The sequence below is a fragment of the Tenacibaculum sp. M1.3A genome, from assembly GCF_057732375.1.
In genome coordinates this window covers 230,687-288,357 of the sequence record NZ_JBYJEF010000004.1, presented here as the reverse complement: position 1 = coordinate 288,357, position 57,671 = coordinate 230,687, and the positions used below count along the sequence as shown (strand labels likewise).

At 32.0% G+C, this 57,671-nt stretch carries 53 protein-coding genes and 5 tRNA genes (1 of these 58 cut by a window edge); 43 read left to right on the top strand and 15 right to left on the bottom strand.

What is annotated here, in order from left to right:
• Positions 1 to 35: 35 nt before the first annotated feature.
• Positions 36 to 2,855, bottom strand: a complete 2,820-nt coding sequence (gene uvrA / locus AC28QF_RS08795; protein ID WP_488201251.1) for an excinuclease ABC subunit UvrA — start codon at positions 2,853 to 2,855, stop codon at positions 36 to 38.
• Between the two features lie 108 nt (positions 2,856 to 2,963).
• On the opposite strand from uvrA, the gene AC28QF_RS08790 reads away from it, so the two are divergent.
• The 24 genes from AC28QF_RS08790 to AC28QF_RS08675 all read left to right on the top strand — a co-directional run bounded on the left by AC28QF_RS08790 (position 2,964) and on the right by AC28QF_RS08675 (position 24,295).
• Positions 2,964 to 3,191 (top strand): PspC domain-containing protein, encoded by a 228-nt coding sequence (locus tag AC28QF_RS08790; protein ID WP_488201252.1) that lies wholly within the window; start codon positions 2,964 to 2,966, stop codon positions 3,189 to 3,191.
• Positions 3,188 to 4,192, top strand: coding sequence for a potassium channel family protein (locus AC28QF_RS08785; protein WP_488201253.1), 1,005 nt, complete (start codon positions 3,188 to 3,190; stop codon positions 4,190 to 4,192). Before AC28QF_RS08790 ends, AC28QF_RS08785 begins: the two co-directional genes overlap by 4 nt.
• Positions 4,192 to 5,091: an SDR family oxidoreductase gene (locus AC28QF_RS08780; RefSeq protein WP_488201254.1), complete on the top strand. Its 900-nt coding sequence runs from the start codon at positions 4,192 to 4,194 to the stop codon at positions 5,089 to 5,091. Before AC28QF_RS08785 ends, AC28QF_RS08780 begins: the two co-directional genes overlap by 1 nt.
• A gap of 87 nt (positions 5,092 to 5,178) precedes the next feature.
• Complete coding sequence (locus AC28QF_RS08775) at positions 5,179 to 6,795, top strand: alanine/glycine:cation symporter family protein (RefSeq protein WP_488201255.1); 1,617 nt, start codon at positions 5,179 to 5,181, stop codon at positions 6,793 to 6,795.
• An 11-nt stretch (positions 6,796 to 6,806) separates the two neighbouring features.
• Positions 6,807 to 7,706 carry a ComEA family DNA-binding protein gene (locus AC28QF_RS08770; RefSeq protein ID WP_488201256.1) on the top strand — a complete coding sequence of 300 codons (900 nt, stop codon included), beginning with the start codon at positions 6,807 to 6,809 and terminating at the stop codon, positions 7,704 to 7,706.
• Positions 7,707 to 7,732: 26 nt separating this feature from the next.
• Positions 7,733 to 8,899 (top strand): acyl-CoA dehydrogenase family protein, encoded by a 1,167-nt coding sequence (locus AC28QF_RS08765; RefSeq protein WP_488201257.1) that lies wholly within the window; start codon positions 7,733 to 7,735, stop codon positions 8,897 to 8,899.
• 224 nt (positions 8,900 to 9,123) lie between these two features.
• A complete protein-coding gene (gene rpsU, locus AC28QF_RS08760; RefSeq protein WP_028888499.1) occupies positions 9,124 to 9,321 on the top strand; it encodes a 30S ribosomal protein S21 in 198 nt (65 codons plus the stop codon).
• An 89-nt stretch (positions 9,322 to 9,410) separates the two neighbouring features.
• On the top strand, positions 9,411 to 10,298 hold the full coding sequence (locus tag AC28QF_RS08755) for a tyrosine-type recombinase/integrase (protein ID WP_488201258.1): 888 nt from the start codon (positions 9,411 to 9,413) through the stop codon (positions 10,296 to 10,298).
• 14 nt (positions 10,299 to 10,312) lie between these two features.
• Positions 10,313 to 10,621 carry a ribosome hibernation-promoting factor, HPF/YfiA family gene (gene hpf / locus AC28QF_RS08750; RefSeq protein WP_488201259.1) on the top strand — a complete coding sequence of 103 codons (309 nt, stop codon included), beginning with the start codon at positions 10,313 to 10,315 and terminating at the stop codon, positions 10,619 to 10,621.
• Positions 10,622 to 10,721: 100 nt separating this feature from the next.
• A tRNA-Thr gene (locus AC28QF_RS08745) sits at positions 10,722 to 10,795 on the top strand.
• Between the two features lie 42 nt (positions 10,796 to 10,837).
• Positions 10,838 to 10,920: transfer RNA gene (locus AC28QF_RS08740), tRNA-Tyr, on the top strand.
• 71 nt (positions 10,921 to 10,991) lie between these two features.
• Positions 10,992 to 11,064: transfer RNA gene (locus AC28QF_RS08735), tRNA-Gly, on the top strand.
• Positions 11,065 to 11,081: 17 nt separating this feature from the next.
• Positions 11,082 to 11,154: transfer RNA gene (locus tag AC28QF_RS08730), tRNA-Thr, on the top strand.
• Between the two features lie 75 nt (positions 11,155 to 11,229).
• Positions 11,230 to 12,417, top strand: a complete 1,188-nt coding sequence (gene tuf / locus AC28QF_RS08725) for an elongation factor Tu (RefSeq protein WP_488201260.1) — start codon at positions 11,230 to 11,232, stop codon at positions 12,415 to 12,417.
• 52 nt (positions 12,418 to 12,469) lie between these two features.
• Positions 12,470 to 12,541: transfer RNA gene (locus AC28QF_RS08720), tRNA-Trp, on the top strand.
• A 53-nt stretch (positions 12,542 to 12,594) separates the two neighbouring features.
• Entirely contained in the window at positions 12,595 to 12,786 is a 192-nt protein-coding gene (secE, locus tag AC28QF_RS08715) for a preprotein translocase subunit SecE (RefSeq protein ID WP_218773120.1), read from the top strand.
• 2 nt (positions 12,787 to 12,788) lie between these two features.
• Positions 12,789 to 13,337 (top strand): transcription termination/antitermination protein NusG, encoded by a 549-nt coding sequence (gene nusG, locus AC28QF_RS08710; protein ID WP_488201487.1) that lies wholly within the window; start codon positions 12,789 to 12,791, stop codon positions 13,335 to 13,337.
• Positions 13,338 to 13,402: 65 nt separating this feature from the next.
• A complete protein-coding gene (gene rplK, locus AC28QF_RS08705) occupies positions 13,403 to 13,840 on the top strand; it encodes a 50S ribosomal protein L11 (RefSeq protein ID WP_488201261.1) in 438 nt (145 codons plus the stop codon).
• 20 nt (positions 13,841 to 13,860) lie between these two features.
• Entirely contained in the window at positions 13,861 to 14,553 is a 693-nt protein-coding gene (gene rplA, locus AC28QF_RS08700; protein ID WP_488201262.1) for a 50S ribosomal protein L1, read from the top strand.
• 18 nt (positions 14,554 to 14,571) lie between these two features.
• Positions 14,572 to 15,087, top strand: a complete 516-nt coding sequence (gene rplJ / locus AC28QF_RS08695; protein WP_275687474.1) for a 50S ribosomal protein L10 — start codon at positions 14,572 to 14,574, stop codon at positions 15,085 to 15,087.
• Positions 15,088 to 15,134: 47 nt separating this feature from the next.
• Entirely contained in the window at positions 15,135 to 15,506 is a 372-nt protein-coding gene (rplL, locus tag AC28QF_RS08690) for a 50S ribosomal protein L7/L12 (protein WP_488201263.1), read from the top strand.
• A gap of 233 nt (positions 15,507 to 15,739) precedes the next feature.
• Entirely contained in the window at positions 15,740 to 19,552 is a 3,813-nt protein-coding gene (gene rpoB / locus AC28QF_RS08685; RefSeq protein ID WP_488201264.1) for a DNA-directed RNA polymerase subunit beta, read from the top strand.
• Between the two features lie 107 nt (positions 19,553 to 19,659).
• Complete coding sequence (rpoC, locus tag AC28QF_RS08680) at positions 19,660 to 23,931, top strand: DNA-directed RNA polymerase subunit beta' (RefSeq protein WP_488201265.1); 4,272 nt, start codon at positions 19,660 to 19,662, stop codon at positions 23,929 to 23,931.
• A 55-nt stretch (positions 23,932 to 23,986) separates the two neighbouring features.
• On the top strand, positions 23,987 to 24,295 hold the full coding sequence (locus AC28QF_RS08675; protein WP_218773112.1) for a DUF3467 domain-containing protein: 309 nt from the start codon (positions 23,987 to 23,989) through the stop codon (positions 24,293 to 24,295).
• 49 nt (positions 24,296 to 24,344) lie between these two features.
• Here the strand turns inward: AC28QF_RS08675 and AC28QF_RS08670 are convergent, their stop codons facing one another.
• Positions 24,345 to 25,031: a Crp/Fnr family transcriptional regulator gene (locus AC28QF_RS08670; RefSeq protein ID WP_488201266.1), complete on the bottom strand. Its 687-nt coding sequence runs from the start codon at positions 25,029 to 25,031 to the stop codon at positions 24,345 to 24,347.
• A 103-nt stretch (positions 25,032 to 25,134) separates the two neighbouring features.
• Between AC28QF_RS08670 and AC28QF_RS08665 the strand changes: the two genes are divergently transcribed.
• The 13 genes from AC28QF_RS08665 to AC28QF_RS08605 all read left to right on the top strand — a co-directional run bounded on the left by AC28QF_RS08665 (position 25,135) and on the right by AC28QF_RS08605 (position 39,375).
• A complete protein-coding gene (locus tag AC28QF_RS08665; protein ID WP_488201267.1) occupies positions 25,135 to 27,507 on the top strand; it encodes a heavy metal translocating P-type ATPase in 2,373 nt (790 codons plus the stop codon).
• Between the two features lie 39 nt (positions 27,508 to 27,546).
• The gene (locus AC28QF_RS08660; RefSeq protein ID WP_488201268.1) at positions 27,547 to 27,879 is read left to right on the top strand and encodes a cupin domain-containing protein; all 333 of its coding nucleotides are present in this window, start codon (positions 27,547 to 27,549) and stop codon (positions 27,877 to 27,879) included.
• 3 nt (positions 27,880 to 27,882) lie between these two features.
• Positions 27,883 to 28,548, top strand: a complete 666-nt coding sequence (gene deoC, locus AC28QF_RS08655; protein ID WP_488201269.1) for a deoxyribose-phosphate aldolase — start codon at positions 27,883 to 27,885, stop codon at positions 28,546 to 28,548.
• Complete coding sequence (gene hemN / locus AC28QF_RS08650; RefSeq protein ID WP_488201270.1) at positions 28,548 to 29,909, top strand: oxygen-independent coproporphyrinogen III oxidase; 1,362 nt, start codon at positions 28,548 to 28,550, stop codon at positions 29,907 to 29,909. The genes deoC and hemN overlap by 1 nt, the downstream gene beginning before the upstream one ends.
• Positions 29,910 to 30,027: 118 nt before the next feature.
• Positions 30,028 to 30,195 (top strand): cbb3-type cytochrome oxidase assembly protein CcoS, encoded by a 168-nt coding sequence (gene ccoS / locus AC28QF_RS08645; protein ID WP_488201271.1) that lies wholly within the window; start codon positions 30,028 to 30,030, stop codon positions 30,193 to 30,195.
• Positions 30,196 to 30,225: 30 nt separating this feature from the next.
• The gene (ccoN, locus tag AC28QF_RS08640; protein WP_488201272.1) at positions 30,226 to 32,424 is read left to right on the top strand and encodes a cytochrome-c oxidase, cbb3-type subunit I; all 2,199 of its coding nucleotides are present in this window, start codon (positions 30,226 to 30,228) and stop codon (positions 32,422 to 32,424) included.
• A gap of 78 nt (positions 32,425 to 32,502) precedes the next feature.
• Entirely contained in the window at positions 32,503 to 32,670 is a 168-nt protein-coding gene (locus AC28QF_RS08635; RefSeq protein ID WP_488201273.1) for a CcoQ/FixQ family Cbb3-type cytochrome c oxidase assembly chaperone, read from the top strand.
• A 12-nt stretch (positions 32,671 to 32,682) separates the two neighbouring features.
• Positions 32,683 to 33,813, top strand: coding sequence for a cbb3-type cytochrome c oxidase N-terminal domain-containing protein (locus tag AC28QF_RS08630; protein WP_488201274.1), 1,131 nt, complete (start codon positions 32,683 to 32,685; stop codon positions 33,811 to 33,813).
• Between the two features lie 25 nt (positions 33,814 to 33,838).
• A complete protein-coding gene (ccoG, locus tag AC28QF_RS08625) occupies positions 33,839 to 35,260 on the top strand; it encodes a cytochrome c oxidase accessory protein CcoG (protein WP_488201275.1) in 1,422 nt (473 codons plus the stop codon).
• A gap of 175 nt (positions 35,261 to 35,435) precedes the next feature.
• Positions 35,436 to 35,882, top strand: a complete 447-nt coding sequence (locus AC28QF_RS08620) for a FixH family protein (RefSeq protein ID WP_488201276.1) — start codon at positions 35,436 to 35,438, stop codon at positions 35,880 to 35,882.
• Positions 35,882 to 36,580 (top strand): sulfite exporter TauE/SafE family protein, encoded by a 699-nt coding sequence (locus tag AC28QF_RS08615; RefSeq protein ID WP_488201277.1) that lies wholly within the window; start codon positions 35,882 to 35,884, stop codon positions 36,578 to 36,580. The genes AC28QF_RS08620 and AC28QF_RS08615 overlap by 1 nt, the downstream gene beginning before the upstream one ends.
• 82 nt (positions 36,581 to 36,662) lie before the next feature.
• Entirely contained in the window at positions 36,663 to 37,496 is an 834-nt protein-coding gene (locus tag AC28QF_RS08610) for a universal stress protein (protein ID WP_488201278.1), read from the top strand.
• A 46-nt stretch (positions 37,497 to 37,542) separates the two neighbouring features.
• Positions 37,543 to 39,375 (top strand): DUF885 domain-containing protein, encoded by a 1,833-nt coding sequence (locus AC28QF_RS08605; RefSeq protein ID WP_488201279.1) that lies wholly within the window; start codon positions 37,543 to 37,545, stop codon positions 39,373 to 39,375.
• Between the two features lie 85 nt (positions 39,376 to 39,460).
• Here the strand turns inward: AC28QF_RS08605 and AC28QF_RS08600 are convergent, their stop codons facing one another.
• The 9 genes from AC28QF_RS08600 to AC28QF_RS08560 all read right to left on the bottom strand — a co-directional run bounded on the left by AC28QF_RS08600 (position 39,461) and on the right by AC28QF_RS08560 (position 48,189).
• Positions 39,461 to 40,168 carry a DUF4369 domain-containing protein gene (locus AC28QF_RS08600; protein WP_488201280.1) on the bottom strand — a complete coding sequence of 236 codons (708 nt, stop codon included), beginning with the start codon at positions 40,166 to 40,168 and terminating at the stop codon, positions 39,461 to 39,463.
• A gap of 39 nt (positions 40,169 to 40,207) precedes the next feature.
• Entirely contained in the window at positions 40,208 to 41,470 is a 1,263-nt protein-coding gene (locus tag AC28QF_RS08595) for a DUF819 family protein (protein ID WP_028888472.1), read from the bottom strand.
• A gap of 31 nt (positions 41,471 to 41,501) precedes the next feature.
• Complete coding sequence (locus tag AC28QF_RS08590; protein WP_488201281.1) at positions 41,502 to 42,161, bottom strand: DUF2490 domain-containing protein; 660 nt, start codon at positions 42,159 to 42,161, stop codon at positions 41,502 to 41,504.
• A 73-nt stretch (positions 42,162 to 42,234) separates the two neighbouring features.
• On the bottom strand, positions 42,235 to 45,468 hold the full coding sequence (locus tag AC28QF_RS08585) for a WD40/YVTN/BNR-like repeat-containing protein (protein ID WP_488201282.1): 3,234 nt from the start codon (positions 45,466 to 45,468) through the stop codon (positions 42,235 to 42,237).
• Positions 45,469 to 45,589: 121 nt separating this feature from the next.
• Complete coding sequence (locus AC28QF_RS08580) at positions 45,590 to 45,754, bottom strand: type II toxin-antitoxin system antitoxin (RefSeq protein ID WP_068364181.1); 165 nt, start codon at positions 45,752 to 45,754, stop codon at positions 45,590 to 45,592.
• A 2-nt stretch (positions 45,755 to 45,756) separates the two neighbouring features.
• Entirely contained in the window at positions 45,757 to 46,680 is a 924-nt protein-coding gene (locus AC28QF_RS08575) for an alpha/beta hydrolase family protein (RefSeq protein ID WP_488201283.1), read from the bottom strand.
• A complete protein-coding gene (locus AC28QF_RS08570; RefSeq protein ID WP_488201284.1) occupies positions 46,677 to 47,162 on the bottom strand; it encodes a DUF6141 family protein in 486 nt (161 codons plus the stop codon). The genes AC28QF_RS08575 and AC28QF_RS08570 overlap by 4 nt, the downstream gene beginning before the upstream one ends.
• 2 nt (positions 47,163 to 47,164) lie before the next feature.
• On the bottom strand, positions 47,165 to 47,323 hold the full coding sequence (locus AC28QF_RS08565) for a DUF4177 domain-containing protein (protein ID WP_488201285.1): 159 nt from the start codon (positions 47,321 to 47,323) through the stop codon (positions 47,165 to 47,167).
• 5 nt (positions 47,324 to 47,328) lie between these two features.
• Positions 47,329 to 48,189, bottom strand: a complete 861-nt coding sequence (locus AC28QF_RS08560; RefSeq protein WP_488201286.1) for an SPFH domain-containing protein — start codon at positions 48,187 to 48,189, stop codon at positions 47,329 to 47,331.
• A 121-nt stretch (positions 48,190 to 48,310) separates the two neighbouring features.
• On the opposite strand from AC28QF_RS08560, the gene AC28QF_RS08555 reads away from it, so the two are divergent.
• From AC28QF_RS08555 to AC28QF_RS08530, 6 genes are all read left to right on the top strand, one after another.
• Positions 48,311 to 49,099: a S1/P1 nuclease gene (locus AC28QF_RS08555; RefSeq protein WP_488201287.1), complete on the top strand. Its 789-nt coding sequence runs from the start codon at positions 48,311 to 48,313 to the stop codon at positions 49,097 to 49,099.
• Positions 49,100 to 49,230: 131 nt separating this feature from the next.
• On the top strand, positions 49,231 to 49,740 hold the full coding sequence (locus AC28QF_RS08550; RefSeq protein ID WP_488201288.1) for a TlpA disulfide reductase family protein: 510 nt from the start codon (positions 49,231 to 49,233) through the stop codon (positions 49,738 to 49,740).
• A 5-nt stretch (positions 49,741 to 49,745) separates the two neighbouring features.
• The gene (locus tag AC28QF_RS08545) at positions 49,746 to 50,369 is read left to right on the top strand and encodes a thioredoxin family protein (protein ID WP_488201289.1); all 624 of its coding nucleotides are present in this window, start codon (positions 49,746 to 49,748) and stop codon (positions 50,367 to 50,369) included.
• 121 nt (positions 50,370 to 50,490) lie between these two features.
• Positions 50,491 to 51,534, top strand: a complete 1,044-nt coding sequence (locus AC28QF_RS08540; protein ID WP_488201290.1) for a flavin-containing monooxygenase — start codon at positions 50,491 to 50,493, stop codon at positions 51,532 to 51,534.
• A gap of 19 nt (positions 51,535 to 51,553) precedes the next feature.
• Positions 51,554 to 52,483, top strand: a complete 930-nt coding sequence (ctlX, locus tag AC28QF_RS08535) for a citrulline utilization hydrolase CtlX (protein WP_488201291.1) — start codon at positions 51,554 to 51,556, stop codon at positions 52,481 to 52,483.
• 69 nt (positions 52,484 to 52,552) lie between these two features.
• The gene (locus tag AC28QF_RS08530) at positions 52,553 to 53,416 is read left to right on the top strand and encodes an OmpA/MotB family protein (RefSeq protein ID WP_488201292.1); all 864 of its coding nucleotides are present in this window, start codon (positions 52,553 to 52,555) and stop codon (positions 53,414 to 53,416) included.
• 83 nt (positions 53,417 to 53,499) lie between these two features.
• Here the strand turns inward: AC28QF_RS08530 and AC28QF_RS08525 are convergent, their stop codons facing one another.
• The 4 genes from AC28QF_RS08525 to AC28QF_RS08510 all read right to left on the bottom strand — a co-directional run.
• Entirely contained in the window at positions 53,500 to 53,949 is a 450-nt protein-coding gene (locus tag AC28QF_RS08525; protein ID WP_488201293.1) for a hypothetical protein, read from the bottom strand.
• A gap of 62 nt (positions 53,950 to 54,011) precedes the next feature.
• Positions 54,012 to 56,927, bottom strand: a complete 2,916-nt coding sequence (locus AC28QF_RS08520) for an FAD-binding and (Fe-S)-binding domain-containing protein (protein WP_488201294.1) — start codon at positions 56,925 to 56,927, stop codon at positions 54,012 to 54,014.
• 20 nt (positions 56,928 to 56,947) lie between these two features.
• Entirely contained in the window at positions 56,948 to 57,598 is a 651-nt protein-coding gene (locus tag AC28QF_RS08515; protein WP_488201295.1) for a Dph6-related ATP pyrophosphatase, read from the bottom strand.
• Positions 57,598 to 57,671, bottom strand: partial view of an Lrp/AsnC family transcriptional regulator gene (locus AC28QF_RS08510; RefSeq protein WP_488201296.1) — the 3' end only. It continues 385 nt past the right edge of the window; the window shows 74 of its 459 coding nt (coding positions 386-459); its start codon lies beyond the right edge, outside the window; it ends in the stop codon at positions 57,598 to 57,600. Before AC28QF_RS08510 ends, AC28QF_RS08515 begins: the two co-directional genes overlap by 1 nt.

Sequence of the window (57,671 nt, the reverse complement as noted above, 5' to 3'; positions counted from 1 at the left end):
GTTTTAAAATAATAAAAACATGTAATAAGTATATATTAGAGCTCTTTCTTTAAAAACTTAGCGGTATAACTTGTTTTATGTTTTGCTACTTTTTCGGGAGAACCTGTTGCTAAAACATTTCCACCGTTTTTTCCACCCTCCATACCGATGTCAATAATGTAATCGGCAAGTTTAATTACATCCATATTATGTTCAATAATTAACACGGTATTTCCTTTGTTGGCTAATTCATTTAAAACATCCATTAAAACACGAATATCTTCAAAATGCAGACCGGTAGTAGGTTCATCTAAAATATAAAAAGTGTTTCCAGTATCTCTTTTCGATAGTTCTGACGCTAACTTAATACGTTGAGCTTCTCCACCTGATAGTGTGGTTGATTGTTGCCCTAAAGTAATATAACCTAAGCCAACATCTTTAATTGTTTTAAGCTTGCGATATATTTTAGGTACCAGTTCAAAGAAATTGGTAGCTTCATTAATAGTCATATCTAAAATGTCAGAAATCGATTTTCCTTTATAACGGATCTCTAAAGTTTCTCTGTTAAAACGTTTTCCTTGGCAGGTTTCACATTCTACTTGAACATCAGGTAAAAAATTCATTTCAATAACGCGAACTCCGCCTCCTTGACAAGTTTCACAACGTCCTCCTTTAACATTAAAACTAAAACGACCAGGTTTGTATCCACGAATGGCAGCTTCTGGAGTTTTAGCAAATAAACTACGAATTTCCCCGAAAGTACCTGTGTATGTTGCTGGGTTAGAACGTGGAGTTCTACCAATAGGAGATTGATCGATATCAATTACTTTATCGATATGTTCTAAGCCCTCAATCTTTTTATAAGGCATTGGTTTTTTTACGCCACGATAAATATGGGCATTTAAAATAGGATATAATGTTTCGTTTATCAAAGTAGATTTTCCGCTTCCTGAAACTCCGGTAACACAAATCATTTGCCCTAAAGGAAACTTTACAGATACATTTTTTAAGTTGTTCCCTGATGCTCCAGAAAGTTTAATGAAATTTCCGTTTCCTGCTCTTCTTTCTTTCGGAACAGCAATTTCTTTTCTTCCTGTTAAATAGTCGGCAGTTAAAGTATCATGCGATTTTAAATCTTCAAAAGTTCCTGCACTTACAATTTCACCTCCGTGAACTCCTGCACCAGGACCAATATCGAAAACAAAATCGGCTTGTTCAATCATGTCTTTGTCATGCTCTACAACTAAAACCGAATTACCAACATCACGTAATTTAATAAGTGAATTTATTAGTTTTTCATTGTCTCGCTGATGTAAACCAATACTTGGCTCATCTAAAATATATAAAACACCAACTAATTGCGAACCAATTTGTGTTGCTAATCGAATTCGTTGTGCTTCTCCACCAGAAAGTGATTTCGAAGTTCTATCTAAGGTTAAATAATCTAAACCGACATCTAATAAAAACTGAATTCTAGTTCGGATTTCTTTTAGTATTTCAGAGGCAATTATTAATTGTTTTTCTGAAAGACTACTTTCAATATCTTTAAACCAAGCAGCTAGCTCGGTAATATCCATTTGCGCTAAATCACTAATGTTTTTATCAACAACTTTAAAATGAAGCGCTTCTTTTTTTAGTCTTTTTCCTTCACAAACAGCACAGCTAACTTCATCCATAAAGTCTTTTGCCCAGCGTTTAATAGAAGTGCTTTCTGCATTTTTATATTGATTGTCGATAAAAGCGATAATCCCTTCAAAATCTATTTCGTAATTTCTAGTTACACCAAGATCTTTAGAATTGATTTCAAATTTATCATTACCACCGTGTAGAATAATATGCATCGCATCTTGCGGAATTTTATTTATCGGGTCGGTAAGTTTAAAATTATGTCTATCAGCAATTGTTTGTAATTGCTTAAAAATCCAACTACTTTTTTGTTCTCCTAAAGGAATAATTCCGCCTTTTTTAATGGAAATGGTATGATCTGGAATTACTTTTTTCTCGTTAATTTCATTGGTAATACCTAGGCCGTTACAATTAGAACAAGCACCTCTTGGCGAGTTAAATGAAAATGTATTTGGCTCAGGATTCGGGTATGCAATTCCGGTTGTAGGACACATTAACTCGCGACTAAAATAGCGTGGTTTTTCATCGTCAACATCAACCACCATTAAAATATTATTGCCAGTATATAAAGCTGTTTTTATAGTTTCTTCTAAACGTTTTTCTGATTTTTCGTTTACAATTAAACGATCGATAACCACTTCAATATCGTGAGTTTTATATCGATCAAGTTTCATTCCTTTTACAATTTCTTTTATTTCTCCGTCTACACGAACACGTACAAAACCTTGTTTAGAAATTTGTTCGAAAAGCTCGCGATAATGTCCTTTTCTGGCTCTAATTAAAGGCGCAAGAACTGCGATGCGTTTTTCGTTAAAATCTTTTAAAATTAGTTGCCTGATTTGTTCATCAGAATAACTCACCATTTTCTCGTTTGTGTTGTAAGAATATGCATCCGAGGCACGAGAAAAGAGTAAACGAAGAAAATCGTAAATCTCGGTAATAGTTCCTACGGTAGAACGCGGACTTTTATTAGTTGTCTTTTGTTCGATAGAAATTACGGGCGATAATCCATCAATTTTATCAACATCAGGTCTTTCTAATCCGCCTAAAAACTGACGAGCATACGCAGAGAAGGTTTCAATATATCTACGCTGTCCTTCAGCATATATAGTGTCGAAAGCTAATGATGATTTTCCACTTCCGCTTAAGCCAGTAATAACCACTAACTTTTCGCGAGGTATTTTTACATCAATGTTTTTTAAATTGTGAGCTCGTGCTCCATATACTTCTATATACTCTTGTTCTTTCAAAGTGAGATTTTTACGAAAAGCAAAGTTACAGAAACCAAATTTATTTTAAAGCCGATGTTATAAACAAATGATTGTAAATTGGTATCTTGCAATAAAAACAAGTTAATTATGAGTTTTATTCATTCTGCGCGACATTTTTTTGAGCGTCATGGTTTTGGTGTGTTCTCGAGATTGGCAGATAAACTTGGTATGAGGGCTAAAAGTGTTCGTATATATTTTATTTATGTTACTTTTTTTACCGTTGGTTTGTCATTTGGGTTTTATTTAACTTTAGCATTTGTATTAAAATTAAAAGATTTTATTTATACAAAAAGATCATCTGTTTTCGATTTATGATAAATACCGTATTTAAATCAAGATTATACAAAGCAATCTTATTTTCAGTATTAATTTTATCAATAGGGGTAGGAGGATATTTAATATTATTCAATTATTCTTTTATTGATGCTTTATACATGACTATTATTACCATAACTACTATTGGTTTTGGAGAAGTTCATCCCTTTGGTACAGGAGAAAAAATATTTACAATATGTTTAATATTATCTAGTTTATTTATTTTCGGTTATGCAGTATCCTCATTTTCTGAATATTTAATAAGTGGCCAGTTTTTTCGTCAATTAAAAATAAAAAGAGTGCAAAAAAAAATAGAAAAGTTAAAAGGGCATACTATTGTTTGCGGCTATGGTAGAAACGGAAAACAAGCAATAGCTAAATTAAATAGCTATAAAAAAGACGTTGTTGTTATAGAAATGCATGAAGATATTATTAAGCAATTAGACGAAAAAGGAATCTTAAATATAGAAGGTGATGCAACAACCGATGAAGCATTGCTTAAAGCAGGTATTTTAAATGCCGCTAATTTAATCACCGTTTTACCTTCAGATGCTGATAATTTATTTGTGGTGTTAACGGCAAACCAATTAAATAAAGACTCAAAAATAATTAGTAGGGCATCTAAAGAAACTTCTTATAGTAAGCTTAAAATAGCAGGAGCAGATAATGTAATTATGCCTGATAAATTAGGGGGTGCGCATATGGCATCTTTAGTGGTTACACCAGATGTTATAGAGTTTGTAGATAGATTAACGATAGAAGGCGATACTACGGCGAATTTAGAAGAAATAGCGATTGATAACTTACCTAAAGAGTATTTAAATAGCACTATTTTAGATTTAGATTTGCGTAAAAAAACCGGATGTACTGTAATTGGCTATCGAACTACGGATAAAGAGTATATTATAAATCCGGATGCTTCGGTAAAGTTAACAGCAGGTGCAAACCTAATTGTTTTAGGTCGTCCAGAGCAAATAATTAAATTAAGAGAGTTGTTTTAATGAAAAATATAGTTGTTACCGGAAGTAATGGTTTACTTGGGCAAAGCTTAGTAAACCTTTTATTAAAGGATAAAGAAAAATATACTGTAGTTGGATTTTCTAGAGGAGAAAACAGAAGTGGAAGAAGTGATTTTAAATATATTTCTATTGATCTTACTGATAAGAAAACACTTCTTAAAAAGCTAACAGTATGCAAACCTGATGTTATTGTTAACACAGCAGCAATGACAAATGTTGATGCTTGTGAAGATGATAAAAAAGCATGCGATCTATTAAATATAGGTGTTGTAGAATCGTTAAAAGAATATTCAGAAGTAAATAACACACATTTGATACATATATCTACCGATTTTATATTTGATGGTGAAAGTGGTCCTTATAAAGAAACCGATACTCCAAACCTGCGAAACTATTACGGAGTATCTAAATTGAAATCAGAAAATATTTTAACAACCTCTAAAATAGATTATGCTATTCTTCGCACTATTTTGGTATACGGCAAAGTGTTTGATATGACACGAAGTAATATTGTATTGTGGGTAAAGAAGAGTTTAGAGGATAAAAAAGAAATTACAATTGTTAAAGATCAGTTTCGAATGCCTACCTATGTTGAAGATTTAGCGCAAGCGTGTAAAATAGTAATAGATAAAAAGGCTACAGGGATTTTTAATATTTCATCAAATACGTTATTAAGTATTTATGAGATTGCACAGCAAATAGCAGGTGTTTTTAAATTAGATAAAAGCTTGATTAAACCAATATCAACAAATGATTTAAATCAAAAGGCAATTAGGCCATTTAAAACAGGATTTGATTTGTCTAAAACAAAAAAGGAATTAAATTTTCAACCAAAATCATTTAAAGAAGATTTGCGAAAATTTAAAGAAAAGATAATGTAAAGCCACATTTAACGCATAAAAATTGTCGGAAGTGCATTTTTTTTAGGATATTGCGCATTACAAAATATAAAAACTAACATATTTATTATGAAGAAAAGACTTCTTACGTTGTTGTTATTAATAACACCGTTGTTAACATTTGCACAAAGCAGTACTACAGATAAAATTGATACAATTTTTAAAGATTATACAGGTTGGTTTGTAAAAGCTATATTCTATGAAATTCCTTTCTCAGAAACTTTTCAAATACCTTGGGTGCTTATCGTGTTAATAGGAGGAGCTTTATATTTTACTTTTTATTTTAAGTTTATTAATTTTACTGGTTTTATAACAGCAATTCAGGTTGTTAGAGGTAAGTACGAAGATATTGAAAAGCACGGAGTAGATAAATTATACGGAGATCAAACTCCAGGAGGAGATGTTTTTGAAACAATTAAAGACGAAGGAGCAGATGGAGAGGTTTCTCACTTCCAAGCATTAACTGCTGCCTTATCTGCAACAGTAGGTTTAGGTAATATTGCAGGAGTTGCAGTAGCATTATCAATAGGTGGCCCTGGAGCAACTTTCTGGATGATCGTAGCTGGTTTATTAGGTATGGCTTCTAAATTTGCAGAATGTACTTTAGGTGTAAAATATAGAGATGTTGGTGAAGATGGTACTGTTTATGGAGGTCCAATGTATTATTTATCAAAAGGATTAAAAGAAAAAGGAGCAGGAGGATTAGGTAAAGTATTAGCGGTTTTATTTGCAATATTTGTTATTGGAGGTTCTTTTGGTGGTGGAAACATGTTTCAAGCGAATCAAGCAGCTGCACAGTTTACCAAATTATTTGAATTAACAGGGCCAAATGCAGGAATGTACTTTGGATTAGTAATGGCTGCATTAGTAGCTGTAGTTATTATTGGAGGAATAAAAAGAATTGCCTCTGTAACAGAAAAAGTAGTGCCTTTTATGGCAGGAATATACGTGTTAGCAGCTTTAATTATTTTATTTGCTAATTTTTCATTGATAGATGATGCTTTTATGTTGATATATGAAGGAGCTTTTTCTGGATTAGGAATTGCGGGTGGTTTAATTGGAGTAATGATTCAAGGTATTAGAAGAGGTGCTTTTTCAAATGAAGCAGGTGTAGGTTCTGCAGCAATTGCGCATTCAGCAGTTCGTACAAAATATCCGGCGAGTGAAGGTATTGTTGCTTTATTAGAGCCATTTGTAGATACAGTGGTTATTTGTACAATGACAGCTTTGGTAATTATTATTACAAATTTCGACGGGCAGTTTATGCAGTATGGTGTTGAGATTAAAGAAGGAGTTGAATTAACGGCAATAGCGTTTGATTCTGTAATACCTCACTTCTCAATAGTATTAACAATTGCAGTTATTTTATTTGCATTTTCTACAATGATCTCCTGGTCTTATTACGGTATGCAAGGATGGAAATTTTTATTCGGTAAAGGAAAAATTACTGATTTAGTTTATAAAGTATTATTCTTAATGTTTGTAGTTGTAGGAGCTTCTATTAGTTTAGGTGCAGTAATTGACTTCTCTGATGCAATGATTTTTGCAATGGTTGTACCAAACATTATAGGTGTAATTATGTTATCTCCGGTTATTAAAAAAGAGTTAATAAAATACACCAATGCTATTAATAAGAAAGAAGAAGCAATTGAAGATGGCGCTGTAGATGTTAACGATCATATGTAAAATTCTTTAAGATGAAAATATTTAAATCCCATTTCTGGTATAACAAACGCCAAAGAAATGGGATTTTCTTTTTGATGTTTATTATACTTATTCTTCAGTTTGTTTATTTCTTTTCAGATTTTTCTTCGGATGCAATAACTGATACAAGTTCAAAAGAGTTACTAACTTTTCAGCAACAAATAGATAGTTTAAAGAGTGTTGAGCTAGCAAAAAGAAAACCTAAAATTAATCCTTTTAATCCTAATTATATTACCGATTTTAAAGGAGAGCAATTAGGAATGTCTCTTCAAGAAATTGATAGATTACATGCTTACCGAGCGCAACGTAAATTCGTAAACTCAGCTCAAGAGTTTCAGAAAATAACAAAAGTGTCAGACAGTTTATTAAATAAGATTTCACCTTATTTTAAATTCCCAGATTGGGTTATAAAACGTAATAAGTTAGCAGCAAATAATAAATCAAAAGTTAATTCAGTGTATAAAGAGACACCGAATAAAAGAGCTTCAGTGACAACTGATGATGTAAATAAAGCCACTCAGCAAGATTTTGAAACTATTAATGGTGTTGGTGAAGTGATTTCAGAAAGAATCATAAAATATCGAAAAAAACTACAAGGTTTTTCTTTTACATCACAATTATATGAAGTTTGGGGAGTTGATAAACAAACTGTGGCTAGAGTTATAGAAAGGTTTAAGATTTATCAAAAACCACAAATTCAAAAAATAAATATAAATACGGCTACTTTTAAGGAGGTTTTAAAAAATCCATATATCGATTACGATCTCTGTAAAAAGATTTTTGAATATAGAGATGAGGTAGCTGAGCTTCAAAATATAGTAGAAATAAAAAACATTGACGGTTTCCCTATTGAGAAATATGACAGAATAGTTTTATATTTGAAAGCAGAATAAACAAACAACAAACAGAATATATAATTATGAATAGTATGTACTTTACTGAAGAACATGACTTTTTTCGACAGAGTTTTAAGGACTTTTTGCAAAAAGAAGTTGTTCCTCATATAAATAAGTGGGAAAAAGACGGAACCGTTGAGCGTTTCATCTGGAAGAAATTTGGAGAAATGGGTTATTTCGGATTAAATCAACCAGAAGAACACGGTGGTTTAGGTTTAGATCTTTTTTATACCGTGATTTTTTTAGAAGAATTACAAAAAGTAAATTCAGGTGGTTTTGCAGCAAATATGTGGGCACACGCTTACTTAGCAATGACACACTTAAATAAAGAAGGAGACGACAGAATCAAAAAGGAATATTTAACTCCGAGTATTAACGGAGATATGATAGGATGTTTATGTATTTCTGAACCTTTTGGTGGTAGTGATGTTGCTGGTATGAGAACTACTGCAATTAAAAAAGGAGATACCTATGTAATTAACGGGTCTAAGACTTTTATTACAAACGGTATTTATTCTGATTACTTAGTAGTTGCAGCAAAGACAAATCCGGAGGATAAACATAAAGGAATGAGTATTCTTTTAGTAGATAGAAATACCCCAGGTATATCATCAACAAAGCTAGATAAACTAGGATGGAGAGCTTCAGATACAGCAGAAATTGCATTTGATAATGTAGTAATTCCTGCAGAGAATTTAATGGGTGAAGAAGGAAAGGGCTTTCCGTATATAATGCAACACTTTGCTTTAGAGCGCTTAATAATGGCCATCAATGCACATGCAAGAGCAGAGTATGCGGTAGATTATGTGATAACATATATGAGTGAAAGAGAAGCTTTTGGTAAAACATTAGATAAGTTTCAGGCATTGCGTCATAAAGTAGCAGAAATGGCATCTAAAGTTGATATGTGTAGAGAATATAACTATTCGATTACAAAGAGGCTAAACGAAGGTATTTATGTGGTAAAAGAAGCAAGTATGAGTAAAATGTTGTCTACCAAAATGGCAGATGAGGTTATATATGATGCATTGCAATTACTAGGAGGTTATGGTTATATGGAAGAGTATCCGTTAGCGCGTTTATTACGTGATAGCCGTTTAGGGCCAATTGGTGGAGGAACTTCGGAAATCTTGAAAGAAATTATCGCAAAAATGATAATCGACAAAAAAGAATATAAGCCAGCAACCTAATTTTTAAATTACTATATAAAAGATATTTTGGGCATTCCCTTTCAGGTCGCGCTTTACACTATATCTTTTTTATTAAAAAACAAAAAAGGATGCCGTTTCAATCGCTAATGCGGTAATAAACTTTAAAATAAGTAAAAAATTAATTGTTAATTAAAAAAGACTCAGTACATTTGCAGTCCTAAAAATAAAAATTTAGAGACTACAATGAAGGGAGGTGCTAACACATGTTAATTATTCCAATTAAAGAAGGAGAGAATATCGATAGAGCGTTAAAACGTTATAAGCGAAAGTTCAGAGACGTAAAAATCTTAAGACAATTACGCGACAAAAAACAGTTTAACAAACCATCTGTCGTTAAACGTGCTCAAATGAAAAAAGCGTCTTACGTTCAAGGATTAAGAACGAAAGAAGAAGTAAGCTAGAAATAGTTTATAAAGAGTAATATAAAACCTGTGTTGATTTATCAATACAGGTTTTTTTTGTATATTTATTTCAGTAAAAAACAAAACGAATGCTTGTAGCAGCTTTTTTAAAATATTTAGAGCACGAAAAAAACTACTCTATAAATACCATAAATGCTTATCGAACGGATATTATAGCATTTAAAGATTTTTGTGTGGCCGAATTTGAGCAAGAAGAGTTAACGAGAATTCATTACAATCAAATTAGAACATGGATAGTTAGCCTTGTTGATAAGCAAATTTCGAATAGAAGTATAAATAGAAAGGTGAGCTCTTTAAAAACATTTTACACCTTTCTTCAGAAAGTAAAAGAAATTAAGGTTAATCCGTTAGCAAAACACAAAGCGTTAAAAGTTCAGAAAAAAATACAATCCCCTTTTGATAAAAAAGAAATACAAAAAGTATTGGCTATTTTAAATGAAGAAGTAGGTTTTGAATCAGTAAGAAATAGGTTAATTGTAGAGTTGTTGTATTCAACAGGTATGCGAAGAATAGAGCTTATTAATATCAAAGAAAAAGATATCGATTTAAACAAACAATTAATTAAAGTTTTAGGAAAAAGAAATAAAGAGAGGTTTGTAGTCTTGTTACCATCTGTGTTAGTTACTTTAAATCAGTATTTAGCGTTAAAAAAAGATAAAGAATTAAAAGAAATAGAGGAGCTTTTGATAACCCAAAAAGGGGTTAAAATTTATGAAACTCTTGTGTACCGAATAATTAATTTGTACTTTAGTAAAGTGTCTACAAAAGCAAAAAAAAGCCCACATATATTAAGGCACGCTTTCGCAACACATTTACTTAATAATGGTGCGTCGTTAAATTCGGTTAAAGAATTACTAGGGCATTCAAGTTTAGCCGCTACCCAAGTGTATACGCATAATAGCTTGGAGCAGATAAAAAAAGTGTTTAACAAGGCTCACCCTAGAGAGTCAAAATAAAGATTTAAAAAATTATGAAAGTATTCACGCAGTCAGTAAACTTTACAGCAGATAAAAGTTTGATAGATTACATTGAAAAGAAGATAGAAGGTTTAGAGAAGTTTCATGATAAGATAGTTGATGTAGAAGTTTTTTTAAAAGTTCAGAAAACAAGTGAGAAAGAAAATAAAATTACAGAAATAAAAATAAATATTCCAGGAAACGAATTGATGGTTAAAAAACAGAACAAAACCTTTGAAGAGGGTGTAAATATTGCTATTGACTCATTAAAAAGAAGCTTAAAAAAATCAAAAGAAAAGCATAGAGATTCATTAGTATCATAAAAAGATAAAAAATAATCTAAAAAAGCTTTAGAATATAAAAATTACTTTATACATTTGCAATCCGTTAGAAATAGCGGATTGTTTTTTTATGACAATAAAAGCCGATGTAGCTCAGCTGGCTAGAGCAGCTGATTTGTAATCAGCAGGTCGGAGGTTCGAGTCCTCTCATCGGCTCAAAATAAAGAAAGTTCTTTAACATAGTTTTAAATTACCAAAGGGGAGATACCAAAGCGGCCAACTGGGACGGACTGTAACTCCGTTGTCTTACGACTTCGCAGGTTCGAATCCTGCTCTCCCCACTTTTTTAAAACCGATTAGTCAATATGTCAAGCTTCAACTTTTGATTATTGATGAAAGGTTTTAAAAATACGCGAAAGTAGCTCAGTTGGTAGAGCGTCAGCCTTCCAAGCTGAATGTCGCCAGTTCGAACCTGGTCTTTCGCTCTATAATAATTATCCAGGCCGGTGTAGCTCAGTTGGTAGAGCGCATCCTTGGTAGGGATGAGGTCACCGGTTCAAATCCGGTCATTGGCTCTTTTTTAGAGTTTTTTTAAAAAAGAATTTAAAGTAACACTAAATATATTTAACTAAGAATTAAAATTAATAATCATGGCAAAAGAAACTTACGATCGTTCGAAGCCCCACTTAAACGTTGGTACAATTGGTCACGTAGATCACGGTAAAACTACATTAACTGCTGCTATCACTAAAGTATTAGCTGATGCAGGATTCTCTGAAGCTAGAGATTTTGATCAAATCGATAACGCACCAGAAGAAAAAGAAAGAGGTATTACAATTAACTCTTCTCACGTTGAATATGCAACAGAAAACCGTCACTACGCGCACGTAGACTGTCCAGGTCACGCCGATTACGTAAAGAACATGGTAACTGGTGCTGCTCAAATGGATGGAGCTATATTAGTAGTAGCTGCAACAGATGGTCCAATGCCACAAACTCGTGAGCATATCTTATTAGGTCGTCAAGTAGGTATTCCACGTATGGTTGTTTTCTTGAACAAGGTGGATATGGTTGATGATGAAGAGTTACTTGAGTTAGTTGAAATGGAAGTAAGAGAATTATTATCTTTCTATGAGTATGATGGAGATAATGGTCCTGTTGTTGCTGGTTCTGCTTTAGGAGCTTTAAATGGTGAAGAAAAATGGGTTAATACTGTTTTAGAATTAATGGCAGCTGTAGATTCTTGGATCGAAGAGCCTTTAAGAGAAACTGAAAAGCCTTTCTTAATGCCTATTGAAGATGTATTCTCAATTACAGGTCGTGGTACTGTTGCTACTGGTCGTATTGAAACTGGTATCATCAACTCTGGAGATCCTGTTGAAATTATCGGTATGGGTACTGAGAAGTTAACTTCTACAGTAACTGGTATTGAAATGTTCCGTCAAATCTTAGATAGAGGTGAAGCAGGAGATAACGCTGGTATCTTATTAAGAGGTATTGCAAAAGAAGATATTAAAAGAGGAATGGTTATTGTTAAGCCAGGTTCTGTAACTCCACACGCTAAGTTTAAGGCTGAGGTGTATGTATTGAAAAAAGAAGAAGGTGGACGTCACACTCCATTCCATAATAACTACCGTCCACAGTTTTACGTTCGTACAACGGATGTAACTGGAAACATTATGCTTCCTGATGGTGTTGAAATGGTTATGCCTGGAGATAACTTAACTATTACAGTTGATTTAATCCAACCAATTGCATTAAACTTAGGTTTACAGTTTGCTATCCGTGAAGGTGGTAGAACAGTAGGTGCAGGTCAGGTAACTGAAATTTTAGACTAATTAATTTACATTATAAAAAGGAGTCTCTTAAATGAGAGACTCCTTTTAAAATACGGGCGTAGTTCAGCGGTAGAGCACTGGTCTCCAAAACCAGGTGTCGGGAGTTCGAATCTCTCCGTCCGTGCATAATCAAAACGAGTTGCGATTAATATCGTAACTCGTTAAAAGGATAAGAAAATGAATAACTTTATACAATATATTAAAGGTTCTTTTGAAGAACTAAATACAAATATGACTTGGGCATCTCGTGAAGAGGCACAAAAGTCTACTGTAGTTGTTGCGGCATTTACAATTGTTTTTGCTTTAGTAGTAGCAGGAGTAGATAAAGTTTTTCAAACAGGGTTAGATAACTTCTTTAAAATGTTTTAATGATGGCTGATTCAGTAATGAAATGGTACGTAGTTAGAGCTGTAGGAGGACAGGAAAATAAGGTTAAAGCCTATATTGAAACTGAAATCGCTCGTTTCGGATTGTCAGATTATGTAAACCAAGTAATTGTACCAACCGAAAAAGTTATACAAGTAAGAAACGGAAAGAAAGTTAACAGAGAAAGAGTTTACTTTCCTGGTTATATAATGGTAGAAGCTAATTTAGCAGGTGAAGTTCCTCACGTAATAAAGTCTGTAACAAATGTTATTGGTTTTTTAGGTGAAACTAAAGGAGGAGAACCGGTACCGATGCGTAAATCAGAAGTAAACAGAATGTTAGGAAAAGTTGATGAACTTTCTGTAAGAGATGAAAATATTGCAATTCCTTTTAATGTAGGAGAAACAGTAAAAGTAATCGATGGTCCTTTTAATGGTTTCGACGGAGCAGTTGAAAATATTAATGAGGAGAAGCGCAAGTTAGAAGTAATGGTTAAGATTTTCGGAAGAAAAACTCCATTAGAATTAAACTATACGCAAGTAGAAAAAATATAATCGTTACACCTATATTTAGATGTGTTTGAAGCTTCCATTTTAAACATATCATTAAATCTTAAACAATGGCAAAAGAAATAAGTAAGTTAGTTAAACTACAAGTAAGGGGAGGTGCTGCGAATCCGTCGCCACCAGTTGGACCCGCTTTAGGTGCTGCCGGTGTTAATATCATGGAGTTCTGTAAGCAATTTAATGCACGTACACAGGACAAACAAGGTAAAGTTTTACCTGTCGTGATTACTGTTTATAAAGACAAATCTTTCGAGTTTGTTGTAAAAACACCACCAGCTGCAGTACAATTATTAGAAGCGGCCAAAATTAAGAAAGGTTCAGGAGAACCAAATAGGAAAAAAGTAGCAAGTGTTTCTTGGGATCAAATTCGAGGAATTGCAGAAGACAAAATGGTTGATATGAATGCCTTTAAAGTCGAATCTGCAATGAAGATGATAGCCGGAACTGCTCGTTCTATGGGATTAACAGTAACAGGTGATGCACCTGCTTAAACTTTAAAAGAAATTTAGAAATGGCAATTACTAGAAAGCAAAAAGAAGCTCGTTCTAAGGTAGATAGCTCTAAAGTTTACAGCTTAAAAGATGCATCAGCTTTAGTTAAAGAAATTACAACTGTAAAGTTTGACGCTTCAGTTGATTTAGCAGTACGTTTAGGGGTAGATCCTCGTAAAGCAAATCAAATGGTACGTGGAGTTGTAACATTACCTCATGGAACAGGTAAAGATGTTAAAGTATTAGCATTAGTTACTCCAGATAAAGAAGCAGAAGCTACAGCAGCTGGTGCAGATTATGTTGGATTAGATGAATACCTTCAGAAGATTAAAGGAGGTTGGACTGATGTTGATGTTATTATTACTATGCCTAGTGTTATGGGTAAATTAGGTCCTTTAGGTCGTGTTTTAGGACCAAGAGGTTTAATGCCTAACCCAAAAACAGGTACAGTAACTATGGATGTTGCAAAAGCAGTGCAAGAAGTTAAAGCTGGTAAAATTGACTTTAAAGTTGATAAAACTGGTATTGTACATGCTGCAATCGGAAAAGTATCATTTGATGCTCAGAAGATTCAGGAAAATGCAAAAGAGTTAATACAAACGTTAATTAAATTAAAGCCAACAGCGGCTAAAGGAGATTATATAAAGAGTATTTTTATCTCTTCAACTATGAGTCCTAGTGTTGCTGTAGATGAAAAATCTGTGTCTTTATAGGCCGTTAAACTTTTAATTATGACAAGAGAAGACAAATTACAAGTAATAGAAGATTTAACAGCAAGATTAGCAGATACAAGTACCATCTATTTAGCAGATATTTCTGGTTTAGATGCAGTTACTACATCTAACTTACGTAGAGCTTGTTTTAAAGCTAATGTAGAATTGGCTGTTGTTAAAAACACGTTGCTTTCAAAAGCAATGGAAGCTTCTGATAAAGACTTTGGAGATTTACCAAATGCTTTAAAAGGAAATACTTCAATGATGATTTCTGAAGTTGCAAATGCACCTGCAAAAGTTATCAAAGAGTTCAGAAAAAAATCAGACAAGCCTTTATTAAAAGGAGCTTTTGTTGAAGAGTCAGTTTATGTTGGAGATGACCAATTAGACGCACTTGTTAACATTAAGTCTAAAGAAGAACTTATTGGAGATATTATCTCATTATTACAATCACCTGCAAAGAATGTTGTTTCAGCATTACAATCAGGAGGTAATAAACTATCTGGTATTTTAAAGACATTATCAGATAAATAATTTAGCGCACTAATAAACTAATAATAAAATTTCAAAAAACAATTAAAATGGCAGATTTAAAAGATTTCGCAGAGCAATTAGTTAACTTAACAGTAAAAGAAGTTAATGAATTAGCAAATATTTTAAAAGATGAATACGGTATTGAGCCAGCAGCAGCAGCAGTAGCAGTAGCAGGTCCAGCAGCAGGAGGTGATGCAGCAGATGAGCAAACTGAATTTGACGTAATCTTAAAAGCAGCAGGTGGTTCTAAATTAGCTGTAGTAAAGTTAGTTAAAGAATTAACTGGATTAGGTTTAAAAGAAGCTAAAGCAATCGTTGATAGTGCACCAGCACCAGTAAAAGAAGGAGTATCTAAAGATGAGGCTGAAGGTCTTGTAAAGTCATTAGAAGAAGCAGGAGCAGAAGCTGAGATGAAGTAATTCACACTCCCAGTTTAACTGGGTAGAACAATTAAGGTTTAGGTACTAAAAACACATGTTTTTAGTCCTAAACCATTTTGTGTATATATTCGTTCTATATTTATTACAGCATTAAAGCGGTAATAGTTCGATTATAAAGAGCTGATTTTAAGTCAGCAAAGCAATTAAAATTGCATTATTGAAACGAATAAGTTTCAAAAAATAATATTTTTAATTTAAAAATAGCATCTCTTTTGGCAACGATAAACACTACTGAAAGAATTAACTTCGCATCATCGCAATTAGGTACCGAATATCCAGATTTTCTGGATATACAGGTAAAGTCATTCCAAGACTTCTTCCAATTGCAAACTAAAGCAGATGAGCGTGGTGAAGAAGGTTTGTACAAAACCTTCATGGATAACTTTCCGATTACAGATACACGTAATCAATTTGTATTAGAATTTTTAGACTACTTTGTAGATCCACCAAGATATAGCATTCAAGAATGTATTGAAAGAGGATTAACACATAGTGTACCTTTAAAAGCAAGACTAAAGCTTTACTGTACAGATCCTGAACACGAAGATTTCGAAACAATTGTTCAAGATGTGTATTTAGGTACAATTCCTTACATGACTAATTCTGGTACCTTTATTATTAATGGTGCAGAAAGAGTTGTGGTTTCTCAGTTACACCGTTCACCTGGTGTTTTCTTTGGGCAATCTTTCCACGCAAACGGAACCAAGTTATACTCTGCAAGAGTTATTCCTTTTAAAGGATCTTGGATAGAATTTGCAACTGATATCAATCAAGTAATGTATGCTTATATTGATAGAAAGAAAAAATTACCAGTAACTACGTTATTCAGAGCCATCGGTTTTGAAAGAGATAAAGATATATTAGAGATTTTTGATTTAGCTGAAGAAGTAAAAGTTTCTAAAGCAGGGTTAAAGAAAGTGTTAGGGCGTAAACTAGCAGCTAGAGTTTTAAAAACTTGGCATGAAGATTTCGTAGATGAGGATACAGGAGAAGTTGTATCTATTGAGCGTAACGAAATAGTTTTTGACCGTGATACAATCATAGAAAAAGAACATATTGATGAAATAATCGATGCAGGTGCTAAAACTATCTTATTGCATAAGATAGATAATGACATGGCAGATTATGCAATCATTCACAATACATTACAAAAAGATCCTACCAATTCTGAAAAAGAAGCAGTAGAGCATGTTTATAGACAACTGCGTAATGCTGAGCCGCCAGATGAGGAAACAGCAAGAGGAATTATTGAAAAATTATTCTTCTCTGAGCAGCGTTATAGTTTAGGTGAAGTTGGTCGTTTTAGAATGAACACCAAGTTACAGTTAAACGAACCGATTGATCAGAAGGTATTAACAAAGAATGATATTATTACGATTATCAAATACTTAATTGAGTTAATTAACTCAAAAGCAGAAGTAGATGATATCGATCACTTATCTAACCGTCGTGTAAGAACTGTTGGTGAACAATTAGCAGGTCAGTTTGGTGTAGGTTTAGCTCGTATGGCTCGTACTATTCGTGAAAGAATGAATGTACGTGATAACGAAGTTTTTACTCCGATTGATTTAATTAATGCGAAGACCTTGTCTTCAGTAATTAATTCGTTTTTTGGTACCAATCAGTTATCTCAATTTATGGATCAAACCAATCCATTAGCAGAGATTACGCACAAACGTCGTTTATCTGCATTAGGACCTGGAGGTTTATCTAGAGAAAGAGCAGGTTTTGAGGTTCGTGATGTTCATTATACACATTACGGTCGTTTATGTCCGATTGAAACGCCAGAAGGGCCGAACATTGGATTAATTTCATCTTTAGCCGTATTTGCAAAGGTTAACAGTTTAGGTTTTATTGAAGCTCCTTATAAAAAGGTAATTGAAGGAAACGTAGATTTAGATCAAGAGCATATATATTTAAGTGCTGAAGAAGAAGAGGGAATGAAATTTGCACAATCTAATTTAGAGATTAATGCAGATGGAAATTTCGTTGGAGATAAATTAATTTCACGTGAAGGGGGAGATTTTCCTGTAGTTAAACCTACTGAAATTGATTATATGGATGTTGCTCCTAACCAGATAGCATCTATTTCAGCGTCGTTAATCCCTTTCTTAGAACATGATGATGCCAACCGTGCATTAATGGGATCGAACATGATGCGTCAAGCAGTTCCATTATTACGTCCAGAATCACCAATTGTAGGTACAGGGTTAGAACGCAGAGTTGCAAAAGATTCTCGTATCTTAATCAATGCTGAAGGCGCTGGAGTTGTTGAGTATGTTGATGCTAATAAGATAAAAATTAAGTATGATAGAACTGATGAAGAGCGTTTAGTAAGTTTTGAATCTGATGATATTTCATACAACCTAATTAAGTTTAGAAAAACCAACCAAGGAACAAATATTAACCTTAAACCAATTGTAAAAGTTGGTGATAGAGTTGAAGAAGGTCAAGTACTTTGTGAAGGTTATGCAACACAAAAAGGAGAATTAGCTTTAGGTAGAAACATGAAAGTAGCCTTTATGCCTTGGAAAGGGTATAACTTTGAGGATGCTATTGTAATTTCTGAAAAAGTTGTTCGTGAAGATATTTTTACTTCTATACATATCGATGAATATTCTTTAGATGTCCGTGATACAAAATTAGGAGCAGAAGAATTAACAAACGATATTCCTAACGTTTCTGAAGAGGCTACAAAAGACTTAGATGAAAACGGGATGATTCGTATTGGAGCAGAAGTAAATCCTGGTGATATACTAATTGGTAAAATCACACCAAAAGGAGAATCTGATCCAACTCCTGAAGAAAAATTATTAAGAGCTATCTTTGGTGATAAAGCAGGTGATGTAAAAGATGCATCATTAAAAGCTTCGCCATCATTAAGAGGGGTAGTAATTAATAAGAAATTATTCAAGCGTGCTGTAAAAGATAAAACAAAACGTGCTCGTGATAAAGAGGCAATTGCAACTTTAGAAGCATCTTACATACATAAGTTTGAAGATTTAAAAGATGTATTAATTGAAAAATTATTCAACTTAATTACAGGAAAAACTTCTCAAGGTGTATTTAATGATTTAGGAGAAGAGGTTTTACCAAAAGGTAAAAAATTCACTCAAAAAATGTTAAATTCAGTAGGTGATTTTACACACTTACACGGTGTTTGGACTACTGATAAAGATTTAAATAGATTAGTTGTTGAATTAGTTCACAATTATAAAATTAAAGTTAACGATTTACAAGGTGCTTTACGTCGTGAGAAATTTACTATTTCTGTAGGAGATGAATTACCAGCTGGAATCTTAAAACTTGCAAAAATTTATGTTGCTAAAAAACGTAAATTAAAAGTAGGAGATAAGATGGCAGGACGTCACGGAAATAAAGGTATTGTTGCACGTATTGTAAGAGCAGAAGATATGCCTTTCTTAGAAGACGGAACACCTGTAGATATCGTATTAAATCCATTAGGGGTACCATCTCGTATGAATATTGGTCAGATTTATGAAACTGTTCTTGGATGGGCAGGTCAAAAATTAGATCAGAAATATGCAACACCAATTTTTGATGGAGCAAACATAAACGAGATTAATGCCTTAACAGATGAAGCAGGAATACCTCGTTACGGACATACATATTTATATGATGGAGGTACAGGAAAACGTTTCGATCAACCAGCAACGGTAGGTATAATTTATATGATTAAGTTAGGTCACATGATTGAAGATAAGATGCACGCGCGTTCTATCGGACCTTATTCATTAATTACACAACAACCATTAGGAGGTAAAGCTCAGTTTGGTGGACAGCGTTTTGGAGAGATGGAAGTTTGGGCACTTGAAGCATATGGTGCATCAAGTATCTTACGTGAGATCTTAACAGTGAAATCTGATGATGTATTAGGTAGAGCCAAAACTTACGAGGCAATCGTAAAAGGTGAAACTATGCCAGAACCAGGTTTACCAGAATCTTTTAATGTATTAATGCACGAACTGAAAGGTTTAGGATTAGACGTTAAATTAGAGGAATAACAAACAGTGAAATATTAGTAGGCAATTATTCTAATTACCTACTAATAAATCATTTTAAATATACGTCTCATTAGAGGCAAATTTTTAATTCGAATCCATTACTCATTATGGCAAGAAAGAACGAAAAATACACTGTTAAAAAGTTTAACAAAATTTCAATTGGTTTGGCATCACCAGAGTCTATTTTAGGCGCATCAAGAGGTGAGGTTTTAAAACCAGAAACTATAAACTACCGTACACATAAACCAGAAAGAGATGGTTTATTTTGTGAACGTATCTTCGGTCCTGTAAAGGATTATGAATGTGCATGTGGTAAATACAAAAGAATCCGTTATAAAGGAATTATTTGTGACCGATGTGGTGTAGAAGTTACTGAGAAAAAAGTACGTAGAGATAGAGTAGGTCACATTAATTTAGTGGTACCTGTAGCTCATATTTGGTATTTTAGATCATTACCTAACAAAATGGGATACCTTTTAGGTTTACCATCTAAAAAGTTAGATATGATTATTTACTACGAACGTTATGTAGTAATTCAACCAGGTGACGCTAAAACTGTTGACGGAGAGCCATTACAAAAAATGGACTTCTTAACAGAAGAAGAGTATTTAGATATTTTAGATACACTTCCACAAGAAAATATGTATTTAGATGATACAGATCCTACTAAGTTTATAGCTAAGATGGGAGCTGAGTGTTTAATCGATTTATTAGAAAGAATCGATTTAGAATCATTATCATTTGAATTACGTCATAAAGCAAATACTGAAACTTCTAAGCAACGTAAAAACGAAGCATTAAAGCGTTTAAATGTTGTTGAAGCTTTTAGAGATTCTCAAAAAAATAGAGAAAATAATCCAGAGTGGATGATCATGAAGGCGGTACCAGTTATACCACCAGAATTACGTCCATTAGTACCTTTAGATGGTGGTCGTTTTGCTACTTCAGATTTAAATGATTTATACCGTCGTGTAATTATCCGTAACAATCGTTTAAAGCGATTAATGGAAATTAAAGCACCAGAGGTTATTTTACGTAATGAGAAACGTATGTTACAAGAATCAGTAGATTCATTGTTTGATAACACGCGTAAATCATCTGCAGTAAAAACTGAATCTAATAGACCATTAAAATCTTTATCTGATAGTTTAAAAGGTAAACAAGGTCGTTTCCGTCAAAACTTATTAGGTAAGCGTGTTGATTATTCTGCACGTTCGGTAATTGTTGTTGGGCCAGAATTAGCATTATCAGAATGTGGATTGCCAAAAGATATGGCAGCAGAATTATACAAACCTTTTGTTATTCGTAAGTTAATAGAAAGAGGTATTGTAAAAACTGTAAAATCTGCAAAGAAAATTATAGATAGAAAAGAACCAGTTGTTTGGGATATTTTAGAAAATGTAATTAAAGGGCACCCAGTTTTATTAAACCGTGCACCTACATTACACAGACTTGGTATACAAGCATTTCAACCAAAATTAATTGAAGGAAAAGCAATTAGATTACATCCACTTGCTTGTTCTGCCTTCAATGCCGATTTTGATGGGGATCAAATGGCAGTTCACTTACCGTTAGGACCTGAAGCTATTTTAGAAGCACAGTTATTGATGTTAGGATCACACAATATCTTAAACCCTGCAAATGGTGCGCCGATTACGGTACCATCTCAGGATATGGTATTAGGTCTTTACTATATGACAAAAGAAAGAAAGTCTACTCCAGAAGTTCCTGTTAAAGGTGAAGGGTTAATTTTCTATTCTCCAGAAGAGGTAATTATTGCTTTAAATGAAGAGAAAGTAGATTTAAATGCAGGTATTAAAGTGCGTACTCACGATGTTGAGGATGGGCAAGATGTTATTAAGATTATAGCAACTACGGTTGGTAGAGTTTTATTTAACGAAAAAGTACCTAAAGCAGCAGGATATATTAATGATGTTTTAACAAAAAAATCATTAAGAGGAATTATTGGTGACATTTTAAAAGTTACAGATATTCCTTCAATAGGGAATTTCTTAGATGAAATTAAAAACATGGGTTATAGATATGCCTTTGAAGGTGGTTTATCATTCTCATTAGGGGATATTATTATTCCTCCAGAAAAGCATACAATGATTGCTGAAGCTAATAAAGAAGTAGATGCAGTTGTTGGAAACTATAACATGGGTATGTTAACGCAAAAGGAGCGTTATAATCAGGTAATTGATATTTGGGGAAGAACCAATAATCAATTAACAGAGTTATCTATGAAGCGTTTACGTGAAGATCAACAAGGATTTAACTCAGTATATATGATGTTAGACTCTGGTGCACGTGGATCTAAAGAACAGATTCGTCAGTTAACAGGTATGCGTGGATTAATGGCAAAACCTAAAAAGTCAACTGCTGGTGGTGGAGAAATTATTGAGAATCCGATTCTTTCTAACTTTAAGGAAGGATTATCAATTCTTGAATACTTTATCTCAACACACGGTGCACGTAAAGGATTAGCCGATACCGCATTAAAAACAGCCGATGCAGGTTATTTAACACGTCGTTTAGTAGATGTATCTCAAGATGTAATTGTAAACGAAGTTGATTGTGGTACTTTAAGAGGATTAGAAGTTAGTCCACTAAAGAAAAATGATGAAATAGTTGAATCTTTAAGTGATAGAATTACAGGTCGTACTGCATTACATAATGTATACGCTCCTAATTCAGATGAACTTTTAGTAGCATCAGGAGAATTAATTACTTTTAAATTAGCAGATGCTATACAAGCAGCTGGAATAGATAAAGTAGAAGTTCGTTCAGCATTAACATGTGAATCTCAGAGAGGTATTTGTGAAAAATGTTATGGACAATCTTTATCAACAGGTAAAAAAGTTCAAAGAGGTGAAGCAGTTGGTGTAATTGCAGCACAATCTATTGGAGAGCCTGGTACACAGTTAACATTACGTACATTCCACGTTGGTGGGGTTGCAGGAAACATTTCTGAAGAGAATAAGTTGATTGCAAAATTTGATGGTAAAGTTAAGATTGAAGATTTACGTACAGTAAGTGGTAAAGACAACGAGGGTAAAGAAATTGAAATCGTTATATCACGTACAGCGGAAATTAAAATTATTGATAAAAAGACTGATATCGTATTAAGTACAAACATTATTCCTTACGGATCGATTATCTTTAGTAAAGATATGAAAACCATCAAAAAAGGGGATGCAGTATGTCAATGGGATCCGTTTAACGGAGTTATCGTATCAGAATTTGGAGGTAAAGTTAAGTTTGATAATTTAGAGCAAGGTATTAACTACTCTGTTGAAATTGATGAACAAACTGGTTTCCAAGAAAAGGTAATGATAGATTCTAAAAATAAGAAAATCATTGCTTCATTAATTATTGAAGATGCTGATGGTAATGCTTTACGTTCGTATAGTTTACCGGTAGGTGCTCACTTAATGGTTAGTGATGGCGACAAAGTAGCGTCTGGTCATACTTTAGTTAAGATTCCACGTAAGTCTGGTAAAGCAGGGGATATTACAGGAGGTTTACCACGTGTAACAGAATTATTTGAAGCACGTAACCCATCTAACCCAGCAGTAATTGCTCAGATTGATGGTGTAGTATCTTTCGGTAAAATTAAGCGTGGTAATCGTGAAATTATTATTGAATCTAAAACAGGAGATATTACTAAGTATTTAGTAAAATTATCTAACCAGATTTTAGTTCAAGAAAACGATTTCATTAAAGCAGGTATGCCGTTATCTGACGGAGCAACAACTCCGATAGATATCTTAAATATTAAAGGGCCTTCTGCAGTACAAGAATACTTAGTAAACGAAATTCAAGAAGTATATCGTTTACAGGGTGTGAAAATTAATGACAAGCATTTCGAAGTAGTAGTTCGTCAAATGATGCGTAAAGTTAGAATTATTGACTCTGGAGATACTTTATTCTTAGAGAATCAATTAATTCATAAGAACGACTTTATCACAGATAACGATGCTATCTACGGAATGAAAGTTGTTGAAGATGCTGGAGATTCTGAGAATTTAAAACCAGGTCAAATGGTTTCAGCTCGTCAATTAAGAGATGAAAACTCAATTTTACGTAGAGCAGATAAAAACTTAGTAGCAGCTCGTGATGCACAACCAGCAACAGCTGAACAAGTATTACAAGGTATTACTAGAGCTTCGTTACAAACGAAGTCGTTTATATCAGCAGCGTCATTCCAGGAAACTACTAAAGTGTTAAACGAGGCCGCGGTAAACGGTAAGATAGATACCTTAGAAGGATTAAAAGAAAATGTAATTGTTGGTAAGCGTATACCAGCAGGAACAGGAATGAGATCTTACGATCGTCAGATTGTAGGACCTAGAGATGAAATGGAGAAAAATTTATAATTTCTAATACAAAAGACCTCTAAATTTTTAGAGGTCTTTTTTTTTAATTTTTATGATGGAAGAAAATAAAGATCCACAATTAAATATTGAATTAGATCAAGATGTTGCTGAAGGAACGTATAGTAACCTAGCAATTATTAATCATTCAGTGTCTGAATTTATAGTAGATTTTATAAATATAATGCCAGGTGTACCTAAGGCAAAAGTAAAATCAAGAATTATTTTAACACCACAACATGCTAAAAGACTTACTAAGGCTTTAGCTGAAAATGTTCGAAAATTTGAACAAGCGCACGGTGAAATAAAAGATTATGAACAGGTGCCTATTCCGATGAATTTTGGAGGAACAACCGGTGAAGCTTAAAAATTTAAAACGTCTATTATTAGGCGTTTTTTTTGTTTTAAATAGAAGTTTAAAATCCTGTAGAAATATCTTTTAAAGCTTGAATATCAAGAATAAAAACTTCTTTACCTTTTAAGTTTATTATTTTTTTCTTTTTAAATTCAGAAAGTAATCGAATTGCCGATTCGGTAGCTGTACCAATAATATTAGCAATATCTTCTCTAGATAAAAGTATATCTAATGCCCCATTTTCATTTTTAGCAAATCTTTCATCAAGTTTTAATAATGTTGAGGCTAAACGCTGTTTAACCGTTTTTTGAGCCATATCAACAATAAAATTATCAGCTGATTTAAGCGTTAAAGCCATATTTTTAAGAATATCCATTGTAAACTTAGGGTTGCCTTCTAAATCTCTAACGATTTCATCTTTAGGAATAAAACAAACTTCCATGTCATTTATAGCAATAGCTTTTAAGTTAGAAGCTTCATTGTTTATTAAACTCCGTTCACCAAGTATGTCTCCTTTTCTAACCAAATTTACAATTTGGTCTCTACCGTTATCACTCATTTTAGAGACTTTACAAACGCCGTCTTTAATACAAAAAACCCCATTTATATGTTCACCTTCTTCAAATAAAACCGATCCTTTTTTTATTATTTTAGAAGTTTTACAACCAGCAATTCTAACTAATTCATCTTTTGTAAGAGATTTTAAAGAATTGAATTGACGAATAATGCATTGTTCACATTTGCTCATAGTAGTAGTTTGCTTGGAAGATTCAAATGTAATCAAAAGCTGATAAATATCATATTTTAATAATTGATGATAGTAGATATTTGTACTAGGCAAAAGAGTAAATATGGAAAACACATTATGTTTTCATTGTGGTAACGAATGTGACACTGAAACTATCTCTGTAAATGAGAAGTTTTTTTGTTGTAATGGATGTAAAACGGTTTTTGAAATTTTTTCAGAAAACGATTTAACATGTTACTATGATTTTCAAAACAATCCAGGTGCTATTCCTGAAGAAATTAAAGGAAAATACGATTTTCTAGACAACGTAAATATTGTTGATAAACTGTTAGAGTTTAATGATGGTAACATAAATGTTGTAAATTTATATATTCCACATATACACTGTAGTTCGTGTATTTGGGTATTAGAAAATTTACATAAGTTGCAAAGAAATGTTAGTGATTCGCAAGTTAATTTTCCTAAAAAGACAGTACGGATTACGTATAATTCTGAAACCATTTCATTAAAAGAAGTTGTAGAGCTGTTAAGCTCTATAGGCTACGAACCTTATATTAGTTTAGAGGATTATGAAATAGGTAAAAAGAAAGTAGATAGAAGCTTGATTTATAAATTAGGCATCGCTGGTTTTTCTTTTGGAAACGTAATGTTTTTATCATTTCCAGAATATTTTGAAGTATCAGGTTTTTGGTTAGAGCATTACAAAGTAATATTCCGTTGGTTAATGTTTGTATTCTCATTACCTGTAGTTTTTTATGCTGCGCAGGATTATTTTATTTCGGCTTATAAAGGCTTGCGTTCTAAAATTTTAAATATTGATGTTCCGATAGCTTTAGGTATTGCTGTTTTATTTATCCGAAGTTCGGTAGAGATTATTTTTGATTTGGGAACAGGTTTCTTTGACTCTTTAACAGGATTGGTTTTCTTTTTATTATTAGGGAAGTTTTTTCAGCAAAAAACCTACAATTTCTTGTCTTTTGAGCGTGATTATAAATCGTATTTTCCGATTGCTGTTACAAGGATTTCATCCGAAGGAAAAGAAGAAAATGTACAGATATATGATATTGAAAAAGGAAATAGACTGCTAATTAGAAATCAAGAATTAATCCCCGTAGACGGAATTTTAATAAACGGTGATGCTAAAATTGATTATAGTTTTGTTACAGGAGAAGCGATTCCTGTATCAAAGAAATCAGGTGATAAATTATTTGCTGGTGGAAAACAATTATCTGGAATTATAGAAATGGAAGTTTTAAGGTCGGTTTCACAGAGTTATTTAACACAATTATGGAGTAACGATGTGTTTAAAAAAGATAAATACTCGTCTTTTAAAACATTAACAGATCGTATTAGTCAGCATTTTACAATAACAATATTATTAATAGCTTTTATTGCTACTGCATTTTGGTTATATTTTGATGCAAGTAAAGCGTTAAATGTATTTACGGCAGTGTTAATTATTGCATGTCCGTGTGCCATTGCTTTAGCTGCACCGTTTACTTTAGGAAACATGTTGCGTATTTTAGGTAAGAAGAAATTTTATTTAAAAAATGCTACTGTGGTAGAGCAATTAGCGGCAATTGATAGTGTAATTTTTGATAAAACAGGAACTTTAACAACCAATAAAGAAAATCAAATTGATTATAAAGGTATCGAGTTGTCATCCGAAGAAAAAGCACTATTAAAAAGTACGTTACGAGCGTCAAACCATCCGTTAAGTAGAATGTTATACGGTTCTTTAAAAGAAGAAATGATTTCTGTGACTAATTTTAAAGAGTTTACAGGAAAAGGGATTGAAGCTACATCAAAAGAAACCAAAATAAGAGTTGGCTCTTCTTCTTTTGTAAAAAATACGGAAGAACAAATTAATCTAGATACCTCTGTTCATATTCGTGTAAATGATGAATATAAAGGAAAGTATATTTTTAAAAACGCCTATAGAAACGGTGTTGGAGATTTGTTTTCGGATTTAAATTACAACTATAATTTAGCGGTTGTTTCTGGTGATAATGAAGGAGAAAAAAAGTTTTTAGAAACATTATTGCCAAAAAAAACGTCATTTTTATTCAATCAAAAGCCAGAAGATAAATTGCATTATGTAAAAAAATTACAAAATAAAGGAGCACATGTAATTATGATTGGTGATGGATTGAATGATGCAGGAGCATTGGCACAGAGTAATGTTGGTATTTCATTATCAGAAAATATCAATGTGTTTTCACCAGCATGCGATGCTATTTTAGATGCCTCTAAATTCGATCAAATAGCGAGTTATATGAAAGCTTCAAAAAAAGCAATCAAAATAATTAAGTATAGCTTTTTGCTTTCTTTATGTTATAATTTAATAGGATTGTATTTTGCAACAACAGGTCAGTTAAAACCTGTTATCGCAGCAATTTTAATGCCTTTAAGTTCTATTAGTATTGTGGTATTTACAACTGTTGCAACAAATTTATTAGGAAGAAAAATAAAATAGTAATTACGAAGTCTTTAATAGACATAAATAAAAAAATATATGAAGATAGTATCATTTTTAGAAGAGGTAAGTTTCAATGAAAAGAAGCCATCAGTGTCATTATTACTAGATACTAATTTTTCGAAAGAAATACGAATAGTATTCAAAAAAGGACAGATAATGAAAGATCATCAAGCACCATTTGCAATTATTGTTCAGGTATTAAAAGGTTGTATTGGTTTTGGTGTAGAAGGAGAAGTGAAACAATTAAATACAGGTGATTTAATTTCATTAGAACCAAAAATAATTCATAATCTTACAGCTATAGAAGAAAGTGTTGTGCGATTAACTTTATCGAAATCAGACACTATAAAGAGAGTTAAAAACATATAAATTATGCAAATTAATAAATATATAGATCATACATTATTAAAAGCAACAGCTACAAGAAGTGAAATTATTCAATTGTGTCGTGAAGCAAAAGAGCATGCTTTTTATGCTGTTTGTGTAAACGGATCGTATGTTAAATTAGCAAAAGAAGAGTTGCAAAATACAGATGTAAATATTGCGGCTGTAATCGGATTTCCGTTAGGAGCGATGACCACAGAAGTAAAAGTTTTTGAGGCACAAAACTGTATTGAAAACGGAGCGTCAGAAATTGATATGGTTATTAATATAGGTAAATTACTAGATGGCGAATTTGCGTATGTTGAAAATGAGATTAGATTGATAAAAGAAGCGATAGGTAAAAATGTTTTAAAAGTAATTTTTGAGAATTGTTATTTATCAAAAGAACAAATTAAGAAGGTATCGCAATTAGCGGTAAATGCAGGAGCAGATTTTATAAAAACATCTACAGGGTTTGGAACAAGCGGAGCAATAACAGAAGATGTTGAAATTATGAAAGAGGTTACGAATGGTAACGTGCAAATTAAAGCGGCAGGCGGAGTAAGAGATAAAGAAACAGCTGAGAAATATATTAATTTGGGTGTAACACGTTTAGGAACATCATCGGGAGTGTCTTTAGTTACAAAAGGAGTTTCAGATAAAGATACATATTAATGAATTCACTTATACAAAAATATAATATTCCGGGTCCAAGATATACAAGTTATCCAACGGTACCGTATTGGGATAACGATACGTTTTCGAAAGGAAACTGGATTGAAACATTTAAAAAATCATTTACGGAAAGTAACTCCACAGAAGGAATTAGTATTTATATCCATTTACCATTTTGCGAAAGCTTATGTACTTTTTGCGCTTGTCATAAACATATAACAAAACGTCATGAAGTAGAAGAAGATTACATAGATACTGTTTTAAAAGAATGGAAATTATATACGAATCTAGTAGATGAAGCACCTATTGTAAAAGAGATTCATTTAGGAGGCGGAACTCCTACTTTTTTTTCAAAAGAACAATTAAAAAAACTAATAGACGGATTATTTATTAACGCAAAAAGACATGATAAATACGAATTTAGTTTTGAAGGTCACCCTAATAACACTACAAAAGAACAACTACAAACCTTGTTTGATGTTGGCTTTACACGTGTAAGTTATGGTGTACAAGATTATAATGAAAAAGTACAAAAAGCCATTCACAGAGTACAACCTTTTAAAAATGTAGAGAAAGTAACTCGTTGGGCAAGAGAAATAGGATATACGTCTGTTAGTCACGATTTAATTTTCGGATTACCATTTCAAACTAAAGAAAATGTAATTCACACTATTAATAAAACGAAAGAATTACAGCCCGATAGAATTTCTTTTTACAGTTACGCGCATGTGCCATGGGTAAAAGGTGTTGGTCAACGAGGGTTTAATGATGATGATTTACCAAAAAATGAAGAGAAGCGTAAACTGTATGAAATAGGTAAAGAATTGTTTGCCGAAATGGGCTATGTTGAAATAGGAATGGATCATTTTGCTTTAAAAACAGATTCTTTATATAAAGCAACTCAAGAAAAAACATTACATAGAAATTTTATGGGCTACACAGCAAATAAAACACAGTTAATGGTTGGTTTAGGAATGTCGGCAATATCAGATTCTTGGTACGGATTCGCGCAGAATGTAAAAACGGTAAAAGAATATCAAAAAATAGTAAACGAAGGAGAAATTCCTGTTTTTAGAGGACATATTTTATCCGAAGAAGATTTAATTATCCGAAAGCATATTTTAAATATTATGTGTCATTTTTCCACTTCGTGGGATGCTGAGCATTTACAGATTAAGAATATTGATGTTTTTTTAGAAAAATTACAAGAAATGCAATCAGACGGTTTGGTTTCTATAACAGGAAATAGTTTAACGGTTCCAGAAAAAGCAAGACCTTATGTACGTAATATTTGTATGGCGTTTGATAAACGATTACATGAAAATAAGCCAGAAACGAAGTTGTTTTCAATGACTATTTAAATAAAAACTCGAAGAATTTCTTCGAGTTTTTTTATGTAAAAAATAAGGAAACATGACAAATATCATATTTTAAGAAAAGCTTCACAATTATCTTTGATGTATAATTATCAGGCAAGATATGAGCGTTATTTACTTACTACTTACACTAAGTATTTTAGTGGCACTAATTTTTTTTATTGCATTTATTGTTTCAGTAAAAAATGGGCAGTACGATGATTCGTACACGCCATCTGTTCGTATGCTTTTTGATGACGAATTGGTCAAAGATGAAACAAAAAATCAATAACTAACAATAGATATTAAATTCAATTAAATTATGGAAATGCAACAATTTTATTACGATAATAAGATCGTAAAAAAATTCATTTACGCCACATTACTATGGGGAATTGTAGGTTTTTCAGTAGGTTTACTACTGGCATTAATGTTTTTATTCCCAAATATTACAGACGGAATTTCGTGGTTAAGTTTTGGTCGTTTACGTCCGTTACATACCAATGCGGTAATTTTTGCATTTGTAGGAAATGCAATTTATGCAGGAGTTTATTATTCGTTACAACGGTTGCTAAAAGCACGTATGGCGAGTGATTTTTTAAGTAATTTTAATTTCTGGGGATGGCAATTAATTATTGTTGCAGCAGCTATAACACTTCCTTTAGGTTATACAAGTTCTAAAGAATATGCAGAGTTAGAATGGCCTATAGATATTGCAATTGCATTAGTTTGGGTTGCTTTTGGTGTAAATATGATTTGGACAATTCTTCAAAGAAGACAACGCCATTTATACGTAGCTATTTGGTTTTATTTAGGAACTTTTGTAACTGTTGCAGTATTACATATATTTAATAGTTTAGCTTTACCAGTAGGGTTTTTAAAGTCTTATTCTGTGTATGCGGGTGTACAAGATGCCTTGGTGCAATGGTGGTACGGACATAATGCCGTAGCTTTTTTCTTAACAACGCCGTTTTTAGGGTTGATGTATTATTTCGTTCCGAAAGCAGCAAACCGTCCGGTATACTCGTATCGATTATCAATCGTACACTTTTGGTCTTTAATTTTTATTTATATCTGGGCAGGACCTCACCATTTATTATATACCGCTTTACCAACTTGGGCGCAAAATTTAGGAGTGGCATTTTCAATTATGTTATTAGCACCGTCTTGGGGTGGAATGATAAACGGGTTGTTAACACTTCGTGGAGCTTGGGATAAAGTGCGTACAGATCCTGTTTTAAAATTCTTCGTAGTGGCAATTACCGGTTACGGTATGGCAACTTTTGAAGGACCAATGTTATCACTTAAAAATGTAAATGCAATTGCACATTTTAGTGATTGGATTATAGCACACGTACATGTAGGTGCATTAGCATGGAACGGTTTTTTTACCTTCGGGATGATTTACTGGATGGTACCAAGATTATTTAAAACAAAATTATATTCTACAGCCTTAGCAAACTTCCATTTTTGGATTGGTACTTTAGGAATCATCATGTATACATTACCAATGTATGTAGCAGGTTTTGTACAAGCTTCTATGTGGAAACAGTTCAACTCAGACGGGACATTAGCTTATGGTAACTTTTTAGAAACAGTAGCTGAAATAATACCAATGTATTGGATGCGTGCTATTGGAGGTAGTTTATTTATTATTGGAGCATTTGTAATGTTGTACAACATGATAAGAACTGTAAAAGCAGGTAGCGATGTTACTGATGATTTAGCAGAAGCAGCTCCGTTAACAAAAGTTTCTAAAAACAGAACAAAAGGAGAAGGATGGCACACTTGGTTAGAAAGAAAACCAATTAAATTAACCATTTACGCAACTATAGCAATTTTAATAGGAGGTGTTGTACAAATTGTACCAACGTTGTTAGTAAAATCGAACATACCAACCATATCAAGTGTAAAACCATATTCACCTTTAGAATTAGAAGGACGTGATATTTATATTCGTGAAGGATGTGTAGGATGTCACTCGCAAATGGTACGCCCTTTTAGAAGTGAAGTAGAGCGATATGGAGAATACTCTAAAGCAGGTGAGTTTGTATACGATCATCCATTTTTATGGGGAAGTAAACGTACAGGACCAGATTTACATCGAATCGGAAGTAAGTATTCAGATAGTTGGCATTTAAATCATATGTATGATCCGCAAAGTACCTCACCAGGTTCTATTATGCCAGCATATCAATGGTTGGTCAGAGATAAACTTGATAAGAGTAATACAGAGGGAAAGATGAAAGTAATGGTTTCTCTTGGTGTTCCTTATTCAGATGAAGAGATAGCAAATGCGCAAGCCAATATGGATGCACAAGGAGCTAAAATTCAAGAAAACTTACATCAAGATCCTGATTTTGCTAAGAGCTATGCTTCAGATAAAAAGTATGCAGCCGAAAATGGGCAAGTTTTCATAGAAATGAAAGATCGTGAAATTGTCGCTTTAATTTCTTACCTACAAAGATTAGGTACTGATATAAAAGTAAAAGATGTTCAAAAACAATTGAGTAGACAATAGCCTAATAAATTATAAATAACATTTAATAATAATTATTAAAATATTAAAAACTCACTTAGTGAGTAAAAATTAGAAATTATGTTAAAATTCGTAAAAAACCATATGGAGAGCATTACAGGTATAGAAATATACCCGATGATTTCATTAACAATATTCTTTACCTTTTTTATGGTGTTATTTTGGTGGGTGTTTACTGCCAAAAAAGAATATATAAATAAGGTAAGTGATTTGCCTTTAAATGACTAAAAACAAAATAGTATGAAAAAATATATTCAATCAATAGTATCTTTTCTTTTTGTTTTTTCAATGCCATTTATTTTAGCAGCGGCATTTAAGGCATATGAAGAACCTTTTAATTTTTTAGAAAATTCATTAGTCTGGTTTATTGCAATTGGTTTTGGTTTGGTGGTCCTTTTAAAAGAAGTTTTATCGAACACCGTTGTAAATAAAGCAAATGAGTTAATACCAAAAAATTATACAAGAGTACAATCTGTAACCTCATTTTTGTTTACATTTTTAACACCTTTTGTATTAGCGAAGGCTATAAGTTCTTATGAAAATCCGTATAGTTTCTTAGAAAACCCTTTAGTTTTGTTAGGTCTTATTGCCTTTGCCTTTGTTTGTATCGCTAAAGAAATACTTACAATTACTGGTGTTAAGAAAATAGAGGAAGTTGCTATGATTAAAGCAGGAGTAAGTCCTGATGAAGTAGATCATTGGGCTTGGGCTAGAAAGTTAATTACTAAATGGACAGAAGCTAAAGCAGTAGAGCAAGAGGAAGAAATTATTTTAGATCATAATTATGACGGAATTAAGGAACTCGATAATAATTTACCGCCATGGTGGGTATATATGTTTTATGCGACCATAATTTTTGCAGTAGTGTATTTAGTACGATTTGAAGTCTTAGATGGTTATACGCAAGAGATGGAATATGCAGAATCTGTAGCGGTTGCTAAAAGAGAATTAGCAGCTTATAAGTCAACCTCAAAAGATGCAGTTATAGATGCTGAAACAGTAACGGTTTTAACATCAGAAAGTGATTTAAAAAGAGGTAGAGCTGTGTATAGTTTAAACTGTGCTGCTTGTCATATTGGAGATGGAGGTGGAGGAATAGGTCCTAATTTAACCGATGAATATTGGTTGTTGGGCGGCGGAATTAAAAACGTTTTTACAACGATCACTAATGGTGGTAGAGATGGAAAAGGAATGGTTGCTTGGGGTAAAACATTAAAGCCTGTAGATATTCAAAAAGTAGCAAGTTATATAATGTCTATGCAAGGAACAACACCTGCAAACCCTAAGCCAGCACAAGGTGATTTGTATAAAGACGAGTCGCAACAAGTAACAGAAGAAGTTACAGCAATAGTAAAAGATAGTGTACAATAATAGTATTTGGTTTTAATAGTTAATAATGGAGACACCCAAGAACGAACAATTTAGAGATAGTATTGGTACCATCAATAATGAAGGTAAGCGTGCTTGGGTATATCCTAAAAAACCAAGCGGACGTTTTTATAAGTACAGATCGTACGTTAGTTATTTTTTATTACTGATTTTATTAGCTGCACCATTTATTAAAATTAATGGAAACCAGTTTTTATTATTTAATGTAATAGACAGAAAATTTAATATTTTCGGATTTCCTTTTTGGCCACAAGATTTTCACTTATTAGTGGTTTCAATGATTGTGGGTGTTGTTTTTGTAATTCTATTTACCGTTGTTTTCGGACGTATTTTCTGCGGATGGATTTGTCCGCAAACCATATTTTTAGAGATGGTTTTTAGAAAAATAGAATATTGGATTGATGGAGATAGAGGAAAACAAATCCGTTTGGAAAAACAACTTTGGAATGCAGAAAAAATTAAGAAACGACTATTAAAATGGTTCCTGTTTTTTATCATTTCATTTTTAATTGCTAATGTGTTTTTAGCCTATTTAATAGGTGGTGATACAGTTATTGATTATGTAACAGGTAATCCTTTAGATAATACAAATACCTTAGTTTCTTTATTAATATTCACGGCAGTTTTCTACTTTATTTTTGCATGGTTTAGAGAGCAAGTATGCATTATAGCTTGTCCGTATGGTCGGTTGCAAGGTGTTTTATTAGATAATAAAACAATTAATGTTGCTTATGATCATGTGCGTGGAGAGGGAGAAACAGGAAGAGCAAAATTCAATAAAAAAGAAGATAGAATAACAAGTGGTAAAGGAGATTGTATTGATTGCTTTCAATGTGTAAATGTATGTCCAACAGGAATTGATATTCGCAACGGTACGCAATTAGAATGTGTAAACTGTACCGCTTGTATTGATGAATGTGATCATATGATGGAAAACGTTGGTTTGCCAAAAGGATTAATTCGTTTTGCAAGCGAAGAAAATATCGAAAAGAAAACACCTTTTAAATTTACGGCCAGAATGAAAGGTTATACTGCCGTTTTAGGAATTTTAATAGGCGTTTTAATAGGGATGTTATTTTTAAGAAATGATGTTGAAGCAACTATTTTGCGATTACCAGGGCAATTATATCAACATAAAGAAAACGGAGTTATCAGTAATATTTATACCTATAAAGTAATTAATAAAACAACAAAACAGATTGATGATGTAAGTTATAAATTACTTTCTCATAAGGGAAAAATAGAAACGGTAACACACCAAAGTTTTGAGGTTCCGAAGCAAGGATTAGCAGAAGGAACTTTGTTTATAGAGCTGCATCAATCAGAAATGAAAAAAGAAAAAGTAAATCTTAAAATCGGAGTGTATAGTGGCAGTAAATTAATAGAAACTACTAAAACTAATTTTTTAGGACCAAGAAGCTATAAATAATAATTTTGCCTAGTCGAGAAAGCATGACAACGAAATTTCATAATAGATTGCTTCATTTTATTCGCAATGACGGTAAAATAAATAATTGTCATTACGAAGGAATATGACGAAGTAACCTCATTATAGAGAACAGATTGCTTCATTTTATTCGCAATGACATATAAAAACAACAAACATGAAACTAAACTGGGGCACGGGTATCGTAATTACAATTATTGCATTTATGAGTTTTATATTGTATTTCGTTATATCAATGAGTACAGGTAAAAATTACAATCACGATTTGGTAACTGAAAAATATTATCAAAAAGAATTAGAATTTCAAGAAAATATAGACGCAACAAAAAACGCAAAAAATTTAAAAGAAAATATTATAGTAAAAAGAGTACCAGAAGGTTTAAAAATCTACTTTCCAACAGAATTTAATCCTACTGATATTAAAGGAAAAGTGTTCCTATATAGACCATCTAATAAGCAATTAGATTTTGAAATACCTATTTCAATTTCTAATACATATTTGCTCGTGCCTGAGAAACGTTTGTTAGGTGGTCGTTGGAACATTACAGTTTCTTGGAACTCTAAAAATAAGACATATTTATATCAAAAAGAATTAATTTATTAATGTTTATATCTGCACTCATATTTGGTTTGGTAGGTAGTTTTCATTGTATTGGTATGTGCGGGCCGATTGCTTTTATGTTGCCTGTTGATAGAAATAATCAAGTAAAACAATTTTTTCAGATTATCAGTTATCATTTGGGTCGCTTATTTACCTATAGTTTAATTGGTTTGTTATTTGGTTTTTTAGGGAAAGGGTTTTATTTCTTCGGATTTCAACAGCAACTTTCAATCGTAGTAGGTATTTTAATGATTTTGGCTATTGTTTTACCAAAGGCTTTTCAGAAATATAATTTTTCAAAACAGCTGAATAGATTTGTCATGAAAGTTAAATCAGCTCTTGGAAAAGAATTAAAAAAGAAAGGAAATGATACTTTTTTTACAATAGGATTTTTAAACGGATTCCTTCCTTGCGGATTGGTGTATATGGCTGTTTTCGGCGCGCTAGCAACAACCAATGCTTTATCGGGAAGTTTATATATGTTTATTTTCGGATTGGGAACAATTCCGTTAATGACAGCAGTTGTTTATGTAGGTAACTTTGCCAACCGATTAGTGCGAAAAAGAATTCAACAAGCAATTCCTTTTGTAGTTGTTTTTATAGGCATTTTATTTGTGTTACGAGGTTTGGGTTTAGGAATTCCTTATGTTTCACCTATACCTGTAACCAAATTAGTAAACACAATACAAGGTTGCCATTAAGTTAATTACGTATTGAAAACCTTCTTTTTTTAATATAAATTTAGTAACTTTATAGAAGGCTTTAAATTTTAAAAAACATATTATGAAAAAAATAATAATCCCTGTCGATTTTTCGATTCATTCAGAAAATGCATTGCAAACAGCTGCTTTTTTAGCAAAAGAAAACAACGCAGAAATTGTGGTAGTTCATATGTTAGAACTTTCAAATTCATTGGTAAATCAATCAGGTGAATCCTCTAATCAAGAAACTTTTTTTTATTTAAAATTAGCAGAGAAAAAATTTAAAGAATTTCTGCAAAAAGAGTATTTGTCGGGTATTAAAATAACGCCTATAATTAAGCATTTTAAAATTTTTAGCGAATTAGATGAATTAGCTAAAGAAGAAAATGTAGATTTAATTGTAATGGGGTCGAAAGGAGCAGACGGATTAAAAGAAATGTTTATTGGTTCTAATACCGAAAAAGTAATTCGCCATGCACATGTACCTGTAATGGTTATTAAAGAAAAACCGATTACTAAAAAAATAGAGAAAGTGGTTTTTGCATGTGATTTTACAAACGATGATGTATCTCCTTACATAGAAGCTAAAGCTTTTTTTAAAAAATTAGGATCTAGTTTACAGTTGGTTTATATAAATACACCTACAACAAAATTTAAAAGTAGTAAAGAAGTAGAGGATGAAATGAAAGCGTTTTTCTTAAAAGTAAATGAAGATGCAAGTGCTATAAATGATGTTAAAATAATTTCTGATTATACCGTTGAAAAAGGGATTTTATATTTTGCAAATACAAGTAATGCTGATATTATTGCTGTAGCGACCCATGGTAGAAAAGGTATTTCTCATTTTTTTGAAGGTAGTATTTCTGAAGATATTGCTAACCATAGTAAATTACCAATAGTTTCATTTAAAATATAGTGTTAATCTAATTTTGTATCTTTTCCAGTATTAAATTACTACAAAGATGAAACTAAGGTTAATTACAATTTCAGCTTTAGTTTTTACTTGTTTTTTACAATCGTGTAAAGAAGAAGTAAAAACTAAAGTTATTTCTAAAGAAGAAATTTCGCTACATTCAAAAAAAGCAAATACTTTTTTTGATGAACAATTTAAAGGACATTTAGATCGTCATCCAATGTATCAAACCTACTTAGGTATTAAAAAAGATGCAGATAAATGGAATGATATTTCTGATGCATTTGCTAAAGAAGAATTAACACATACCAAAAATGCATTAACATGGTTAAAAGATTCTTTAAGCGTAGAAAAATTAGACGCAAGTACTAAATTAAGTTACGATTTATTTAAACAACAGCTAGAGAATGAAATAGCAGATTTTAAATATCGTTTTCATACTTACCCAGTAAATCAAATGCACGGAATGCAATCTGAAATTCCAGCATTTTTAATAAATATGCATCAAGTAACGTCAACTAAAGACGCTGAAAATTACATAGCCAGATTACGTAATTTAAAACCTTTATTTAGTCAATTAGTTATCAACTTAAAAGAACGAGAAAGCAAAGGCATTATGCCTCCTAAATTTGTTTTTGCAAAAGTATTAGAAGATTCAAAGAACTTAATAAAAGGAAAGCCTTTTGATGACTCAGACAAAACAAGCACACTGTTAAACGATTTTACAAATAAAGTGAATAAACTAACGATTAATGCCGAAGAAAAAAAAGCCTTGATAGAGGAAGGAGTTGTGGCATTAAAAGAAGGCGTTTTACCTGCATATAAAAACTTAATATCAACTTTAGAGGCTCAAGAAAAAACAGCAACAACAGATGCTGGTGCATGGAAGTTTCCTGAAGGAGAAGCTTTTTTTAACAATTCTTTAAAAAGAACTACAACAACGAACTTAACATCAGAAGAAATTCATGAAATAGGTTTAAAAGAAGTAACTCGTATTCATGATGAAATGCGTGTTATAATGAAGAGCACAGGTTTTGAGGGATCTTTAAAAGAATTTTTCGAATTTATGAAAAAGGATAAGCAATTTTATTATGCCGATTCTAAAGAAGGAAGACAGGTTTATATGAAAAAAGCAACTCATATGATTGATAGTATGAAAACTCGATTAGACGAGTTGTTTATCACAAAACCAAAAGCTAAGTTAGTGGTAAAAGCGGTAGAGTCTTTCAGAGAAAAATCTGCAGGAAAAGCATTTTATCAACAACCAGCATTAGATGGATCAAGGCCTGGTACTTATTATGCTAATATGTATGATATGGAAAGTATGCCATCTTATCAAATGGAAGCTTTAGCTTATCATGAAGGAATTCCTGGTCATCACATGCAAATAGCAATTGCGCAAGAACTACAAAATGTACCTATGTTTAGAAAGTTTAGTAGTTACACTGCCTATATAGAAGGTTGGGGATTATATTCTGAATTTATTCCGAAAGAAATGGGTTTTTATGCAGACCCATATTCTGATTTTGGTCGTTTAGCTATGGAGCTTTGGAGAGCTTGTCGTTTGGTTGTTGATACAGGTATTCATACTAAAAAATGGACACGTGAACAGGGAATTAAGTATTACACTGATAATACTCCAAATGCAGAATTAGATGCCGTAAAAATGGTAGAACGTCATATTGTAATGCCAAGTCAGGCAACGGCTTATAAAATAGGAATGTTAAAAATATTAGAGCTTCGTAAAAAGGCAAAAGAAACTTTGGGTGATTTGTTTAACATTCGCGAATTTCACGATGTAGTTTTAACGAATGGTCCGTTGCCTTTAAATGTTTTAGAGAGTTTGGTTGATGCGTATGTCAATAATAAAAAAAGTAAGTAAAGAGCAATTGTAACATAATTATTAAACTAAAAAAACTCGATACAATTAGTATCGAGTTTTTTTAGTTTATAAAAAGAAGCATTTATTATTTAGCACCTTCTTCAGCTTTTATACGGTTGATAAACTTGTTTAAGCGTTTACCATAATTTGAGTTCTTAACTTTATCGGTTAAATTATTATTAATAGTATCTAATAAAATAATATTAGCATCAAATAATTCGGTTAAAGCAATGTAAGGAGCAGCTTCACTATCAGCATTGTTTTTAGCAAACTGGGTAGTAAATAAAAAACGCTTACGTATCATTTTTTTGTAATCTAAGTCTAGTTTTTCAATCAGCTCTTCGTCATTTGCTTGACGAGCTTCTATGTTTTTCTTAACAAAATCTAAACGTTGATCTTTAAATCTTTGGTCAAAATCACGGTACTTATTCATTACATCTTGATTTTTAGATCCTTTTATTTCTGGACTAAAACCAAACTCTTCTAATTTATCGTTTATTGTAATTTCTCCTTTCTCACCAAAAAACATCAATCTTTTTTCATTGGTGTTTCCATCAAAAGTTAAATAATACATTTCAGGAGACTCAACATTATCGGTTAAAATAAATTTATCATCGCCTAATAATGCAACAGAATCTACAGATACTAATAAAGTATCGTTCATTTTCTGAAGGTATAATGTACCTTTTTTTAATCCTTTAATTTGACCTTTAACAATCATGTTTCCTTCTTTTTTAGAAGAACAAGCGAAAGCTAATATTGAAAACGCACAAATGGCGATAAGTTTTTTCATGTTATTTAAAATTTTGAGTTGCAAATATGCAGAATTCTCTTATAAGGTTGCGGATAATTCCATTAAAATTGTACACAAAATTGCTCCATATGTACCAACAACATAACCGAAAACGGCTAATAACACCCCTACTGTAGCTAAAGATGGGTGAAAAGCAGCTGCAACAACAGGTGCAGAAGCGGCAGCTCCTACGTTTGCTTGACTACCAACGGCTAAGAAAAAATAGGGTGCTTTTATTAATTTGGCAACTAATATTAGTAAACCAGCATGAATACCCATCCAAATAACACCAATTATTAATAAACCTGGGTTATCAAAAATAGTTGTTAAATCCATTTTCATACCAATCGTAGCAACTAAAATATAAATAAAAACACTACCAATTTTACTTGCTCCTGCACCTTCATAATTTTTAACTTTAGTAAATGATAACAAAATTCCAATAAGAGTAGCTATAGTAACCATCCAAAAGAATTTTGAAGAAAAAGATGATAAAGAAGATGTTTTATCAGCAACAGCAGCAAAGTTTGAGGTTAAATAACTTGATATATTATCAGCTCCAAAATGAGCAATTCCAACAGCACTAAAAGCTATAGATAATATAATTATTATATCTGTTAGTGATGGAACACGAGTTATGTTTTCGGTAAATTTTGAAACTCTACTTTTTAGTTTTTCTATAGCAGTTGTATCTGCATTTAACCACTTGTTTATCTTGTTGTTTTTTCCAATACCAATTAAAAGAATAGCCATCCAAATATTACCAACAACAATATCTACTAATACCATTTTACCATAATTAGCAGGGTTGTATTGATAAATTTCAAGCATAGCAGCTTGATTTGCTCCTCCACCAATCCAACTTCCGGCAAGTGTTGATAAACCTCTCCAAACTGCATCAAAACCAGCACCACCAACTGTTTCTGGAGATACAATAGAAATTAATAATATAGCAATCGGTCCTCCAATAATTATACCTACAGTTCCGGTAAAAAACATAATTAATGCTTTTGGTCCTAAATTGAAAATTGCTTTTAAATCAATACTTAAAGTCATTAATACTAATGAAGCTGGTAAAAAATATCTACTAGCTATAAAATAAGTTTGCGTTTTGTCAGCAGAAATTAATCCTAAAGAATTAAAAACAGAAGGAATTAAATAACACATTAGAACTCCTGGAACAATCTTATAAAACTTAGGCCAAAACCCTGAAGTTTTAGATTCTGTGTAAAATACAAGTCCTAGTGAAAACATTAGAATTCCAAATACTATTGCATCATTAGTAAAAGTGGGTGCAGTCATCTTTAAATTAGTTTTTTGCTAAAATAGCTTTTTATTTCTTTTTACGATGGTCTGTATTAATAGCAATACCTAAAAGAATTCTATTAAAATTACCGTCACCATTTACGTTTATTCTTTGGTAACCAACTTTAAATGTTGTTTTTTTAGATAAGTGATATTTAAAACCTGCGCCTAACCAGTTTTGATTGTAAGCTTCGTCATCAAAATCAAAAAATACTTCATTGTATAAATAAGTACTCCACTTGTTGTTTAAAGGATGGTTTAACCCGATTTGATAACGTAAAAAATGAGAAGTTGTTGAGCTAAAAAAACGTTGTTCAGCTCTAAATCTATGCGCAAGACTAAGTTTGTTTATTTTATGTTTTAAATTAAAATCTTCATAAATACGGTGTTCATTTACATTACCTCCATCTGCACCAAAAGTAGCATCGGTGTTTAAATACGAATACCCTAAAGTAGCGCTCATTTTTTTATTGATTTTGTAGCTTGCTCCTAATCGACCAATAAATTGTTGCATATCGTCACCAATTTCAAAAAAACGAAAATGAGTCATTGTTTTTAAACTAAACTTATCAGAAATTTGATGAGAACCGTTATACATATACCAAGCTCCTAATTCATTTTGAGGAGTGTTCTGTGCGGTGTTTTTTAAAGAAAATAAAATAATAAAGATAAAAATTGCTTTTTTCATAATGTATATAATATTAAAATCTCCTACGCTATTCGCAGGAGATTTTTTAAATTTAACTAATTTTCAAAAATAATTAATTTATAGAAAAAGTACTCGTTTTTTTGAAAGGAGAAATTTCAATTTTTTCAACAATTGATTTATACTTTTCCCAATCTTCAGAAAAGAAAATATTTGTTTTTTCTATTCCTGTATTATAAGATGTTTTAAACTGATTTATTAATTGCTTTTCCGTTGCTGTTTGTTTACCAAATCGACTACCAACATACCAACGAGCAGTACTAAAACGATTATTTATTGTAACTTCTGGGTTGCGAGTAATTCCTTGCCTTTTATCAATTGTACCTAAATACATAGCTATTAAAGTATCAATTTTTTTGATGATTTCTTTTGATGCTTTTATTTCTGTCTTGTATTTCTTTTTATCTTCTTTTGTAAATTCCGATTTTAAAGAAGTTGCTGTATTTTTACTTTCCACCAATTGTTTTACAACAGTTGCAATTTTTTCTTGATAAGTTTCTAGCTCTTTGCTAGCATTGTATTTTTGATTAATAGCTTCATCTGAAATTTGTAATCTAGGATCAAATTCAACGTTAATATCTTGTTCAGAAACAGCATCACCAAAAGTCATTTTTAACTTATAAATTCCTGGTTTAACAGAAACGCCTCCTGGCTCTCGAGTTTGTTTTCTGATACTTCTAGAAGCTCTAGTAACACCTTTTTCTCTTAAATACCAAGTAGTTTTGTGTAATCCGTTTTCTTTCGGAGTTTTAAATTTTAATGTTCTTATTTTTCGAGTTCCATCAAAAATTTCTAGTTTAATAGAATCGTGTTTAATCTTGTTTTCCTCTTTTTTAGAGTTATCGGTTGCTCTCGAACTGACATCTTTTTTGTTTTTCGTTTTGTCTTGTTTCTTGCTTTTATCTTCTTTTTTCTCAACTTTCGGCTTGTTGATGTAATAAGAAATTTGTGCACCACGTTTTCTGTTTTCACCTTGATACATAGCATCGGCACCAAACCTACTTCCTGTTGGTTGTTGGCTAGCTGCCTGATAAGCTGTTGGAGGAGCAAACAGCGTTAATTTTTTAGAAGTAACATTGTTATTAGCCATTGCTCGTAACGGACGAATATCATCTAAAACCCAAGCCGCTCTTCCAAATGTACCAATTACTAAATCGTGCTCACGAGGGTGAATTATTAAATCTTTTACAGGAACGGTAGGAAAACCGTTTATCCATTTAGTCCATTTTTCACCAGCATTTAAAGAAATGTATAATCCGTCATCGGTTCCCAAAAATAATAAATTTTCATTTTCAGGATCTTCAATAATACAAAGCGTATAGCTTTCTACATCATTCTTATCAACAATACGTTGCCATGTTTTTCCGTAATCTTTAGTTCTGTATGCATATGGTTCGTAGTTAAAACGTCTGTAGTCGTTGGCAATTAAAAGTGCTTCCCCTTTATTTTTATTAGATGCTTTTATTTGTGTTATCCAAGAGTTTTTAGGTAAGTCTTTAATATTGTTAGCAACGTTTGTCCAAAATTCACCACCATTTTTTGTGATGTGAACTTGTCCGTCATCAGTAGCAGCCCATAAAACATCTTTTTGTAAAAGAGAAGGCTCAATAACTAAAACGGTACAGTGATTTTCGGCACCAGTAGCATCCATAGTTAAACCACCACTTTCAGCTTGCTTTAATTTTTCAGGATCATTGGTAGATAAATCTGGTGAAATCACTTCCCAAGTTAATCCTTTGTCGGTTGATTTGTGCACAAATTGACTTCCAAAGTAAATGGTTGAATTATCAAAAGGATCAATATTAATAGCCGAATTCCAGTTGAAACGTAATTTTACATTCGCATCCTTATGTGTTGGTTTTACATTGTAATTATTACCTGTTTTATAATCGTATCTAGAAACCGAACCTTGCTGACTCATCGTCCATCCATAACGCGAATCATCTTTATCAGGAACCACATCAAAACCATCACCAAAACTAATTTCTTGCCAATAACTATTTCTAATTCCTTGTGCTTTCCAAACATAAGCAGGGCCTCGCCATGAACCGTTGTCTTGCATTCCGCCATATACGTTATACGGATATTCATTATCAACATTAATATGATAAAATTGAGCTACGGGAAGATTACCTATAAAACGCCAAGATTTTCCGCCATCTTTGGTAATATTTAATCCACCATCATTACCATCAATCATAAATTTTCCGTTTTTCGGATGAATCCACCACGCATGATGATCAGGATGCACTCCGTTATCAACGCCGTAAGCAGGCATTAATTGTTTGAATGATTTTCCGCCATCTTGCGAAACATTGATGTAGGTAAAAACGGTATATAATCTGTTTTCGTTTTGCGGATCTACATAAATTTCAGAATAATAAAAAGGACGATTTCCAATACCAGGCTTATCGTTTATTTTTTTCCATTTAAATCCGCCATCTTCACTTTTATAAAGCGCGTTCTTTTTAGCTTCAACTAAAGCGTAAATCACATCTGGATTGTTAGGAGCAATGGCAACACCAATTCTACCTAATTCTCCTTTTGGGAAACCTTCTTTTTCGGTAATTTGCTTCCAGTTTTCACCACCATCGTGTGTAATATACATTCCACTTCCTTTTCCACCAGACTTAAAAAACCAAGGATCGCGTTTGTGTTCCCACATAGATGCAATTAACTTATTAGGATTCGACGGATCCATAATTAAATCGGCTGCACCTGTTTTTATATTGTTGAATAAAATTTGTTTCCAAGTTTTACCACCATCAGTAGTTTTGTAAACACCACGCTCTTTATGCTCCCCCCAAGGCGAACCAATGGCACCAACATACACAATATCAGGATTTGTAGGGTGAATAATTACACGATGAATATGACGTGTTTTTTCTAATCCCATGGCTTTCCAAGTTTTACCAGCATCTAACGATTTGTAAATTCCGAAACCACCATTTAAGCTATTTCTAGGGTTTCCTTCACCGGTTCCTGCCCAAATAACACTTGGATTTGATTGCTGAATGGCAATAGCACCAATAGAAGCAGTTAATTCTTTTTCGAAAATAGGTTCCCATTTAATTCCGCCCGAAGTAGATTTCCAAATTCCTCCTGATGCAGTACCAACGTAGATGATTTCGGGATTCGATTCTACAACATCAATGGTTGTTACACGCCCCGACATTCCTCCAGGACCAATGTTTCTAGGTTTCATATTTTTAACTAAATCCATCGAAAATTCTTGAGAAAATACAAGCGATGTAATAAGTAAAAATAAGACAGAAAATATTCTTTTCATTATAGTTAGTTTGATTTGCAGAACAAGTTACAAAATAGAAAACTACTCAATATTTACTGAGTAGTTTTTAACATTTTATTAAGGTTCTTAGAAGTAAATAGAATTGCTTCAAAAATTAAATTTACTCTTCTTTCTTTTTAGGTTCGCGTTTAGCTTCCTTAAGCGCTTGCATAAGCATCCATTCTATTTGTCCGTTTGTAGAACGAAATTCGTCAGCAGCCCATTTTTCAATAGCTTTAATCATATCTTCGTTTACGCGAAGCGCAAATGCTTTCTTTTTTGCCATGGTTATTTTTTTACAAAAGAAACAACGGTTTTAATCAATTTATCGGATAAAGGATAATCTTCAGAAAAATAAGAATTCATGTTATTTTCATCTTTATCAATATGTTTTAACACATGATTCATGTTTTCTATAACTACTAATTCAGACTTCGAATTAGATATATGTAATGTTTTTGCATCTTCTATTGATACTTGTAAATCTTTCGTTCCGTTAATAATTAATATAGGAATATTTATTTTTTTAATTTCTTCGGATGGATTGTATTGCATCCAGCTTTTAAAAAAAGGTGTATTCTGTGAGTTAAACATTGTTACTAAAGAAGGATTTACTTTTCTTATAGTACCAGTTTCTTTTAATTCTTTAAAATGTTCTTGTAGCGTATTAACAATAAGCGGGTTTTTGGTTTTCATTTGATCAACTATTTTCTGATCTATAAAACCAGACGGCCCTGCTAATGAAATGTATTTATCACTGTTTTTACTGGCTAACATTGCTACTAATGAACCTTGACTGTGACCGATTAAAACAATTTCTGAAAACCTGATATCATTTTTAAAATGAGAGATTACTTTTTTTGCATCAGAAATAAAAGAATCAAACAAGATTCCTTTTTTTAATACTGGCATGTTTTTTTTATTTGCAGTTCTTTTATCATAGCTAAAAAAAGCAATATTATGTTGGTTAACGCTATCGCGGAATTGTTTTATATAGTTGGCTTTAACATAAGGAAGTTGATTTCCGTTTCGGTCAACATTTCCAGAACCGTGAATCCAAATTAATAGCGGAGTTTTATTCTCAGAATACGTTAAAGTTCCTGGTAATTCAATTCCGTTATTTTTTATTAATATTTCTTCTGATTTTACTTGAGCAAAAGTAACTACAATACTAAAAGTATAAAAAATAATAAGCGCGATTATTCTAATCATGATAATTTGTTTTTATAGGTTTCTAAAACACGAGTAGCCTCATTTTTTTTCTGAGAACCAATTAAGAATTTTTTACCATTTTTAAACTCGAATAAGATGCCAATATTTCCTTTTACAGTATATGAATTTAGCTTAATTCCCCATCCGCCGTAATCGATAATTGGTTTGTATTTTATCACTCGAACAGTTTTAATAGTTTCCCATTTAATTTTCTTAAATTTAGATTGAATAGGAGAAAAACGATAATATATTCCGGTTTCATCTATTCTTGTTTTTAATTTTAAATAGAAGAAAAACACCGTAACTAGTAAAAAAATACCGCTAGTAATTATTAAAAAATTATTTGATGTAGGCTTGCTTCCAAAGGGAGTATCTAAAAATAATTGCTGGTAAATACCATAGAATAAAAATAGGTTTAGGCCTAAAAATAAAAGCCAAATCCACCATTGTGTAAAACGTTGTTCTTCTTTAAATATTTTCATTATTACCTGTTCTTGTTACGTTCAAATATAATGCCCCCAGTACTTTGAAATATATTATTTACAACCCAACCATCTCTTGCATATTGATTTAAAAGATCTTCGTATTTCTGAGTTCTATTTCTTATTCCTAATTTTGGTTGTATTACTTTATATTCTTTCATTATTATTAATGGTTTAAAGTCCCCGCGTTTACTACTGGAGACGCTTCTTTATCACTACATAAAATAACTAATAAATTACTAACCATAGCAGCTTTACGCTCTTCATCTAATTCAACAATTTGTCTTTTATTTAATTCGTCTAAAGCCATTTCAACCATTTCCACGGCTCCTTGTACAATTTTATGGCGCGCAGCAACAATAGCCGTTGCTTGTTGGCGTTTTAGCATGGCGCTTGCAATTTCTTGTGCATACGCTAAATACCCAATGCGGGCTTCTAAAACTTCAATTCCTGCAATAGCTAAACGTTCTTCTAATTCTTTTTCTAAAGCATCGCTTACCTCATTTACGCTAGAACGAAGTGTAATATCTTCATCGTGTCCTTCATCAGCAAAATTATCGTAAGGATACATACTTGCTAGTTTACGTACTGCTGCGTCTGTTTGTACACGAACAAAATTTTCGTAATTATCAACATCAAAAGCAGCTTTATAAGTTTCGGTAACTCGCCAAACTAAAATTGTAGAAATCATTACCGGATTTCCTAATTTGTCATTTACTTTTAACCGCTCGCTATCAAAATTACTAGCTCTTAATGAAATTATTTTCTTTTTATATAAAGGATTTGCCCAATACAAACCATTATCCTTTATGGTTCCAACGTACTTACCAAAAAGTAAAACTACTTTAGAGGTATTTGGGTTAACTAAAATAAATCCAAACAGTCCAATAAATCCGATGAGCGTAGCAAGAAGGTAAATAGGAGTTTCATCTATTATACTCATTACAATTCCTACAAAGAAAAACGTTAGTGTAACTAATAGCATTAAATAACCATTTGCTGGTTTTATTATTTTTTCTGTCTTCATTTTTGATTTAGTTTATATTGATATCATTTTGATATCGTAAAGGTATGTTTAAATTTTTGTTAAATCCAAATTTATAAATGAATATTTTATATTTTAGCAAAAAATTAAGATGCTTTTATTTATGAAAACGAAAATATTATTAGTGTTATGTGCTTTTTTTATAAGCGCTTCATCTATTGCCAATAATGATGATGTTTGGGGGCAAACAGGTCATAGAGCAACAGGTAAAATTGCTGAAAATAATTTAACAAAAACGGCAAAAAGAAAAATAGCGAAGTTATTACAAGGTGAAAGTTTGGCTTTTGTATCTACGTATGCAGATGAAATAAAGTCTGATAGAGAAACATATGGTAAGTTTTCTACTTGGCATTATGTAAATATGCCTTTTGATGTTAAATACGAAGCGTCTGAGAAAAATCCGAAAGGAGATTTAGTAACAGGTATAAAAGATTGTATAAAGATTTTAAAAGATAAAAACAGTTCGTTAAAAGACAAGCGTTTTTATTTAAAAATGCTAGTACATTTAGTAGGGGATTTACACCAACCAATGCATATTGGAAGAAAGGAAGATAAAGGAGGTAACGCTACTCAAGTTCAATGGCACGGAAAAGGGTCAAACTTACATAGAGTTTGGGATACCGATATGATTGAAGGTTGGAAAATGAGTTATGTTGAGTTGGCAGACAATGCTAAAGATTTATCAAAAGAGCAAATCAAACAGATTCAAAAAGGAAGTTTAGTTGATTGGGTACATGATACACACGGATTAACTAAAAAAGTATATGAATCAGTTAAATCGGGAGATAAATTACGTTACCGTTATTCGTATGATTATTTTCCTGTTGTAAGAGAGCAGTTACAAAAAGGAGGTTTACGTTTGGCTAAATTGTTGAACGATATTTTTTGCTAAAAATCATTTTTTTAAAATAAATACAAAAAGCTCGAAGGTTTAACTTTCGAGCTTTTTAGTTGTTAATGTTTCGTTAATTAGCTTTGTTTAAAAATATAATCAATTAATTTTGAGATAAATAAAAATGAATCATGTATAAATTTCGATTTTTAATACTTTTTGTTTTGATAATTTCTTCTTGTAAAAAGATTCAAGAAACAAAAGAAGCATCAACAAAGCAAAATGAAATAGTCACATTAAATTATAAAGAGTTAAAGCCATTTTTGCATAAAAATGATGATAAAACGTATGTGATTAATTTTTGGGCTACATGGTGTTTGCCTTGTGTAAAAGAATTGCCAGCTTTCGAAAAACTAAATAAAGAGTTTAAAGATAAAAATGTTGAGGTTATTTTAGTGAGTTTAGACTTTTCAAAACAAATAGAAAGTAACCTGATTCCGTTTATAAAAGAGAAAGAAATAAAATCGAAAGTATTGCACTTCGAAGATAAAAATGAGCAATTCTGGATTCAGGATATAGCAGATAGTTGGTCGGGATCAATACCTGCAACACTTATTTATACTAAAAATAAGAGAAAATTTTATGAGCAATCGTTTCATTACGAAACCTTAAAGAATGAATTACAAACCTTTTTAAATTAATAAATATGAAAATTTTTAAAATAGTATTAATATTTGTTGTATTTGCTGCAATTTCAGCATTTACAATAAATGAAACGAAAGGATATAAAGTAGGAGATGTAGCGTCAGACTTTAATCTTAAAAATGTAGATGGTAAGATGGTTTCTTTGGCTAGTTATAAAGATGCTAAAGGTTTTATTGTTGTTTTTACATGTAATATGTGTCCATATTCTGTAGCAAACGAAGATCGTTTAAATGCTTTGGATAAAAAATATAGTAAAAAAGGATATCCCGTAATTGCTATCAATCCAAATGATCCTGAAGCATCAAAAGGAGATAGTTTTAACGACATGAAAATTCGTGCAAAAGAAAAAGGATTTACTTTTCCTTATTTATTTGACGAAGGTCAAAAAGTATACCCAATGTACGGCGCAACAAAAACGCCACATGTGTATATTTTAAATAAAACAGCAGGTAAATTAATGGTTGAATATATAGGTGCTATTGATGATAGCTCTAGAGACGAAAGCAATGTGTCTGAACGTTTTGTAGAAGACGCAGTAGATGCTTTATTAAAAGGTGATAAACCTGTTAAAAAATACACCAGAGCAATAGGCTGTTCAGTTAAAGATAAAAGATTTTTAAAGTAAGGGAAGCAAATTTATAAATTCTTTAAAAGAATAAAATACTACCTAAAGACTATATTAAAATTATAGCTTCTAGGTAGTTTTTTGTTTTACCTTTGGTGTGTAAAACGATAAAGAAGAACAAATGTTAGATTATGTAATAATTGGAGGAGCACAAGCAGGATTATCGATGGCTTACCATTTAAAAAAAATGGGAAAAAAGTTTTTAGTTGTTGATAGTGAAAAAGAGATTGGTGCTTCTTGGTTAAATAGATGGGATTCTTTAAAATTATTCACGCCTACAGAATACAATCACTTGCCAGGTATGAAGTTTAATGCCTCAAAAGGACATTACCCTACTAAATTTGAAGTAAGTAATTACTTTAAATTATATGTAGAAAAATTTGAGATTCCTTTACAATTAGATACGTTAATTACCTCCGTAAGAAAAAGCGAAAAAGGATTTTATGTTTCTTATAAAGGTGGTGAGATTCAAACCAAAAATGTAATTGTTGCCACAGGGCCGTTTCATATTCCGTACACACCGCCGTGTCATACGAAAATATCAGAAACTGTTTGTCAGATGCATAGTAACTACTATAAAAGAGTAGATCAATTACAAGAAGGAGATGCGTTGGTTGTTGGAGCAGGAGATTCAGGATATCAAATTTTAGATGAAATATCTAAAGATAAAAACAGAACCGTTTATTTTTCAGGAAACACAAACGTAAAATCATTACCACAACAGTTTTTAGGTAAAACCCTTTGGTGGTGGTTTACCTTAATCGGTTTTTTAAGTTATAGTAAGTATAGTTGGATCGGAAAACGTATAAATTCATCAATACAACCAGTTATTGGTACAGATGTTAAAGAAATTTTGTCTAGAGAAAATGTAATTGCTGTTGGTAGAACAAAAGATGCTTTAAATACAGAAATAGAGTTCGAGAAAGATAAAATATCAACAATTAAAAACATTGTTTGGGCAACAGGATATCGCCCAAATTTTAAATGGATAGAAGGTTTGGAGTTAGACGAAGATGGTTATCCTAAAAATTATAGAGGCGTAAGCAATATAAGCGGCTTGTATTTTATTGGTTTACCTTGGATGTTTACTCGTGGTTCTGCAACTTTAGGTGGCGTTTCAAAAGATGCCAATTATTTGGCAGATATAATTAGTAAGAAAAAATAAACAATAATACTTTAAGAGTATGCAACAAACTACTAATACTATTTTAATGGTTCGCCCGGCTAGTTTTAGAATGAACGAGCAAACAGCTATAAATAATTATTACCAACAAGAATTAGCTGGTATGCTGCCCGCTACAATTAATGCAAAAGCACAACAAGAATTCGATGCTTTTGTAATTAAGTTAAAAGCTGTCGGTGTAACTGTTATCGTTGTTGAAGATACTAAAGAGCCTGATACTCCAGATGCTTTGTTTCCTAATAACTGGATTTCTTTTCACGAGAACGGAGATGTTGCTATTTATCCGATGTTTGCTGAAAATAGGCGTTTAGAAAAACGAGAAGATATATTAGAAACATTAGAAGAAAAAGGTTTTGAGATTAAAAATGTAATTGATTACTCTGAAGCCGAAGAAGAAGGTGTTTTTTTAGAAGGAACCGGAAGTATGATTTTAGATCGTACAAATAACAAAGCATATTGTGCTTTATCGCCAAGGGCGGATGAAGAATTATTCATCGAGTTTTGTGAAGATTTTGAATACACGCCTGTTATATTTACAGCAAATCAAACTATAAACGAAAAACGAGAAGCTATTTATCACACGAATGTAATGATGTGTGTGGCAGAAAATTTTGCAATCATCTGTTTAGATGCCATTGATGATAAAAAAGAGAAGAAAAATGTGTTAAAACATTTGAAATCGGATAAAAAAGAAATTATAACTATTACCGAAAAGCAAGTAAATCAGTTTGCAGGTAATATGTTACAAGTAAAAGGGGTTAATGACGAACGCTATTTAATAATGAGCTCATCAGCATATAAGTCCTTGACAAAAGAACAGTTACAAAAATTAGAAAAGCACAATGCAATTATTCATTCATCATTAGATACAATAGAATTTTGTGGAGGAGGAAGCGCTCGTTGTATGATGGCAGAGATATTTTTAAAATAACAAGGGGTGTTATACTATAAGAGATAATAGTGCGTTTAACATTACTTAAACTATTAAAAATAATTAATAATGAAAAAAATATCCCTTCTATTAACTGTCGCAATTATTGCAACATCTTGTGTTTCTAAAAAAAAGTATGTTGAGTTAGAACAACGATATACCAACACTAAAGGTACTCTTCAGAAAACAACATTAGAAAAAGAAGAACTTGAAGCTAAGTTTGCTAAAATTGAAAAAAGAGTAGACAACTACAATAGTAAAATAAACTCTTTAAAAGGAATCAATTCAAACCTTAAAAAAGAAAATGATGTGAAATTAGATATGGTTGAAGGAGCTGTAATATCTAATTCGATGAAAGTTAAAATGCGTAAAACTCTAGCAAATGTTGATGCTGCTGAATTAGCAAGCGCTAAAACATTAAAAGATTCTATGAATTTAGCAGTTTCTTATAAGCTGAAAAAATCGATAAATGTTCCAGAATTACAAAACTCTGACGATATTAATGTAAATATCGATAAAACGGTAGTAATGATATCTATTTCAGATAAAATGCTATTTAAAACAGCTAGTTATAATGTAAATAGTAAAGCTTATAAAACATTAAAAAAATTAGCAGAGATTATCAAGTCAGAACCAAGTATGGATGTAATGATTGAAGGACACACCGATTCAAGAAAAATTCATAATGATGTAATATTAGATAATTGGGATTTAAGTGTAAAAAGAGCTACATCAATAGTTCGTATTTTAGAAAATAAATATGGCGTAAGTTCTAGTAGATTAATTGCTTCGGGTAGAGGTTCATCTTTACCATTAGTAGATAATAAAACAAGCGCAAACAGATCTAGAAATAGAAGAACAAAAATTGTTATTTTACCTAATTTAGATAAGTTTTTTGGTTTGTTAGCTGAAGAAGAAGTGCTTCAACCATAATATATAATATAAAAAAGCCTCCGATTTTAATCGGGGGCTTTTTTTTGTGCTTTAAAATTGATTTATAACCTAATTACAATATATTATACATTGCTAATTACTGGTTTGTAGTTTTTGTAATACTGCATTAAAATAAAAGAACAAATAACAGAAGAGGCAATCCCTTCAATAGCTAAAGCGAAAACAATTAAACCTAAGCTTAAATTTTGTCCCCAAAAAGCAGAATCTTCTAATATATTTATAAGAGATGGGTTTATAAAATCTACATAAATAATTAAACCAATAATCGTAAACCCAATAGCAACAATAGAGGTTGCTATGCCAACAGAAAAATTATTAAAATATAAAGATTCTTTATTTGCATTGATATTCGTTTTTATGGCATTGTTTATTCCCCAAAGAACAAAGGCAAAGTTTAAGAAACGTAGTTCAGAAACTTCATCTAGACCTAATATTTTCATCAATAGAAAAAAACCGACAATTCCTGCAAAAATTAATAAAGCATTGTTAATTATTATTTTAGTACTACTCATAACATGGTGTTTTAAATTAACATATGCTTAAAGTACAAAATAAAAACATGATTATCAATTAATTATGATAATGCTTCTTTTAAAATAGTAATAGGGTGTTTGGCTATGCGTTTGGTTCCGTCATAAATTTGATGACGACAACTTGTTCCTGCAGCAGCAATTTCTGTACTCGCAGAACAGTTTCTAATTTTAGGAAATAGTGTGTCTTCGCCAACTTGCATACTTACTTTATAATGCTTTTTTTCGTATCCAAAACTACCTGCCATACCACAACAACCGGTATTCATGATGGTAACTTTGTAGTTTTTTGGGATATTTAACATTGTAAAACTAGCATGTGTTGATGATAATGCCTTTTGATGACAATGCCCGTGAATTTTAAGTTCCTTGCTTTCTAAAGTAAATAATGAGGTATTAATGTTGCCTTTTTTAATTTCAGAAGCTAGAAACTCTTCAATAGTAAAAACATTTTTAGCTATTTTTTCTGCGGATGATTTATCGTCTGCTAAACGAATATATTCATCTCTAAAAGTTAAAATAGCAGAAGGTTCGATTCCTATTAACGGAGTTTCTTCAGAGATTATATCTTTAAAAATAGTGATATTTTTATTTGCCAATTCTTTAGCTTCTTTTAAAAATCCTTTAGAAATATGACTACGACCGCTTTCTTCGTGATTATTATATTTTACTTCGTAACCTAATTTTCCTAAAACGGTTACAGCATCTTTACCAACTTCGGCATCGTAAAAATTGGTAAACTCATCGTTAAATAAATAAACAGTTTTTTTAGTAGCCTTCTCGTCTGTGCTCGAAGTGATAATTTGTTTTTTTAGCCAGCTATCTAAAGGCTGCTTTCCTAATTTAGGAACAGAGCGTTGTATGGCAACTCCCATTATTTTTTTAGCCAATAATGTATTGGTTAAAAAGTTTGTTATTGTAGGGAACTTGCTACCTAATTTATTATATTTTGCATTGTTGGCAAATAAATTACTTCTAAAAGAATAACCGTTCGTTTCTTGGTATTGATATAAAAACTCAGCTTTCATAGAAGCAATATCAACATTACTAGGGCATTCTGTAGCACAAGCTTTACAGCTTAAACAAAGGTCTAAAACCTCTTTTAGTTCTTTAGAATCGAATTTGTTTTCGGAGGTGTTATTTGTTAAAACTTCACGTAACATATTGGCTCTTGCTCGTGTAGTTTCTTTTTCGTTTTTGGTAGCTCTGTAACTCGGACATAATGTTCCGCCTGCTTCAGGAGATTTACGGCAATCACCAGAACCGTTACATTTTTCAGCTAATTTTAAAATACCTTCGCTTTCAGAAAAATCCTGTAATGTTTTTATAATAGGCTCTTTTCTGTCGATTTCATAACGTAAGTTTTTATCCATCGGAAAAGCATCTGTAATTTTTCCTTTGTTAAATACGTTATTAGGATCGAATGCTTTTTTTATTCGGCGTAATAACTCGTAGTTTTTATCGCCAATCATTAACGGAATAAACTCTGCACGTACAATTCCATCTCCATGCTCACCACTAAAAGAACCTTTATATTTCTTTACAAGTTGAGCCGTTTCAGTAGTTATCTTTCTAAATAAAACAACATCGGCCTGTTTTTTTAAATTCAGAATTGGGCGTAAGTGTAATTCCCCAGCTCCAGCATGTGCATAATACACAGCATCTTGCTGATATTTATCCATTATTTGGGTAAACTCTTCAATATATTCAGGTAAGTCGTTTAAAGCAACTGCAGTATCTTCAATACAGGCAACCGCTTTCATGTCTCCCACAATATTACCTAGCAAACCTAAACCAGCTTTACGCAAATGGTGAACTTTAGCAATGTCTTCTCCATATACTTTCGGATAATGATATCCGAAGTTATTTATTTTTAAATCTTCTATTAATTTATCTGCTTGTATTTCTGCTTCTTCAAGGGTGTTTGCAGAAACTTCTAGCATTAAAACAGCTTCAGGATCGCCTTGTAAAAAGAAACGATTTTTAGCTTGTTCTCGGTTGTTTTTGGTGCAATCTAAAATTACTTTATCCATCAACTCACAGGCATATAACTTGTGATTCATAGCTGTTACTGTACCTTTTAAGCTTTCGTTTACGCTGGTAAAATGCGGACAAACCATAATACTATAAGTAGGCGGTAAGTCGTCTAGTTGAATAGTGATTTCGGTAGAGAAAACTAATGTTCCTTCACTGCCAGATAAAAATTTTGCGGTATTAATAGTAGGTTCTTTTCCGCCGAACAAATCAGAGGTTAAAAATTCATCTACTGCGTAACCCGTATTTCGTCTGTGAATTTCTGGTTTCGGAAATTCATTTATTATTTCTTGTTGAATTGCTTCTTGAGAAAGTTCTGTATAAATGGTTCTGTAGATAGTACCTTCTAAAGAGTTCTCTATTTTTTTTTGATTGAATTCCTGTGAAGTAATTTCGGTAAAAAGAACATTACTTCCGTCAGATAATAACCCTTCGATAGCCAACACTTTGTCGCGTGTAACTCCGTAACGAATAGAGGTGCTCCCTGATGAATTATTTCCCACCATTCCGCCAATCATACAGCGGTTAGAAGTTGAGGTATTTGGGCCAAAAAATAGTCCGAAAGGTTTTAAAAATCTATTTAAATCGTCTCGTATAATTCCTGGTTGAACAGTGATGGTTTTTTGCTGCTCATCAAAAGCTAAAATAGTAGTAAAATGTTTAGAAACGTCAACAACAATACCATCACCAACGCATTGGCCTGCTAAAGAAGTTCCTGCGGCTCTCGGAATTAAAGTAATGTTATTTTCTGTAGCAAAATTAATTAAGGTTTTAAGATCTTGATTATCCTTCGGATAAGCTACAGCTAACGGAATTTTACGATAAACAGATGCATCGGTAGCATATAAAGTTTTGTGTAAATCATCAAAAAATAATTCACCTTTTAAACTCTTTTCTAAATCTAGTAATTGTATTTTTTTTGCCATTATCTAAGCACCTAAAAGGTTTATAGTATCGTTTTTAAATAGTAATATTGATCGTTTTTAACAACTTCAATTTTGTTTACTATTATTTTACTTTTAAAAAAGGGAGCATTTAAAACCATAGTGTGATATTCTCCGTTTTCCCCACAAATATCAATATTTAATTTCTTTTTTAAATCATTAATAGCAATTTTATCGAGAGTTCTCCCAATCCAATCACTACTTAAATTTTCTTTTTTCACTAATGAAAATACTACTGTAAAATCATTCATAATTAATTCGTTAAGCAAATAGGTTCTATCTTTTTTCCACAAAGGATTAAATACTTCTATGCCAGATTTTAGCGAGCATTCTTCAATCCAATTAGTATGTCCGTCAATTTCATCAATATCACCAGTAATTAAAGTATCAATCTTATAAAAATCTTTTAATTGTTGGATAGTATTTTCGTAACTTTCTTTTATCGGAGCTGTTACTGTTAGTAATAAGTGAGGAATGCTAATAGCCTTTACTTGTTCTTTTATCAAGTGAATTGGATGTGCTTTAAAGTCTGGGTTTTTAGGTGCAAAAGTTATTAAGTGTGTAATAGTGTAACCTGCTTGTTGCGCCTTAAAAAAAGCTAAAGCACAATCTTTTCCGCCTGTCCATAAAACTGCAGCTCTTTTATTTGTCATTATTCTATCGGTATATTTCTCTTAAAACAAGTATCAAAACAAATAAAAGTATCGGTTCCTGCAACCCCATTTA

What these genes read in the sequence shown, in the direction of transcription:
- AC28QF_RS08790 (WP_488201252.1), top strand. Translation starts at nt 2,964, where the DNA reads ATGAGTTTTATTCATTCTGCGCGACATTTTTTTGAGCGTCATGGTTTT.
- AC28QF_RS08785 (WP_488201253.1), top strand. Translation starts at nt 3,188, where the DNA reads ATGATAAATACCGTATTTAAATCAAGATTATACAAAGCAATCTTATTT.
- AC28QF_RS08780 (WP_488201254.1), top strand. Translation starts at nt 4,192, where the DNA reads ATGAAAAATATAGTTGTTACCGGAAGTAATGGTTTACTTGGGCAAAGC.
- AC28QF_RS08775 (WP_488201255.1), top strand. Translation starts at nt 5,179, where the DNA reads ATGAAGAAAAGACTTCTTACGTTGTTGTTATTAATAACACCGTTGTTA.
- AC28QF_RS08770 (WP_488201256.1), top strand. Translation starts at nt 6,807, where the DNA reads ATGAAAATATTTAAATCCCATTTCTGGTATAACAAACGCCAAAGAAAT.
- AC28QF_RS08765 (WP_488201257.1), top strand. Translation starts at nt 7,733, where the DNA reads ATGAATAGTATGTACTTTACTGAAGAACATGACTTTTTTCGACAGAGT.
- rpsU (WP_028888499.1), top strand. Translation starts at nt 9,124, where the DNA reads ATGTTAATTATTCCAATTAAAGAAGGAGAGAATATCGATAGAGCGTTA.
- AC28QF_RS08755 (WP_488201258.1), top strand. Translation starts at nt 9,411, where the DNA reads ATGCTTGTAGCAGCTTTTTTAAAATATTTAGAGCACGAAAAAAACTAC.
- hpf (WP_488201259.1), top strand. Translation starts at nt 10,313, where the DNA reads ATGAAAGTATTCACGCAGTCAGTAAACTTTACAGCAGATAAAAGTTTG.
- tuf (WP_488201260.1), top strand. Translation starts at nt 11,230, where the DNA reads ATGGCAAAAGAAACTTACGATCGTTCGAAGCCCCACTTAAACGTTGGT.
- secE (WP_218773120.1), top strand. Translation starts at nt 12,595, where the DNA reads ATGAATAACTTTATACAATATATTAAAGGTTCTTTTGAAGAACTAAAT.
- nusG (WP_488201487.1), top strand. Translation starts at nt 12,789, where the DNA reads ATGGCTGATTCAGTAATGAAATGGTACGTAGTTAGAGCTGTAGGAGGA.
- rplK (WP_488201261.1), top strand. Translation starts at nt 13,403, where the DNA reads ATGGCAAAAGAAATAAGTAAGTTAGTTAAACTACAAGTAAGGGGAGGT.
- rplA (WP_488201262.1), top strand. Translation starts at nt 13,861, where the DNA reads ATGGCAATTACTAGAAAGCAAAAAGAAGCTCGTTCTAAGGTAGATAGC.
- rplJ (WP_275687474.1), top strand. Translation starts at nt 14,572, where the DNA reads ATGACAAGAGAAGACAAATTACAAGTAATAGAAGATTTAACAGCAAGA.
- rplL (WP_488201263.1), top strand. Translation starts at nt 15,135, where the DNA reads ATGGCAGATTTAAAAGATTTCGCAGAGCAATTAGTTAACTTAACAGTA.
- rpoC (WP_488201265.1), top strand. Translation starts at nt 19,660, where the DNA reads ATGGCAAGAAAGAACGAAAAATACACTGTTAAAAAGTTTAACAAAATT.
- AC28QF_RS08675 (WP_218773112.1), top strand. Translation starts at nt 23,987, where the DNA reads ATGGAAGAAAATAAAGATCCACAATTAAATATTGAATTAGATCAAGAT.
- AC28QF_RS08670 (WP_488201266.1), bottom strand. Translation starts at nt 25,031, where the DNA reads ATGAGCAAATGTGAACAATGCATTATTCGTCAATTCAATTCTTTAAAA.
- AC28QF_RS08665 (WP_488201267.1), top strand. Translation starts at nt 25,135, where the DNA reads ATGGAAAACACATTATGTTTTCATTGTGGTAACGAATGTGACACTGAA.
- AC28QF_RS08660 (WP_488201268.1), top strand. Translation starts at nt 27,547, where the DNA reads ATGAAGATAGTATCATTTTTAGAAGAGGTAAGTTTCAATGAAAAGAAG.
- deoC (WP_488201269.1), top strand. Translation starts at nt 27,883, where the DNA reads ATGCAAATTAATAAATATATAGATCATACATTATTAAAAGCAACAGCT.
- hemN (WP_488201270.1), top strand. Translation starts at nt 28,548, where the DNA reads ATGAATTCACTTATACAAAAATATAATATTCCGGGTCCAAGATATACA.
- ccoS (WP_488201271.1), top strand. Translation starts at nt 30,028, where the DNA reads ATGAGCGTTATTTACTTACTACTTACACTAAGTATTTTAGTGGCACTA.
- ccoN (WP_488201272.1), top strand. Translation starts at nt 30,226, where the DNA reads ATGGAAATGCAACAATTTTATTACGATAATAAGATCGTAAAAAAATTC.
- AC28QF_RS08635 (WP_488201273.1), top strand. Translation starts at nt 32,503, where the DNA reads ATGTTAAAATTCGTAAAAAACCATATGGAGAGCATTACAGGTATAGAA.
- AC28QF_RS08630 (WP_488201274.1), top strand. Translation starts at nt 32,683, where the DNA reads ATGAAAAAATATATTCAATCAATAGTATCTTTTCTTTTTGTTTTTTCA.
- ccoG (WP_488201275.1), top strand. Translation starts at nt 33,839, where the DNA reads ATGGAGACACCCAAGAACGAACAATTTAGAGATAGTATTGGTACCATC.
- AC28QF_RS08620 (WP_488201276.1), top strand. Translation starts at nt 35,436, where the DNA reads ATGAAACTAAACTGGGGCACGGGTATCGTAATTACAATTATTGCATTT.
- AC28QF_RS08615 (WP_488201277.1), top strand. Translation starts at nt 35,882, where the DNA reads ATGTTTATATCTGCACTCATATTTGGTTTGGTAGGTAGTTTTCATTGT.
- AC28QF_RS08610 (WP_488201278.1), top strand. Translation starts at nt 36,663, where the DNA reads ATGAAAAAAATAATAATCCCTGTCGATTTTTCGATTCATTCAGAAAAT.
- AC28QF_RS08605 (WP_488201279.1), top strand. Translation starts at nt 37,543, where the DNA reads ATGAAACTAAGGTTAATTACAATTTCAGCTTTAGTTTTTACTTGTTTT.
- AC28QF_RS08600 (WP_488201280.1), bottom strand. Translation starts at nt 40,168, where the DNA reads ATGAAAAAACTTATCGCCATTTGTGCGTTTTCAATATTAGCTTTCGCT.
- AC28QF_RS08595 (WP_028888472.1), bottom strand. Translation starts at nt 41,470, where the DNA reads ATGACTGCACCCACTTTTACTAATGATGCAATAGTATTTGGAATTCTA.
- AC28QF_RS08590 (WP_488201281.1), bottom strand. Translation starts at nt 42,161, where the DNA reads ATGAAAAAAGCAATTTTTATCTTTATTATTTTATTTTCTTTAAAAAAC.
- AC28QF_RS08585 (WP_488201282.1), bottom strand. Translation starts at nt 45,468, where the DNA reads ATGAAAAGAATATTTTCTGTCTTATTTTTACTTATTACATCGCTTGTA.
- AC28QF_RS08580 (WP_068364181.1), bottom strand. Translation starts at nt 45,754, where the DNA reads ATGGCAAAAAAGAAAGCATTTGCGCTTCGCGTAAACGAAGATATGATT.
- AC28QF_RS08575 (WP_488201283.1), bottom strand. Translation starts at nt 46,680, where the DNA reads ATGATTAGAATAATCGCGCTTATTATTTTTTATACTTTTAGTATTGTA.
- AC28QF_RS08570 (WP_488201284.1), bottom strand. Translation starts at nt 47,162, where the DNA reads ATGAAAATATTTAAAGAAGAACAACGTTTTACACAATGGTGGATTTGG.
- AC28QF_RS08565 (WP_488201285.1), bottom strand. Translation starts at nt 47,323, where the DNA reads ATGAAAGAATATAAAGTAATACAACCAAAATTAGGAATAAGAAATAGA.
- AC28QF_RS08560 (WP_488201286.1), bottom strand. Translation starts at nt 48,189, where the DNA reads ATGAAGACAGAAAAAATAATAAAACCAGCAAATGGTTATTTAATGCTA.
- AC28QF_RS08555 (WP_488201287.1), top strand. Translation starts at nt 48,311, where the DNA reads ATGAAAACGAAAATATTATTAGTGTTATGTGCTTTTTTTATAAGCGCT.
- AC28QF_RS08550 (WP_488201288.1), top strand. Translation starts at nt 49,231, where the DNA reads ATGTATAAATTTCGATTTTTAATACTTTTTGTTTTGATAATTTCTTCT.
- AC28QF_RS08545 (WP_488201289.1), top strand. Translation starts at nt 49,746, where the DNA reads ATGAAAATTTTTAAAATAGTATTAATATTTGTTGTATTTGCTGCAATT.
- AC28QF_RS08540 (WP_488201290.1), top strand. Translation starts at nt 50,491, where the DNA reads ATGTTAGATTATGTAATAATTGGAGGAGCACAAGCAGGATTATCGATG.
- ctlX (WP_488201291.1), top strand. Translation starts at nt 51,554, where the DNA reads ATGCAACAAACTACTAATACTATTTTAATGGTTCGCCCGGCTAGTTTT.
- AC28QF_RS08530 (WP_488201292.1), top strand. Translation starts at nt 52,553, where the DNA reads ATGAAAAAAATATCCCTTCTATTAACTGTCGCAATTATTGCAACATCT.
- AC28QF_RS08525 (WP_488201293.1), bottom strand. Translation starts at nt 53,949, where the DNA reads ATGAGTAGTACTAAAATAATAATTAACAATGCTTTATTAATTTTTGCA.
- AC28QF_RS08520 (WP_488201294.1), bottom strand. Translation starts at nt 56,927, where the DNA reads ATGGCAAAAAAAATACAATTACTAGATTTAGAAAAGAGTTTAAAAGGT.
- AC28QF_RS08515 (WP_488201295.1), bottom strand. Translation starts at nt 57,598, where the DNA reads ATGACAAATAAAAGAGCTGCAGTTTTATGGACAGGCGGAAAAGATTGT.